This window comes from Pseudomonas fluorescens (genome assembly GCF_902497745.1).
GTDB classification, from domain to species: Bacteria; Pseudomonadota; Gammaproteobacteria; order Pseudomonadales; family Pseudomonadaceae; genus Aquipseudomonas; species Aquipseudomonas fluorescens_BM.
This window is the reverse complement of record NZ_CABVHJ010000018.1, coordinates 53,078-108,860: the sequence shown is the minus strand read 5'-3', so window position 1 is coordinate 108,860 and position 55,783 is coordinate 53,078. Positions and strand designations below refer to the sequence as shown.

The window sequence follows — 55,783 nt, the reverse complement described above, 5'->3', positions numbered from 1 at the left end:
TGCCGGACACCCCGCGCTGATGCCTGACAGGTCACGCTCGCAAAGCGGTAAAGATGCCGAGCGCCAAGCGCTCGAGCATCTGCAACAACACGGTCTGCGCCTGCTGGCGCAGAACTGGTTGTGCAAACGCGGCGAGCTTGATCTGGTCATGCTTGATGGCGATACAGTAGTATTCGTTGAAGTTCGCTACAGAAAAAACACTCAATGGGGTGGCGCACTCGCTAGCATCGATGAGCGCAAGCAGCAGAAACTGATTTTCGCTGCGCAGTATTTTCTTCAGCGCGAGTCGCGTTGGGCCAATTCCCCTTGCCGCTTCGACGTGGTGGCCATCGACAGCCACCCGGATCAGCTGAACTGGTTGCAGAATGCTTTCGACAGTTGATCGTCGGCGTTGCGACCCGGACAATCCCACCGACAAATTTTGCTCTTTGCTTTGCGGGCTGCACATTCATGTGCCGGATAGCCGCGCTACTTAAGGTCACACAGATGGACATGCAATCCCGAATTCGCCAGCTTTTCCAGGCCAGTATCGACACCAAGCAACAGGCGATGGACGTACTTGCACCGCACATCGAGCAAGCCAGCCAGATCATGGTCAATGCCCTGCTCAACGAAGGCAAAATGCTTTCGTGCGGCAATGGCGGCTCGGCCGGAGATGCCCAGCACTTCTCTTCGGAGCTGCTCAACCGCTTCGAGCGCGAGCGCCCGAGCCTGCCAGCTATCGCCCTGACCACCGACACCTCGACGATCACTTCGATCGCCAACGATTACAGCTACAACGAAGTGTTCTCCAAACAGATCCGCGCATTGGGTCAGCCAGGCGATGTCCTGCTGGCGATTTCGACCAGCGGCAACTCGGCGAACATTATTCAAGCGATCCAGGCCGCACATGATCGCGAAATGATTGTCGTAGCTATGACCGGACGCGATGGCGGTGGCATGGCGTCGCTGCTGCTGCCCGAGGACGTCGAGATTCGCGTACCGGCCAACGTCACCGCACGTATTCAAGAAGTCCACTTGCTGGCGATCCATTGCCTTTGCGATCTGATCGACAGCCAACTGTTCGGGAGTGAAGAATGACCCCTAATCGCCTTGGCCTTCTGGCCTTGACCCTGTGCCTCGGCATCAGCGGCTGCACCTCGGTGGTAAACGCCAGCCGTGAGGCGCCGATCGACGACGATCGTGGCACCCGCACCTTCGGCAGCAAGATCGACGACTCGCTGATCGAAACCAAAGTGGGCGTGAACGTGGCCAAAGCCGACCCGGCCCTGGACAACGATTCGCACATCGTCGTGACCAGTTTCAACGGTGTCGTACTGCTGGCCGGCCAGACACCTCGTGCAGACCTGAAAGCCAAAGCCGAACAGGCAGCAGCGGCGGTCCAACGGGTAAAAACCGTTCATAACGAACTGCAAGTCATACCGCCGTCCGGTTTCCTGGCGCGCCAGAACGACACCTGGCTGACCTCCAAGATCAAGACCCAGATGCTCACTGACGCCAGCATCCCAGGCTCACGCATCAAGGTCGTGACCGAGAACGGTATCGTCTACCTGCTGGGCCTGCTGACCAAACAGGAAGCCACTCAGGCAACCAATCTGGTTCAGGGCGTTTCCGGCGTGCAGAAAATCGTCAAGCTGTTCGAGTACATCGACTGATACACGATCTCTGTAGGAGCTGCCGAAGGCTGCGATCCTTTGATCTTGCTTTTAAAAGACCAGGATCAAAAGATCGCAGCCTTCGGCAGCTCCTACAATTTTGCAACGCACACAAAAAAGGCGATCCATCCGGATCGCCTTTTTTATTACTTCACCACTTTCAAACTAGGCCGGCCGCTAGGGCGCGGCGGCTCGCTGTCCGGTGGCGGCAAGTCGTCATCCGACTCGATCTCTTCTTCGTCATCCATCGGCGACTCGAGATCGAACACCATACCCTGACCGTTCTCCCGGGCGTAGATCCCCAGGATCGCGCTGATCGGCACGTACAAGCTGTGCGGAACACCACCGAAGCGACCTTCAAAGGTCACTACGTCGTTGTCCATGTGCAGATGACGCACGGCACTCGGCGAGATATTCAGGACAATCTGCCCGTCACTGGCGAAACCCTGCGGCACCTGCACCGCCGGGTATTCAGAGTTGACCAGCATGTGCGGGGTGCAATCGTTATCAACAATCCACTCGTAGAGCGCGCGGACCAGATAAGGTCGACTGGAGTTCATAGCGGCTCCTTAAGCCTTAGCGCATATCGCGTTCGACACCAGACAGACTCGCCTGGAAAGCCTCACGCGCAAACGAGCGCTCCATATAATCAAGCAGCGGCTTGGCTGGCCGCGGCAGTTCAATACCCAGAATCGGCAAACGCCAGAGTATTGGCAATAGGCAGCAATCCACCAGACTTTGTTCCTCACTGAGGAAAAACGGCTTGTCGGCAAACAGCGGCGACACGCCCGTCAGGCTTTCACGCAATTCCTTGCGCGCCACGACACGCGCAGCCTCCTTGGACTTGGGATCCAGAATCAGATCCACCAGACCACACCAGTCGCGCTGAATACGATGAATCAGCAGGCGGCTGTTGGCACGCGCCACCGGGTAAACCGGCATCAACGGCGGGTGCGGGTAACGCTCATCCAGATATTCCATCACCACGGTCGACTCCCACAACGCCAGGTCACGATCGACCAGCGTCGGCAGACTGCCGTAAGGGTTTACCTCAATCAGTTTAGGCGGCTGGCGACCAGCTTCCACATAAATGATCTCGGCGCTGACACCCTTCTCTGCAAGCACAATGCGCACTCGGTGGGAATAGTGGTCGGCGGGGTCGGAGTAACAGGCCAACCGATTGGTCACGCCCATGGCGATCCTCCTCGCTTGTTGAAATTATCGGAACCGGAAAAACGCGCGCGCCCAGAGGGCGCCTCCCGCAACCTCTGGCTGACCAGACGTTACGTTATCGGAGGCGCCCTTGGGCGCGCGCGATTAACAGCAATGCTTGAAGCGTATCAGTGCACGTCTTTCCAGTATTCACGCTTGAGCAGGTAGGCGAACACAAAGAAGAACGCCAGGTACAGCAAGACATAAGTACCGATGCGCTGATGTTGCAGCTTAACCGGGTTAGCCGAGTAAGCCAGGAAGGTTACCAGATTCTTGACCTTCTCATCGAACTGCTCTTCGTTCAGAGCACCGGATTTCGGCACGATGGTCAGTTGATCGCACGCTTCATGGGTCAGAGGCGTACCGGTCAGCGGATCATATTGCTTCTTGCCATCCTCGACGATCTGCACCTGCTTGCAACCCACGACCTGACGACCTTGCAGGCCGACCAGCACGTTAGGCATGCCGACGTTCGGGAAGACCTTGTTGTTCACGCCCCATGGACGTGCCGGATCTTCGTAGAACGACTTCAGGTATCCGTAGAGCCAGTCGGTGCCACGCACGCGAGCTACCAGGGTCAGATCCGGCGGCGCTGCGCCGAACCAGGTCTTGGCGTCCGCCGGTTGCATGCCGATGTTCATGTGATCGCCGATCTTGGCGCCGGTGAACACCAGTTTTTCCAGCATCAGTTCGTGCGGAACACCGAGATCATCGGCAACCCGCTCGTAACGCTGAAACTTGGCACTGTGGCAACCCATGCAATAGTTGGCAAAGGTACGTGCACCGTCCTGCAGGGCGGCCTTGTCGGAAACGTCGATGTCGACTTTTTCCAGTTCCGGACCACCATGTTCAGCAGCGAAAGACAGCACAGGCAGAGCAGCGAAAATCAGAGCAAAAAATAACTTTTTCATCAGCCAGTCACCCTTTCCGGAACCGGTTTGGTCTTCTCGAGCCGGGTGTAGAACGGCATCAGAATGAAGTAGGCGAAGTACAGGAAGGTGCAGACCTGCGACAGCAAGGTTCGCTCCGGCGTCGGTGCAAGCACACCAAGAATGCCGAGAATCACGAACGAAATGCAGAACACCAGCAGCCAGATTTTGCTCAGCCAGCCTTTGTAGCGCATCGACTTCACCGGGCTTCGATCCAGCCACGGCAGCACGAACAGCACCGCAATTGCCGCCCCCATGGCGATAACGCCCATGAGCTTGTCCGGGATCGCACGCAAAATTGCGTAGAACGGTGTGAAGTACCAGACCGGCGCAATATGCTCTGGCGTCTTGAACGGGTTAGCTTGCTCGAAGTTTGGTTTTTCGAGGAAGTAGCCGCCCATTTCAGGGAAGAAGAACACAATGAAGCAGAAGATAAACAGGAACACCACAACACCGACAATGTCCTTCACGGTGTAGTACGGGTGGAAGGCAATGCCGTCCAGCGGGATGCCGTTTTCGTCTTTGTGCTTCTTGATGTCAACGCCGTCGGGGTTGTTCGAACCGACTTCGTGCAGCGCCAGAATGTGCAGTACCACCAGACCGAGAATCACGATCGGCAGCGCGACAACGTGCAAGGCGAAGAAGCGGTTCAGGGTGATCCCGGAGATCAGGTAGTCGCCACGAATCCACTGCGTCAGGTCGTTTCCGATGACCGGAATCGCACCGAACAGCGAGATGATCACTTGGGCACCCCAGTAGGACATCTGACCCCAAGGCAGCAGATAACCCATGAAGGCTTCGGCCATCAGCGCCAGGTAAATCAGCATGCCGAAGACCCAGACCAGCTCGCGCGGTTTCTGGTACGAACCGTAGAGCAGACCACGGAACATGTGCAGATAAACCACGATGAAAAACGCCGAAGCGCCGGTCGAGTGCAGCAGACGCAGGATCGAGCCGTACTCGACGTCGCGCATGATGTATTCAACGGAAGCGAAGGCTTCTTCTGCCGACGGCGTGTAGCTCATCGTCAGCCAGACACCGGTAACGATCTGATTCACCAGCACCAGCAGCGCCAAGGAACCGAAGAAATAGAAGAAGTTGAAGTTTTTTGGAGCGTAATACTTGCTGAGATGGTCTTCCCACATTTTGGTCGCAGGAAAGCGCGCATCAACCCAATCCATGAACTTGCTCATCACGCTTTCTCCGTATCGACGCCAATGACAATCAGGTCATCGGTCTCATAGGAATGCGGGGGAACTGGCAGGTTCAAAGGCGCAGGTTGCGACTTGTAGACGCGGCCAGCCAGATCGTAGTGGGAACCGTGGCAAGGGCAGAAATAGCCACCGACCCAGTCTTTGCCCAGATCCGCAGGTGCCACTTCGGGACGGAAAGTCGGTGAGCAACCCAGGTGTGTGCAGATCCCGATCAGCAGCAGAATTTCCGGCTTGATCGAGCGCACTTCAGGATCGACATAGGTGGGTTGCGTGGAGTTTTTGGAGGTCGGATCGGAGAGCTGGCCCTCGATCTTCTTGAGATTCCCCAGGATTTCCTCGGTACGGCGGACAATGAAGACCGGCTGGCCGCGCCACTCAGCAATCATCTGCTGTCCTGGCTCGATTTTGCTGACATTCACTTTCACCGGTGCACCGGCGGCTTTCGCCTTGGCACTGGGAAACCATGACCCCACGAACGGGACCGCAGCCCCCACCGCTCCTGCAGCACCCACCACGGATGTGGCTGCTACCAAGAAGCGACGCCGGCCTGCATTCACGCCGTCATTGCTCATTCAGTCCTCTCCCATCAGCTTTTGTGGCCTGTTAAATCAGGCGTCTACTAAATAAATCAATGTTACTTATAAAAATTTTGCCGAGATGGTAATGAAAAGCCCCAATTCTGACAAGGGAATTACCCCGAGCTCTCACCCTCAAGCCTTGCAGTATAGGGGGTCTACGGAAGTGGCAAGTTGTCGCAGCGCAATTCTTTGATAAATCACAGGCATAAAAAAACGCCCGCTTCCGTGAGGAGGCGGGCGTTCTTTTTGAACGCGGAAGCGGAATTAACGCTTCGAGTACTGCGGACGCTTACGCGCTTTACGCAGACCAACTTTCTTACGTTCAACTTCACGGGCGTCGCGAGTAACGAAGCCAGCTTTGCGCAGAGCGCCACGCAGGGTTTCGTCGTAGTCCATCAGAGCGCGAGTGATGCCGTGGCGGATTGCGCCAGCCTGACCACTTACACCACCGCCGATCACGGTGACGTAGATGTCGAACTTCTCGACAGTCTCAGTCAGCTCCAGCGGCTGGCGAACTACCATGCGGGCAGTTTCACGGCCGAAGAAGTTTTCCAGCGAACGGTTGTTGATGGAGATGTTACCAGTACCCGGACGCAGGAAAACGCGTGCGGTTGCGGTCTTGCGACGGCCAGTGCCGTAATTTTGAGTCGCCGACATAATGTACTATTCCGTTAAAACTTCAGTTCTTGGGGCTGCTGAGCAGTATGTGGGTGTGCAGCGCCCGCATAGACTTTCAGCTTACGGTACATGTCGCGACCCAGTGGGTTTTTAGGCAGCATGCCTTTAACCGCGGTCTCGATCACGCGCTCAGGGGCTTTAGCGATCAGCTTTTCAAAGTTGATCGACTTGATGCCGCCCGGGAAACCGGAGTGGGAGTAGTACATTTTGTCAGTGGTTTTAGCACCGGTAACACGAATCTGCTCAGCGTTGATTACGACGATGTAGTCGCCGGTGTCAACGTGAGGAGTGTACTCAGGCTTGTGCTTGCCACGCAGACGGCTCGCGATTTCGGTGGCCAGACGACCCAGGGTCTGACCAGCAGCGTCGACGACAAACCAGTCGCGCTTTACTGTTTCCGGTTTAGCAGTAAAAGTTTTCATTCTTTATAGCCTCAGGGGCCGCCCTGTAAATTAGACGGCGGATCTTACTGAATAGTGCGTACTTTGACAAGTCAAAGGCAGCCGGATACAGACGCTTTCGGGGGCTCGGGTCGGCGCGTCCGTTCAACGGCAAGATTCTTCGGCGGCGGCGCATCACTTCCACTGCAGAAAGAGGTCGGCAATTATGCAGATTGCGAAAAATATTTCAACCTGCTTTTATGATTGTTTTGCCCAAGGAGCACCCGATGGACTATCGCCAGCTAGGCCGTACCGACCTGAACGTGAGTGCAATCTGCCTCGGCACCATGACCTGGGGCGAGCAAAACACTGAAGCTGAAGCCTTCGCCCAGATCGAACGGGCCAAGGAAGCCGGGATCAATTTCATCGACACCGCCGAGATGTACCCGGTGCCGCCAAAAGCCGAAACCTACGCTACCACCGAGCGCTACATCGGCAATTACTTCAAAAGTCGCGGCGACCGCGCCGACTGGATCCTCGCCAGCAAGATCGCCGGCCCCGGCAACACCATCGACTACATCCGCGACAAAAACCTGCGCCACAACCGCCAGCACATCACCGCAGCGGTGGATGCCAGCCTCGAGCGTCTGCAGACCGATTACATCGATCTGTATCAACTGCACTGGCCGGAGCGCAGCACCAACTTTTTCGGACAGCTGGGCTACAAGCACAAGATCGAAGCGAATCTGACGCCGCTGGAAGATACCCTCGAAGCGCTCGACGAACAGGTGAAGGCCGGCAAGATCCGCCACATCGGCCTGTCCAACGAAACCCCGTGGGGCACCATGCGTTTTCTGGCGCTGGCCGAAGCCCGTGGCTGGCCGCGTGCGGTGTCGATCCAGAACCCGTACAACCTGCTCAACCGCAGTTTTGAAGTCGGCCTTGCGGAAATCGCCATCCGCGAACAATGCGGGCTGCTCGCCTATTCGCCGCTGGCGTTCGGTTTCCTCTCAGGCAAATACGAAGGTGGCGCCCGTCCGCCAAAAGGCCGCCTGAGCCTCTATAGCCGCTTCAGCCGCTATTTCAATGCGCAGTCGGAAGCAGCTTGCAGCCGTTATGTGGCGCTGGCCCGTGAACACGGTCTGGATCCGGCGCAGATGGCCTTGGCCTTCGTGACGCAGCAACCGTTCGTCACCAGCAACATCATTGGGGCGACGACGCTTGAGCAACTGGACAGCAACATTGCCAGTTTTGATCTGAAGCTGTCGGATGAAGTGCTGGAAGGGATTGAGGCGATTCACAAGGATCATCCGAATCCTGCGCCGTGACCGATAGATAAGCCGTCTTCGCGAGCAAGCTCGCTCCCACAGAGGATCACCGTACCTGTGGGAGCGAGCTTGCTCGCGAAGAGGCCAGTCAACTCACTGCAAAAAGTCAAAGCGACCGCGCAATAATCTCCTTCATGATTTCATTGGTACCGGCATAAATCCGCTGCACCCGTGCATCCGCCCACGCCCGGGCCACCGGGTATTCCCACATGAAACCGTAGCCGCCATGCAACTGCACGCACTCGTCGAGCACCTTGCATTGCAGGTCAGTGCCCCAGTACTTGGCCATCGCCGCTGTTGGCACATCCAGCTTGCCTTGCAGATGCATCTCCAGACATTTATCGACGAACACTCGACCGATCTGGATCTCCGTCGCCATCTCTGCCAGTTTGAAGCGGGTGTTCTGGAAGTCGGCAATCGCCTTGCCAAAGGCTTTGCGATCACGGGTGTAATCCAGAGTCCACTGCAACGCCGCTTCGGCTGAGGCCAAACCGCCGATCGCCACGGTCAGACGCTCTTGCGGCAACTCCTGCATCAGATAAGCAAACCCTGCCCCGGCCTGCCCCAGCAGGTTTTCCTTGGGTACGCGCACATCCTGAAAGAACAACTCGGAGGTGTCCTGCGCCTTCATGCCGACCTTCTCCAGGCGCTTGCCCTTGTCGAAGCCCGGCGTATTCGCTTCGACCAGAAACAGACTGGTGCCCTTGGCCCCGGCCTTTGGATCGGTCTTGGCGACGACGATCACCAGGTCCGCGAGAAAACCGTTGGTAATGAAGGTTTTCGAGCCGTTGATCACATATTCGTCACCGTCCAGCACGGCGGTGGTCTTCACGCCTTGCAGATCGGAACCGGCGCCCGGCTCGGTCATGGCGATGGCCGTGACCATCTCGCCCGAAACCAGTTTCGGCAGGTATTTGTGCTTCAGCGCCTCGCTGCCGTAATGCAGGATGTACGGCGCAACAATGTCCGAATGCAGCGAGAAACCGATACCGGTCAAACCCAGTCGACCGACCTCCTCGATCACCACGGCACTGTAAAGAAAGTCCGCCCCCAACCCGCCGTACTCTTCCGGCAGGTGCGAGCAGAGCATCCCCGCCTCCCCTGCCTTGTTCCAGAGTTTGCGGTCGATGTGGCCTTGCTTCTCCCATTGCGCATGGAACGGCACCGCCTCTTTTTCGAGGAAGGTTCGTACGCTGTCGCGAAACAATTCGTGCTCGGAGCTAAACAAGGTTCTGGGGATCATGCGGCACCTTTCTTTCTTGTTGGAGGGAGATGACCTTCAGAGACTAAGCCTCCCCTCTGACACAGGACACTGGACACATCCGACAAAAAATAAGACGATCCAGCCGTCTGGTGACCACTTTCCCTTATAAAAACAAAACAAAAGTTGAATTATGTCCAAGCACGTCTCCACGCCCTTGCGGCGCGTCAGCATCCTGGCAATCGACCGGGTTTTCGCTTCCACTCTCATGCAAGCCAAGGATTTCTTCCATCTGGCCAGCCTGCGTTATGGCAAACAACTGGGCCACGGCCTGACACCGGCATTCGAAACACGCCTGGTCAGCCCCGACGGCAACCCGGTGAACAGCTTCAGTGACGTCGTGATGCCGGTCGATGGTGGCCTGGAAAACGCCGATGTCATTATCCTCCCGGCGTTCTGGGACGATTTCGATACGCTGTGCAGCCGTTATCCACAAGTCCTGCCATGGCTGCGCGAACAGCACTCACGCGGCGCCGTGTTGTGCGGCGAAGCCACCGGGGTGTTCTGGCTGGCCGAGGCTGGCCTGCTCAACGGCAAGGAAGCGACCACCTACTGGCGTTTCTTCAATGCCTTTGCCGAGCGTTTTCCAAAGGTCTATCTCAATCAGGACAAGCATCTGACCGATGCCGACAACTTGTATTGCGCCGGCGGCACCACGTCAGCCTGCGACCTTTACATCTATTTGATCGAGCGCTTCTGCGGGGCCAACGTCGCGCAAGCCGTGGCCCGTGACATTCTCTACGAAGTACAGCGCAGCTATTCGCCGGGACGCATCGGTTTCGGTGGGCAGAAACTGCACCAGGACGTGATCATTCTGCAGATCCAGCACTGGCTCGAAGAACACTTTGCCGACAAGTTCCGCTTCGAAGACGTCGCTCGCGAGCACGGCATGAGCATCCGTAATTTCATGCGGCGCTTCCAGACCGCCACCGGCGACAAGCCGTTGCACTACCTGCAACGCCTACGCATCGAAACAGCGAAAGGCTTGCTGTCCGGCAGCCGCAAGAGCATCAAGACCATCAGTTATGAGGTCGGTTACGACGATGCGAGCTTCTTTGCGCGGTTGTTCCGTCAGCACACTGAATTGTCGCCGAATCAGTATCGGCAGCAGTTTCAACAGGCTGCTTAGCTTTTGAACGACACAAGGACTCCTGTGGGAGCGAGCTTGCTCGCGAAGGCGTAGTGTCAGCCAGTGTTTGTATTGCTGACACACCGCTTTCGCGAGCAAGCTCGCTCCCACAGGGTTCGAGGCGAATTTCAGATACAAAAAGGGCCTGCAATTGCAGGCCCTTTTTATTTGCCGAATCTGTTTAAGGCTTGTGCGCCCGCGACAGGAATTCGTGCGATTGCATTTCCAGCAGACGGCTCAGCGTGCGCTGGAATTCGAAATTCAGACGGCCGCCGGTGTACAGATCCTTCAGCTCGACTTCAGCGGAAATGATCAGCTTGACGTTGCGGTCGTAGAACTCGTCGACCATGTTGATGAAGCGGCGGGCGATGTCGTCGGTGGTGACGCTCATCTGCTCGACACCGCTGAGCAGCACGGCGTGGAAGATCTTGCCGAGCTCGATGTAGTCGTTCTGGCTACGCGGGCCGTCGCACAGTTCGCGGAAGTCGAACCAGGCCACGTCGTCGCACGTGCGCAGAGCTCGGATTTCACGGTTTTCGATGATCAGCACATCATTCTCGACCGCGGCAGTGCATTCCGGCGTCAGTGCCTTGAAGCTCTTGCGCAGGCTTTCGTGAGCGGCTTCGTCGAGCGGATAGTGGAACAGCTCCGCTTGTTCGAGGTGACGCAGTCGATAGTCGACGCCGCTGTCGACGTTGACGATCTCGGTGTTCTGCTTGATCAGTGCGATGGCCGGCAGAAAGCGCGCACGTTGCAGACCGTCCTTGTACAAGCCATCCGGGACGATGTTCGAGGTCGCGACCAGGGTCACGCCATTCTTGAACAGCTCTTCCATCAGCGTGCCGAGGATCATCGCGTCGGTGATGTCGGAGACGAAGAATTCATCGAAGCAGATCACCCGCGACTCGGTCGAGAAGCGCTTGGCGATGATGGTCAGCGGGTTTTTCTCGCCGCCGAGGGTTTTCATTTCTTCGTGTACACGCTTCATGAAGCGGTGGAAGTGGGTGCGGGTCTTTTCCTTGAACGGCAACGCTTCAAAGAAGGTGTCGACCAGGTAAGTTTTGCCGCGACCTACGCCGCCCCAGAAATACAAGCCCTTGACCGGCGTCTGATCTTTTTTGCCGAACAGCTTGCTCAACAGACCCGGCTTGTTCTGATCGGCGGCGATCAGATCCTCATACAGACGCTGCAAATGACGCACAGCAGTTTCCTGCGCGGCGTCATGGAAGAAGTCCGGGCGTTTCAGATCAGCTTGGTATCGTTCTAGGGGCGTCATAATTCGTTAGCAAGGCAACAAAAACGGGCCGTCACTGTAGCGACGGCCCGTGGGAATGGCAATCGGCCCTTGGTCGGACCGTGCCGCCGATTAGTCCTGAACCGGGGTCAGCGCAACGCGCAGAGCCTCGATGGCCGCGTCCCGCGCAGCCGCGTCGGCGAACGCCGGGCTGTCGCCAACGCACTCGCCTTCCAGCCACACGCTGAAGCCCAGGTCTTCGCTGCGTACATCCAGCGGTTGGCCGGATTGCAGTTGCTTGGTCACCTGCCCGGCAGTTTTGCCGTCGGCGAAGTTGCGCGACAACAGCAGTTGCTCGCCGTCGGCCGCCAGCAGACGGAAACGGAAGCTGCCGTCGTCTTCACGGAAGCTGACGAAACGTGCGGCTTTCGCGGCTTTCTTCTTGGTCGTCGCGGCAACCTGAACCTGATTGACGAAGGAACGCAGGCCAACGGCTTCACGCAGTTCGTTGAGGAACGGCGTTGCCACCGCACGGGCCTTTTTCGCACCGATCTGCAGGATGTCTTCCAGATCCGCCGGACGCTCGATCAACTGGTGATACTTGTCGCGAGCCTCGCCGAGATCGTTGTCGAGCAACTGGAAGAGACGGTTCTTCGCCTCGCCCCAACCCAGACCGCCCAACAATTCGCTACGGAATTCGTCAGCCTGTGCCGGCGTGGCGAAGGCCTGGAACAGGGTGAACAGGTGCGAGTTGTCCGGATCCTTGGCTTCGCCAGGCGCTTTGGAATCAGTGACGATCCGCGAGATCGCGTCCTTCATTTCCTTGGCGCTGGAGAACAGCGGGATGGTGTTGTCGTAGCTCTTCGACATCTTGCGACCGTCGAGGCCCGGCAACGTCGCCACGCTTTCTTCGATCAACGCCTCGGGCATGGTGAAAAATTCTTTGCCCTGACCGAACAGGTGGTTGAAGCGCTGGCCGATATCGCGGGCCATTTCCACGTGCTGGATCTGGTCACGACCGACCGGCACTTTGTGCGCGTTGAACATCAGGATGTCCGCCGCCATCAGCACCGGATAGCTGTAGAGGCCCATGGTGATGCCCGCATCCGGGTCTTCACCGGTCTCGACGTTCTTGTCCACCGAAGCCTTGTAGGCATGCGCACGGTTGAGCAGGCCCTTGGCGGCTACGCAGGTCAGCAGCCAGGTCAGCTCAGGGATTTCCGGGATGTCGGACTGGCGGTAGAAGGTCACGCGGTCGACATCGAGGCCACCGGCCAGCCAGGTCGCGGCGATTTCCAGACGCGAGCGCTGGATGCGCAGCGGGTCATCGCATTTGATCAGGGCGTGGTAGTCGGCCAGGAAGTAGAACGAATCGGCATTGCTGTCGCGGCTGGCGAGGATCGCCGGGCGGATGGCGCCGGCGTAGTTGCCCAGGTGCGGCGTGCCGGTGGTGGTGATGCCGGTGAGGATACGGGTACGGTTCGTCATGGGTAATCGCTTGTCAGACTGCAATCAATTCGAGAGACGCGGCAGGATCAGATCCTTGAGATCGGTCAGCTTGCCATGAAAAAAGTGTCCGCATTCTGCCACTTTCAGCAGCTCATGGGGGCGCTGGAGTTTTTCCGACCAGTCGTAAACCAGTTGCGGATCGATGACTTCGTCGGTTTCCGGCTGGATCACCGTGAGTTCACCCTGCTGCGGGAGTTGATCCTGCTCGCTCAGACGCATGACTGCCGGGGCGACCATGAACAGGTGCTTGAGCTGCTCGCCCTGCGCTTCAAGACGGCCGCCGAGACTTGCTGCAACAAATCCGCCGAAGGAAAAACCGAACAGCGTCAGCGGCAGATCCGGGTGTTTCTCGCGCAGCCATGCGGCGGCGGCCTGAGCGTCGTCGACTTCGCCGGTGCCCATGTCGTGCGAACCTTCGCTGGCGCCGACGCCGCGATAGTTGAAGCGCAAGGTGATCAGACCCGCATCGCGCGCGGTGCGCTGCAGGGTCGAGACGACCTTGTTGAGCATGGTGCCGCCCTGCACCGGGTTCGGATGGCAGATCAGCGCGATGCCGATTGGCTGCTCGTTGTCGAGGTACAAAGCTTCGATTTGGCCAACTGGGCCGGCAATCACTACAGGGGTTTCACGCATCAGCAAGGAAGGAACTCCGTGACCTCGAATCGGGTCGACTCGTCTAGCAAATTGTCTGTGCCAATCTATTGCGAGTGAATCGCGGTATACAGCGCAGGTTCGAGCCGTTAACGTAAAGCAAAGCCGTTTATAGAGGAAGGACTCGTGGAACACTCGCTCTTAGTTTGGTTGTTACCGACTCTTGCCCTGGTTGTGGGTGTCGCCATTGGATTCCTGATCGCGCGCGTTGCGCCGAACGCCGCGCCGAGCCGTACGCAGCGTCAACTGGATGATATCCAGGAGCGTTTCGACAGTTATCAAAATGAAGTGGTCACCCACTTCAACAGCACCGCGATGCTGGTCAAGAAGCTCACCCAGAGCTATCAGGAAGTGCAGGATCATCTCGCCGAGGGCGCCAATCGTCTGGCCCTGGACGAGCAGACCCGCCAACGCCTGATCGCTGCCCTGCACGCTGACGCGGCAGTCGCGCCACGCGAACGCCTGACGCCACCGCGCGATCAGGAGCCGCCGCGCGACTACGCACCGAAGACCCCGAACTCACCGGGCATGCTCGATGAGCATTATGGTTTGAAGAAGTAATCAGCCTTCGCTGACAAACAAAAAGCCCCCGGACATTGATGTGTCCGGGGGCTTTTTTGTATCCGATGATTTGTGCCTGATTGTTATGCCCCCTTCGCGAGCAAGCTCGCTCCCACAGGATTAGGTGTGGAACACAAACTTGTGAACACCCATCAATACCTGTGGGAGCGGGCTTGCTCGCGAAGGGGCCGGCACAGACCAGACAAAAAAATGCCCGATCACATGACCGGGCATTTCTTCATTCAGACAATCGCTTACGGATACTGCTGAACCGTACCCGGCTGCTGTTGCTGCTGACCACCATACTGCTGGCCCGGAATCGCCTTCAGGTTGACTTCAACCCGACGGTTCTGCGCCCGGCCATTCACATCGCCGTTACTGGCAATCGGGTTATCCGGGCCGGCGCCACGGGCCGACAGGTTGGCACCGCTGACACCTTGCGAGGTCAGGTAGGTCGCCACGCTCTGCGCACGACGCTGCGACAAATCCATGTTGTGCTGGCGGCTGCCGGTACTGTCGGTGTAGCCGACGATTTCTATCTGGTTCTGGCTGAACTCTTTCAACGAGCCCGCGAGGTTGTTCAGCGGCTGGTAGAAGCTGGAGGCGATGTTCGCCGAATCGGTGGCGAACGTGATATTGCCTGGCATGATCAGCTTGATCTGGTCGCCCTGACGCTGCACCTCAACGCCGGTATTGGCCATGCTCGCGCGCAGTTTCTTTTCCTGCTGGTCGGCGTAGTAACCGTAACCGGCAGCGGAAGCACCCACCACTGCGGCGCCGATCAAGGCACCCTTGCCGCGGTTGTTGTGGTCGATGGCAGCACCGGCGAGCGCACCGGCCAGTGCACCGAGGCCGCCGTATTTGGCGGTTTTGCTCATGCCTTGCGAGCCGCTGTCAGCCTGGCCTTGATTGTCATACGGGTTAGGCGAGGCGCAGCCGGACAGCAAGGCCACGGCAGTAGCGACAATAATCAAACGACGCTTGGTGAACATGGAGAGCTCCTGGTTTTTCGCATTCTGTGGTGCAGCGGCCACTGAGTAATGGACCTGTGCGGGCGTTGGATCATGACAATGCACAAAAATTCCGCCGGGCACTCGTGACAAAATATTTAGGCGCGCACAAACGGGTTTTCGCGCATCTCGTCACCCAGACGCGTATCCGGCCCATGCCCGGTCACCACTGTCGCGTCCTCGTCCAGCGTGTACAGCCGCTGCTTGATCGAACGCACGATGGTCGCCTGATCGCCGCCCCACAAATCCGTGCGCCCTACGCCGCGACGAAACAGCGTGTCACCGGCAATCAACAGCTTAGCCTCGGAAAACCAAAAGCTCATGGAACCGGGTGTATGTCCCGGCGTATGCAGGGCCACGCCGCAACCACAGGCCAGTTCTTCATCATCGCTCAACCAGCGATCCGGTGACGGCACCGGTGTATACGGCACGCCGAACATCTGGCATTGCATTTCGAGGTTGTCCCAGAGGAATTGGTCTTCCTTGTGCAAATGCAGGGTCGCTCCGGTCTTCTCTTTCATCTGGCCGGAAGCGAGGAAGTGATCGAGATGCGCGTGGGTGTGGATGATGCTGACGACTTTCAGGCCATGCGCATCAAGGCGCGCCATGATCAGGTCAGGATTGCCGCCCGGGTCGACGACGATGGCTTTCTTTGTGATCGGATCGCCGATGATGGTGCAGTTGCACTGGAGCGGGCCGACGGGGAAGGTTTCGCGGATGAGCACTGGGCTTGAAACGGTCATGGGAAATCCTGGGCAGTGGCTCGAAACGGCCGATCCGCAATTTTACCGTCGCTAGATCATTAACCCCAGCTCTTTGGCCCGCGCCACTGCCTGTGTGCGCCGCTCAACCCCCAACTTGCTGTTGATATGACTGGCGTGAGTTTTTACGGTGTGCAGGGATATGAACAACTGCTCACTGATTTCCTGATTCGAACAGCCTTGAGCAATCAGGCGCAGAACGGACAGCTCTCGACTGCTGAGCTGTTCGGCCACCGGGACCTCTGCGACGGGCCGGGCAGCGGGAACAGGCAGGTGTCCCAGCAATTGCTGACTGACCGCTGTCGAAACATTCAAAACCAATTGCCCGCGTAGCCAGTCACCGTACTTTTTCAGCAAGCTGTCAAATGGCTGCACCACGCCACCCGCTGCCGCCTCCAACGCCTGGCTCAGCGCTTTTCTGGCCTCCGGTTCACGCCCACACGCCAGCAACAGCGCCACTTTCTGCGTCAACGCCATCACGCTGAGCAACTGCCGCCCGGTCTGCTGGCCGTTTTCATGCAACACGTTCAGCCGTCCTTCGGCGAGCATGGGTTGCCCTTGAATCATGTCCAGCAACGCCTGCTGCAATTCAACATGCAACGGCAACTGTGGATGAAACTCTGGCGGTGCGGCAGCACGCTCGCCGGTGTAAGTCTGCCCAAGACGCGCCAGCCACGCCTCGGCCAGATCGGTACGGCCCTGCGCCAGCCACAGCTCGCATTTGACCAGCGTGATCATCGCCAGATAGTAGATCGGCGGCACGTCCCAGATGTGCATCAGGCGTTCGGCTTCAGCGAGTTCGGCAAAGGCCTTGGCGAACTCGCCGCTGCTGCCATCCAGTCGAGCGATCACGCAGTGGCCGATCAACACGCTGATATCGCGACAGGCGCGTGCCTCGCCGATTCCGGCCAACAACCGCACGCGTGCCGCCTGAGGCTGCAAGCGCATGGCCAACAGAAAACCCTCATACAACGTCAATCGTGCGCGCACCGCGTACAGGCGTTGTGGTGACAAGCCGCGCAAGCGCTCCAGGCCCTGATGGACTTCATCGAGTGCGCGCAGGATTTCGCCGCGGGCTTGCAACACCCGCGCACGATCGTAGTGCGCCAACGCTTCAAACAAAGGATTGCCAACCCGCTGCGCCAGCTCCAGGGATTCACGATTAAGGCCGCGGGCGCGCCATAGATCGCCGTCGGCAATGGCCAGATTGGACAAGGTCGATAAACACATCAGCCGTTGGCCATAGCGCTTGGCCGGCAAGCTTTCCAGGGCCTCGGTGCAATATCTGATCGTCAATTCTCGATGCCCACGCCCGCGAGCGATGATCCCGCTCAGCGCCAGCCATTGCGCGAGCATCGACTTTTGCGCGGTAGCGGAAGGCGCCGGCAGAAAGCGGCTCAAGTGGCCGGACAACTCTTCGGCCGCATCGAGCTGACACGCCAGCCCCAATGCCCAGCTGTACAGCACGATCAGCCGCGGGGTGCTAATCAGCAGGCTGTCAGGTAAGTCCATTTTCCAGCGCAGCAGCATGCCGACGTTTTGCTCGGCCAGCAGTTGCTCCTCGGAAAGGTTCTGTACCAGATTTGCCGCCACATCGAGGTGACCAGCGCGCAACGCCTGTTCTACCGCCTCGTCGAGCAAGCCCTGGGCATTGAACCAGCGACAGGCGCGAAGGTGCAGCGTCGCGGTCGGCACCATGGCTTGAGCAATCGGTCGGTTGCGCAGCAGATCCGAGAACAAATGGTGATAGCGATACCAGTGCCCGTGCTCGTCCAGCGGCACCAGAAAGACCTGATGCGCCAGTAGAAAACGCAGGATCTCGGCGCTGTCATGAGCTTCGCGCACGGCATCGCACAGCTCACTGCAGAAGCGCTCCTGTGGCGCCGTGTCGTAGAGAAAGGCCTGTACTTCGGCGGGCAGGCAATCGATGACTTCTTCCAGCAGATAATCGCGGATCAGCCCTTCCCCGCCGTTCAGCGCTTGTGGCAGCGCCGCATCACTGCCCGCTTCGGACACCGCCAGCAGCCAGAAACGTAAGCCGGCGACCCAGCCTTCACTGCGCTGGATAAGACTCTCGAGTGCTTCTCCGCGCAGTGAGCTGCTGTGGCGATCGAGCAAGGTCAGGGCTTCGTCATGGGTCAGGCGCAGATCCGCCTCATGCAGTTCCAGCAACTGCCGGGACAGACGCAAGCGTGCCAGATGCCAGTCCGGACGCTGGCGACTGGTGACCATGACCAGCAAGCCATCAGGTAGATGATTGAGGAAAAATTGCAGGCAACGGTCAAGCACCGGGCCTTGGACGAGATGATAATCGTCGAGCACCAGCAGCAATGGTGCAGCGGAATCGAGGTGCAGGGTCAGTTCATCGAGCAAGCCGTCGAGCCATTCTTCGAAGGCAAATGGCTGATGGCGTTGGCGCATTTTCAGCAGGCCGAGTGCGCGACTGCCCAGTTGCGGAAAGTAGTCCTGCAAGCCTTCAAGCAAACGCTCGAGAAAGCGTCCGGGGTCGCTGTCGCGAGGACTCAGGCCCAGCCAGAGGCTTTGCCAGTGCGCTGGCAAACTCTGACAAAACTCCACCGCCAGCGAGCTCTTGCCGAATCCGGCGGGGGCGCTGACCAGCAACAGGCGCCCACCGAGTCCGGCCTGCAGGCGCTCGCAAAGACGTGGTCGCAAAACGTAGCCGTCGGGCAGCGGTGGGCGAAAAAAACGCCCGTCCAGTGCCGCGACGGCAACGCTTGCGGGACCCGGAAGTGGGGACAGATCAGTCATGGCCGGCTCTTGTTCGAATTGCTGTTGGCGGCGTTGCAGATGTCCGCAGACTAGCCTTAAACGTACCGGGAATGAAGGTTGCTGCTACAAATGGCTACAAAAGTCTTTCCAGAATGCGCCATCCCCCCCATTTCGACCTGTAGGAGCTGCCGAAGGCTGCGATCTTTTGATCTGCTTTGGCTCCTGCTTTTGATCTGGCTTTTGATTTTCGCCCCCATCGGCAGGCCGAGCGAAGGTGTTCATCCGGGGCAGGCGCGCAGCGCCGTGCGGCGTAGCCGCATACATCGAGAGGAGGTGCAGCGAAGCAAACCGTAGGCGATGCCCCCGGATGAACACCGTAGCGAGGGAACACTGAGCCTAAGCGAAGTGCCGTACGCCGGGGGCCAAGCCTTTTGGTTCCTTTTTGGCGTTTGAAAAAGGGACTCGCTGTAAGAGCGAAACCGCCAGAGGCCCCAACCGCAGCAACGGATATACCCCCAAAACCCACGATCCAAACAAAAGATCAAAAGATCGCAGCCTTCGGCAGCTCCTACAAAAGCGGTTCGAAGGCGCGGAGGCCGCGCAAAAAAAAACGCCCCGAACCGGTCGGGGCGTTTTCACGAGGATGCGGCCTCGGGTTACAGCAGGTTAGCGGACACCATCCTGACGCAGTGCGGCCGGGGTGAAGTCGCTGGTGGTGGCGGTGAAACCGAAGTCATACGCCTGCTTCTCTTCGTTCTTCATGCCCAGTGCCAGATAGCGGCCGGACTGCAGGTCGTAGAGGGTTTCCAGGGCATACCACGGCACTTGCTTGTCGTAGTAGTTCTCGGCATGCGCCTCGGCTACACGCCACAGTTGGCCACGACCGTCGTAGTGATCGATCACCGCTGCTTGCCAGGTGTCTTCGTCGATGTAGAAGTCACGTTTGGCGTAGATGTGACGCTGACCTTCTTTCAAGGTGGCAACCACATGCCAGACGCGGCGCAGCTCGTAACGCGCCAGGTCCTGGTTAATGTGGCCGGCCTTGATGATGTCGGCGTACTTCAGCTTCGGATCGTCGAGCTTGTAGCTGTCGGAGGCGATGTACATCTCTTTCTTGCCTTCGAGTTTCCAGTCGTAGCGATCCGGCGCACCGTTGAACATGTCGAGGTTGTCGGAGGTACGCAGGCCATCCGCCGCAGTACCCGGGCCGTCGTAGGACACTTGTGGCGCACGACGCACACGACGCTGACCGGCGTTGTAGACCCACGCCGAACGTGGCTCCTTCACTTGGTCGAGGGTTTCGTGCACCAGCAGCACACCACCGGCCAGACGTGCCGGCGCGGTCACTTTCTGCTTGAAGTAGAACAGGATATTGCCCGGGTTCGCCGGATCGTAGTCCTTCATCTTGTCGCGGAACACGAACTGATCCTGGAAGTACACCAGGCTGTACGAGCCGTTCGGTTGCGGCGTGGCCTGGGTCACCAGACGGGTCACGCTGCCGCCGCGATAGCGGGTGATGTGGTTCCAGATGACTTCCACACCGGTTTTCGGAATCGGGAACGGTACGGCGGTATCGAAGTTTTCCAGGCCGTTGCCGCCAGACACCAGGTTGGTGGTGGTGGCGTTTTTCTTGATGGCGGCGAAGACGTCATCCGGCACGGTCGCACCGCGATGGGACGGATACACCGGCATCTTGAAGGTGTCCGGGTAACGCTTGAACATCGCGTACTGCCCCGGCGCCAGCTTGTCCTTGTACTTGTCGACGTCTTTCGCCGTGATGGTGAACAGCGGTTGCTCACTGGCGTATGGATTGGACAGGAAACCCTTGCTGTCGACCGAGCCGGCATTCTTCGGCAGCGGCTTCCACGCCGGGATGGAACCGTCGGCGTTACCGGCCATTTCAGCGCCCATCGGCGTCAGGCTCTTGCCCAGTTTGTCGGCTTCGGCAGCAGGCACCGCGGCCATGACGCCGGTCGCCAGCAGCGACAGGCCCAGAACACTGGCGTGGAACAGACTCTTTGTTATTTTCATAAATTCGTTCGTCCTGAAATGCAGTGCTTAGAAGTTCACGCCGAAGCTGAGCGCAACGAAGTCGCGATCATCCACAGTGGTGTACTTGCCATCGAAGAAGTTGGTGTAAGCCAGGCTCGCGGTGTAGGTGTTCTGGTATTCGGCATCGACGCCCAGGCTGACCGCTTTGCGACCTTCCTCGAAGTTGCCGCCAGGGCCAGGCGAATAGCCGCTAACGTCGTGGGACCAGGCCACGTTCGGCTTGAGGTTCACACCGGCGAAGACGTCGTTGTATTCCCAGATGGCGCGACCGCGGTAGCCCCACGACATCGAGGTGGTGAAACCGTCGTTGTCGCAATTGCGGCTGCGGTTGTTCTGCGGCGAACCCGGCCCTGCACCGTTGATGGTGCTGGCGTTGAGAATGTTGGCGCAGGTATTCACACCGCCAGTGGCTGGCAACTCGCCCGGACCGTAGACCGGATCGCGGCCATAACGCATGTCGGAACGGCTTTCCAGGCCACCGACGTAAGTCGCGCCGACTTCACCGACCAGGGTCAGACGGCTGGCGCCCATGACCTGATCGAAGAAGTGCGTGAACGTTGTCTGGATCTGGGTGATTTCCTTGCGCTCGTAACCGTGCAGGTCCTGACCCGGCACACCATTGAGCAGCGAAGCGTTGGTCAGTGCGCCGCCCAGCGGACGAACACCGGCGAACAGGATGTCGGTGGAGTTCAATTGTACCGGCGCGTTCGGACGGTAGCTGATCTCACCGCTCCACGCCGTACCGGTAGGCAGGGTGGTGGAGAAGCTCAGGCCGTAGAGGCGAATGTCCTCAGGGTATTCAATAAAGTAATTCGAGTTGCCCGCTACCAGCAGCGGTGCGAGTGCCGCAAAAGGCCCCGGCAACGCGGCCGCCGTGTTGTAGACCGACTGTGGTGCACCGGTGGCGCTGAAGATCGGCGCACGGCTGTGGTAGTTCATGAAGTACGCGCCGAACTCGGTATCCAGAGGCTCGAACATGTACTTCAGGGACGCGCCCCACTGACCGCTGTCACGGGCATCGCGATCCGGACCACGGCGCACCAGAACGCCTTCCTGATTGACATCGACGCCGTTGGCGGCCAACGGCCCCAGTGCAACGGCCGGAATAGTTGAACGCTTGTTCAACACGCGCAGGTTGTCGTTGCAACCGTCAGCAACAATGTCCGGCTGCGAGAAGAACGTGCCGCAGTTGTCAACAACGGTCTGGTCCCATTCCAGTTGATAGAACGCTTCGGCCGAGAGGTTTTCGGTGAGGCTCTGGGACACGTAGAACATGTTGACCGGGATCAGGCCTTCCTTGATCTCGGCGCCCGGACGACGGAACGCGGAGACGTCGATCGGGTTGATCGAGTTGATGCCGCCGCCGATGAAGGTACTTTCACCCCAGCTCACCACCTGCTTGCCCAGACGCACGGAACCCGGCTGATCGGCGATCGCGTAGTTGTGGTAGACGAAGGCGTCGAGGATCTGCCCGCCGGACGACTTGGCGCCCTCTTTGCGGCCCGAATCACTGATGTCCTTGAACTCGCGGCTTTCATCCTTGAGTTCGAAGTCGTACCAGTATTTGCCACGGACGAATACGCCGGTGTCGCCGTACTTCAGCTCCAGGTCATGAATACCCTTGAAGATCTTCGAGAAAGTTTCACCGCTTTTGAAGTTGGCGTGACCGTCATCGGACGTTTGCGACAGACCGTGGCCGCCGTTGTTGACGCCGATGAGGTTCTTGTTCGGGCTCTGAGTAGACCAACTGGCACCGATCGACAGGGACGAGTCGAACTGGCCTTCGATTTCACCGACGTTGAAACTGACGCCGAATGCGGGCCCGGCGAGCGAGGAGGCAAGACTGACTGCCAGAGGCAGTTTCGCCCGGCGCCAGAACTGGTTTACTGAGGTCATCGACGCTACTCCATGTGCATTATTGTTATGGCAGTGAGTACTTTTAAAAACGTCCGAAGGACCGGGTGCCAGAGGCTGCCCGAAATCACTCCAAAGATGCATCGCCCCGATTTGTGCGTGTGCTCCGTTCTTAAAAATCCTTGAGCGGACTATAGCCAGCAGGTGGTACTGCTTGATCCCTCTAAAGTGTGATTTGCAGCTGCCGGCCACTCTGGAACAGTCCTTTCGCCAGTCCGACGCATGTCGGCACGGCAAGGATGGCTGATTTTTTCGATTTCACAAGCCAAGCGCTTGCTTGGTGGGTCTGGCGCGCCGGTTTCGGCGCGCCAGCAGACACTCAAAGTGTCGAGAGGAAGGTACTGTTGTTGGCCTGCCATTCGGTGATGTCGAGGCGGATACGCTTCTTGTCGAGCTTGCCGACACTGGTCTTGGGAATTTCGGTAACAAGGGCAATCTGACTCGGAATCGCCCACTTGCTCAAGTGGCCCAATTCCACGAATGGTTTGAGGTGCTCCTTAAGCTCACGCGCCCCGATAACGTGCCCTTCGCGGATTACCAGCAAGGCAAACGGACGCTCGCCCCACTGCGGATCGGCGATGCCCACTACTGCTACTTCGCGTACCGCGGCGTGACGACTGATCAGGTCTTCGAGGTCCAGCGAGGAGATCCACTCGCCGCCGGTCTTGATCACATCCTTGATGCGGTCGCGGATGTCGATCACGCCCATGCTGTCGAGCGTGGCGACATCGCCGGTATGCAGCCAGCCGCCGGCCCAGAGCTCGGCGCCCTTCTGCGGCTCGTTGAAATAACCCTCGGTGAGCCACGGCGCGCGCAGCACCAATTCGCCCTGGGTCTCGCCGTCAGCCGGAAGAAAGTTACCCTCGGCGTCGACAATCGCCGCTTCCACCAGCGGCCCCGGCACGCCGGCCTTGATCCGGTAAGTGGTGCGTTCGTCTTCAGTGCCGGCCATCAATTCATCATTGAGGTGCGCACAGGACACCAACGGCCCAGTTTCCGACATGCCATAGGCGGCGGTGAGCTGAATGCCGCGCGCCTTCGCGGTTTCGTAGAGCGTGCGATTGAGCGCGCTGCCTCCAATGACGATTTTCCAGCCACCGAAATCAGTGCCTTGTGCGCCTTTGGCGTTAAGCAGCATTTGCAGGATGGTCGGTACACAGTGAGAGAAGGTGACCTTCTCCTTGCGCCACAACTCGACGAGAAACTCCGGATCGTAACGTCCCGGATAAACCTGTTTCAGGCCCAACATGGTCGCCACGTACGGCAGACCCCAGGCGTGAACGTGGAACATCGGCGTGATCGGCATGTACACATCGTTGGTGCCAAGCAAGCGCACGCTGTCGATCGAACCCATGATCGTCGACACGCCCATGGTGTGCAGCACCAGTTGCCGATGGGTGAAATACACGCCTTTCGGGTTACCGGTGGTGCCGGTGGTGTAGAACGTGGTGGCGACCGAATTTTCGTCAAAATCCTGAAAGTCGTACTGCGGGCTCGCGGCGGCCAGCAGTTGCTCGTACTCGCCGACCAGATTCGGCAACTCGGCGGTTTTCTCCGGCAGATCGGTCAACAGCAGGGTTTTCTCGACCGTGGTCAGGTGCGGCGCGATCGCTTGATACAGCCCGACGAACTCGCTGTTGACCAGCACAAAGCGGTCCTCGGCGTGGTTCATGGTGTAGAGGATCTGCTCAGGCGAGAGGCGCACGTTGATGGTGTGGATCACCGCGCCGATCATCGGAATGGCAAACATGCACTCCAGATAACGATGGCTGTCCCAGTCCATCACCGCCACCGTGTCACCGGCCTTCACACCGGCCACCGTCAGCACGTTGGCCAGCCGCGCCACGCGCTCGATCAGGGTCGGGTAGCTATAGCGAATCTGGTCGCGGTAAATGATCTCGCGGGTTTTCTCGTAGCGGGCGCCGGACATCAGCAGCCGCTTGATCAGCAATGGATACTGGTAGGCCCCATCGGCCGGGGGAATGACGCGAGTCTGCAACATAAGAATCCCTTTTCTGACTGCACGGTGTTGGCGTAGAGATCGGTACTCTAGAACCCTTATACGCCAGCCAAATCAGCCAAAGGAATGATTTGCAAAGCCGTACAAATGCTAGCTTTGCGCCAGCATTTGCCGGTTTTCGTCTCAGGTCAGGCCGTTTGCCCTACGGCCTCCTCGGAAGGCGTCCGTGGGAAAACCACTGCGGCGAGGAAGGTCAACGCGCCGAAACCCGCGAGAATCAAGTACAGGCCTACAAAACCATGGCGCGGTTCGACATAGGAAATCAGTGGAATCGCCGTCGCACTGGCACCGAACGATAAACAGTAACGCAGGGCGAAAATTCGCGATTGCCATTGCGGGGCGACGAAGTTGGCAACCATCGCATCGTTGACTGTTACCTGACCAAACACCACGAACATGAATGCCGCACCCAGCGCGATCACTGCCCAGCCGTCGGCATAGGCCAGCGCAAACAACAGTGGCGCCTGGCACAACGTCAACACTATGAACGGCCATTTCAGGCTGAAGCGGTGCAACACCCGACCAATGCTCAACTGCGCCACCGCGCCAAAGGCATAAGCCAGACTGACCACCACACCGAGGGTTTGCGGCGAAGCGAACAGCTCATGCAAACGCTCCTGGAACAGTTTCGGATAAGTCATGGTGGTGGCGTTGAACACCACCCCGCCGGTAGCTGTGGCCAGCGCCAGCACGCCGAACACCATAACCATCGAAATACGCTGACCGGCGGCGCCTTTAAGCGCCGTGTGCGGGCGTTGCGGGATCGGCTCTTCGCGCACCTGCAAGGCGAAGCCAAGACCCAGCACAATCGCCACTGCGCCCGGTATCAGAAACGCTGAGCGCCAGCCGAACTGCGCCACCAGCAACCCGGTAATCAGCGCCGAAAATGCCACGCCCAGATTGCCCCACATGCCGTTGATGCCGATTTCACGGCCACGGTTTTGCGCGTAAGCAACCAGCATTGCCGTGCCGACCGGGTGATAGATCGCCGCGAAAATACCGATCAGGGTCAGGCCGATCACCAGCATCGTCGGACTGTTACTCAGGCCGGTAAAAATTGCCGAGACGCCAATGCCGAAGAAAAACACCAGCATCATTTGCCGCCGGCTCCAGTGATCGCCCAGCCACCCTGCCGGTAGCGAACAGGCGCCGAAAGCAATGAAACCGCCCAGTGACAGGCCGATCAGCGCGGCGTAATCAAGACCGAAGGCCTGAGTCATGCCGAGCACGGCGGCGGGAAAGATCAGCATGAACATGTGATCGATCACATGAGCGGCATTGATGTAGCGAATGACATTTCGGGATTGATTCATGGCGGCACGCTTTACGTTGTTGTGTGCCACTTATGCTAGGTTGGCCGTAAAGCGCATTCCTGCCAAGCAAGTCATCGAATCAGACATGTTGATCAGCCATTTCGAACACGGCCCGGTGAGTGCCTACCCCCGGGATTATCTGGACGGCGCCCACCAGCCGCTGCACCTGCATCGCGAGGCGCAGTTGTTGTACGCGGTCAGCGGGATCATGCGCGTGGTCACGGAATCGGGTGCGTGGGTGATTCCGCCGAGTCGCGCGGTGTGGATTCCACCCGAAGTGGCACACGAAATTTTCATGAGTGGCGATGTGCAGATGCGCTCGCTGTTCATCGCGCCAGAACTGTCACCCGCCAGCCTGCAACAGTGCTGCGTATTGGCGGTGACACCGTTGCTGCGCGAGCTGATTCTGCGTGCCGTGCAAGGGCCGCCGCATGCCGACAATCCGCTGATTCAGCAATTGATGCTGGAGGAACTCGCCAGTCTGGAAAACCTGCCGCTGCACATTCCGATGCCCAGCGACCGGCGCCTGCAAAACATCTGTCTGGCACTGCTGCACACGCCCGATCACGCCAATACGCTGGAAGACTGGGCGCAGCAAGTTGGCGCCAGCTCACGGACGTTGGCGCGGCTGTTTCAGCAACAATTGCAGATGAGTTTCAACGCCTGGCGCCAGCAACTGCGCCTGATGGAAGCCCTGCCGCGCCTGCTCGCCGGGGACAGCGTGCAGCGTGTGGCGCGGGATCTGGGTTACGGCAGTGCGCGGGCGTTCAGCGCGATGTTTCGCCGTTTGCTCGGGGAAAATCCCCGCGACTACCTCAATAACCTGAGCAAACTCAGCGAACTCGTGTAGGAGCTCTCCATCTCCCTGTGGGAGCGAGCTTGCTCGCGAAAGCAATCTTCCAGTCACCTGTGATATCGACTGATCCGACGCCTTCGCGAGCAAGCTCGCTCCCACAGTTTTGAATCGTGTTTCTGCAATCAATGCATCTCGGTAAACGCGATTTTCACGCCGAGAGCGATCAGTACCGCGCCCATGGTGCGATCGAACCAGTGGCCCATGCGGGCGAAACCGGCACGCACCCGTTGCTGGCTGAACAGCATCGCCACCAGACAGAACCAAAACGCAGTCGCGACCGCCAGGTAAATACCGTAACCGGCCTGCACAGCCAGTGGCGTGTGCGGATTGATCACCACGGTGAACAGCGACAGAAAGAACAGCGTGGCTTTCGGGTTCAGACCGTTGGTCACGAAGCCCGAGGTGAACGCGCCGCGCGCCGTGCGCACGCCAGCCTCTTTGTGCAGATCATCGGCCACGACTTTCGCCGGTTGCGCGCGCAGCGCCTTGAAGCCGATGTACAGCAAGTAAGCCGCCGCCGCCCACTTCAACGCGTTGAACAGTACGATCGACTGCGACACGATCAGGCCGATCCCCAGCAACGAATAACCAACGTGGAGGAAAATCGCCGTGCCCACGCCCAGCGCGGTCCAGGTGCCGGCGCGGCGCCCATGGGTCACGCTCTCGCGCACCACCACGGCAAAGTCCGGGCCTGGGCTGGCGACGGCCAGCAGATGGATCAGTGCAACGGTCAAGAATTCGGTCCAGTACATGGGAGCTCCTCTGGAGTTGATCGGTCAAATCGGACTCATGGCGCAGATGCTTTCCTTGTGGGAGCGAGCTTGCTCGCGAAGGCGGTGTGTCAGACAACCACGATTCGATTGATCCGCCCTCTTCGCGAGCAAGCTCGCTCCCACTGGACTTGTGAGTACCTCTGGCACTGAGTAACCAATTGTTTCATCTGGTAGGCTCGGCAGATTACGCCCTACGCTCATAGCACAAAAGGTACAGTTGATGACGAACACGCGCCGTGCGGTATTCCTTGATCACCCTTCGCTGGATCTCGGCGATCTGGACCTCAGTCCGTTGCGCGACTGCTTCAGCGATCTGCAGCTGTTCGCCCAGACCTTGCCCGAGCAAGTCGCCGAGCGTTTGCAAGGCGCCACCGTGGCGATCAGTAACAAGATCCTGATCGACGCCGCCGCGATGGCTGCCAACCCTGATCTGAAACTGATCCTGATCACCGCCACCGGCACCAACAACGTCGACCTCGCCGCCGCCCGCGCGCAGGGCATCACCGTGTGCAACTGTCAGGGTTACGGCACGCCGTCGGTGGCGCAACACACGATCATGTTGCTGCTCAACCTCGCCACGCGTCTGGCCGATTATCAGAAAGCTGTTGGCGAAGGTCGCTGGCAGCAGGCGAAACAGTTCTGTTTGCTCGACTATCCGATTGTCGAGCTGGAAGGCAAAACCCTCGGCCTGCTCGGTCATGGCGAACTCGGCGGCGCTGTGGCGCGACTGGCCGAAGCGTTCGGCATGCGCGTGTTGCTCGGGCAGATTCCCGGGCGCCCTGCTCGCCCGGATCGTTTGCCGCTGGATCAACTACTGCCGCAAGTCGACGCGCTCACCCTGCACTGCCCGCTCAACGAGCACACCCGCCACTTCATCGGTGCTCGCGAGCTGGCGTCGATGAAACCCGGCGCGTTCGTGGTCAACACCGCACGTGGCGGTCTGATCGATGAACAGGCGCTGGCCGATGCCTTGCGCAATGGCCACCTCGGCGGCGCGGCTACCGATGTGTTGAGCGTCGAGCCGCCGACCCAGGGCAATCCGTTGCTCGCGGCAGATATTCCGCGCCTCATCGTCACCCCGCACAACGCTTGGGGCAGTCGCGAGGCGCGCCAGCGCATCGTCGGCCAATTGACCGAAAACGCTCACGCGTTCTTCAGCGGTAAGGCGCTGCGGGTCGTCAGTTGATAAACTGCGGCACTTTTTTTTCAGGAGCAGTTATGGATCCGCGCAGTGAAGTACTGCTTCGTCAGCCCGAGTTGTTTCAAGGTTCGTTGTTGTTGGCCGGTTTGCCTGCCGACGATTTGCTCGGGCGCTTGCCCAACGCTTTCGGCTGGTGCTGGCATGCCGGCGATCAAGCCGCGCTGGACGCACGCTTCGAAGGTCGCAGCCATTTCGGCGTGAACGTTCCCGAGCGCGAGTTCGACAGCGCCGTGGTGTTCCTGCCCAAGTCCAAGGATCTGACCGACTACATCCTCAACGCCGTGGCTTCGCGTCTGGCCGGGCGTGAAGTGTTTCTGGTCGGGGAAAAACGCAGCGGCATCGAAGGCGCGTCCAAGCAGCTCAACCCGTTCGGCAAACCACGCAAGCTCGACAGCGCGCGTCATTGCCAGCTCTGGCAAGTAACGGTGGCCAATGCGCCTGAAGCCAAGTCGCTGGAAAGTCTGGCGCAGACCTATGAATTGCCTTTGGCCGAAGGCCCGCTGAAAGTCATCAGCCTGCCGGGCGTATTCAGCCACGGTCGCCTCGATCGCGGCAGCGCCCTGTTGCTGGAACATCTGGACAAATTGCCGAGCGGCCACCTGCTCGACTTTGGTTGCGGCGCAGGTGTGTTGGGGGCTGCGGTAAAACGTCGCTATCCGCACAATCAAGTGACGTTGCTGGACGTGGATGCTTTCGCGGCTGCAAGCAGCCGTCTGACGCTGGCGGCCAACGGTCTGGAAGCTGAAGTGCTGACCGGTGACGGTATCGATGCCGCGCCGATGGGTTTGAGTGCGATTCTGAGCAATCCACCGTTCCATGTCGGCGTGCACACCGATTATTTCGCAACCGAGAACTTGCTGCGAAAAGCGGCCAAACATCTGAAAAATGGCGGCGAACTGCGTCTGGTAGCGAACAGTTTTCTCAAGTATCAACCTTTGATCGAAGAGCATCTGGGCGTGTGTGCGATCAAGGCTGAAGGCAATGGTTTCCGGATTTACCGGGCCAAGCGCGGCTGAAAATTTGTTCTTGCCCAAACGGATTTGCCTAGGCAGAATCCGCTCCGTCCTAGGGGAGTAGTCTCCCACGAGCGCCATGCTCGTCCGGCATACGTCAACATACTTGATCCTCAGATCATGGCGTATGCGACCCAAGCGTCCGCAACAGACGGATCGCAGGGTTTGACAAGACCTATGACACGCACACCTTACCCGGGGCGGGAAGGCTGTACGTGTCATAGCCGTGTCGACCCGCCCCTTAGGAAATCCTGATGCTGGACTCGTTACTCGTTCCCACCGCAATCGTTGCCTTGGCCGAAATCGGCGACAAGACGCAACTGCTCGCGCTGATTCTCGCCGCTCGCTTCCGCAAACCCTGGCCGATCATTGCCGGTATTGTCGCCGCGACCCTGGCCAACCACGCAGCAGCCGGTGCGGTCGGCGCCTGGTTCGGCAGCTTCTTCTCGAATGCGACGCTGCACTGGATCCTAGCCGCGAGCTTTACGGCCACGGCGTTGTGGACGCTGGTGCCGGACAAAATGGACGACGATGAAACCAGCACCGCGCGCAAGTTCGGGCCTTTCCTGACCACACTGATTGCATTCTTCCTGGCGGAAATGGGCGACAAGACTCAGGTCGCCACGGTGATGCTCGCGGCGCAATACCCGGATCTGTGGCTGGTGATTATCGGTACGACAGCGGGCATGTTGATTGCCAACGTGCCAGTGGTATTGGCCGGTAACTTTGCCGCCGACAAATTGCCACTGACCCTGATCCGTCGCCTCGCAGCTTCGGCGTTCATGATTCTGGCAATCGTCGCGGTGTACAAGGCGATGCAGAGCAGCGGATGGGTTTAACCCTGCCGACGCCGATCGTTCCCACGCTCTGCGTGGGAATGCAGCCGGGGACGCTCTGCGTCCCTTTTGGAACGCGGAGCGTCCTTAGAGGCATTCCCACGCAAAGCGTGGGAACGATCATCGACTCAGGATTTAGGCGCTTGTTCGTAAAGCGGCATAACCTTCGGAATCGCTGCCTGCAACGAGGCGATCCGGCTGGTCGAAGCCGGGTGAGTGCTCATGAACTCCGGCGGCGAACCCTCCGACGCCTTGCTCATCTTGTTCCACAAAGTGATTGCGGCGTTCGGGTTGTAGCCGGCGCGTGCGGCCAGTTCCAGGCCGATCAGGTCGGCTTCGTTTTCGTTGGCACGGCTGTTCGGCAGGGTCATGCCGTAATTGGCCACGGTATCGGCCAGCGCCAGACTGTCCTGACCCAAACCGAGCAACGCACCCGCACCCTGCTTGGCCATTTCAATCCCGTAAGCCTTCGACATTGCTTCACGACCGTGCTCGCGCAGGGCGTGGGCAATCTCATGGCCCATCACTGCGGCGATTTCATCGTCAGTCAACTTCAGGCTGTCGATCAGCCCGGTGTAGAAAATGATCTTGCCGCCAGGCCCGCAGTTGGCGTTGAGCTCGTCGCTCTTGATCAGATTGACCTCCCACTGCCATTGCGCCGCATCCGGACGGAAGTTCGGCGCCTGGGCGATCAGGCGGTTGGCAATCGCCTGAACCCGCTTGGCCTCGGGACTGGTCTTGTCCAGCACACCTTTGCTGGACGCTTCACCCACGGTCTTCTGATAGGACTGGGCATACATCTGGTCGACCTCTTGCGAGGACAGCATGCTGAACATGTACTGCTTGCGCTCCACACCCACGGCACCGCCGCTGGTGGTGTTGACCGACTGACAACCGACCAGCAACAGCGCTGCGCTCAGCGCACTTACAACCAATGTCTTGTTCATTCAAAAGCTCCCTGAAAACCTGTCGCGTATCCTAGGCGGGTAATTGTATCGGCGCCAGATACAACGGACGTGTTGCAGCGACTTTCAGACGTTTCCCACCATGGCTGTCGTAAAAAATTCACAGCAATGGCAAAGCCTCTGCCACTGCGTCGCGCACTGATCCATTTGCGACATCCGCTTTCATTTGCACCCCGCCGCACTCATGGCCCAATGCCGGCTGCCGATACATCAGCGCAGACGTCCTCTTGCGTGCGGAGTTCCCATGAAGTTCAAGTCGATCCAGTTTTCCGTTGCCGCCCTGGCCGGCGCCATCGTACTTAGCGTGGTGGCCGCGCTGGTGCTGTACGCGCTGTTTTCCGGCGCGCGCACGCAAGAAATGGTGCAACAGCGCACCCAGGCGCAGTTCGAGCAGGTCATCGAGCAGCGCCTGACTTCACTGGCACAAACCCAGGTCAGCCAGATCCAGCGCGAACTCGAAGCGCCGCTGCTGATTGCCGGCGGACTGGTGCGGGTCAACGCCCTGCTCGGCACACCGGGCGCCGATGGCCAGCCGCGCCTGACGGTCAGCCGCGAGCAGTTGATCAGCCTGATCAAGGAAAACGTCGAAAAGAACCCGAAGATTCTCGGAACCTACATCGGCTGGGAAAAAAACGCCCTCGACCACAATGACGCGGCCTACATCGGCACCAGTGCGGTCGGCATCGACGCCGCCAACGGGCGCTTCCTGCCGTGGTGGTTCCGCAACGATGACGGCACCCTCGGCCTGGACAAACTGGTCGACGTCGACGATCAGAAGACCCTGTCCACTGGCGTGCGCGCCAGTGAGTACTACCTGTGCTCGAAAGAGAGCAAAAAGTCCTGCGTGATCGATCCGGCACCGTACAAGGTCGGCGACAAGATCGTCATGCTCGCCTCCTTTATTGAACCGATCATGCTCAACGGCGCCTTCCAGGGCATCGTCGGTGCTGACCTGTCGGTGAACTTCATTCAGGAAATGCTCCTCGCAGCCAACCAGAAGCTTTACAGCGGCGCCGGGCAAATGGCCCTGATCGGCGGCAACGGGCGGATCGTTGCCTATACCAAAGACGCCAGCAAATTCGGCGAAAAAGTCAGCGATATCCTCGACGCCGAGCAGATTGCCAACATGGGCAATCTCAAGCGCGGTGAAGTGACTTACTCGGTCAACAAGGACAAGGGCCGCATCGAGTTGTACCTGCCGTTCGGCATCGGCCAGACCGACGCGCGCTGGACATTGATGCTGCAATTGCCTCTGAACGCGGTGATGGCTGATCTGCAGAAGCTACAGGCCGATCTGGATGCTCAGCGTAAATCCGACACCTTCGGCATGGCCATGGTCGGTCTGCTCATCGCCGGCATTGGCCTGCTGGTGATCTGGCTGGTCGGCCACGGCATCGCCCGACCGCTGAAGCAAATGGTCGCCATGCTCAATGACATTGCTCAGGGTGAAGGTGATCTGACCCGACGCTTGAGCAGCGATCGCAGCGATGAACTGGGCTCGATCGCCAAGGGCTTCAACACCTTCCTCGCCAAGTTGCAGGCGATGATCACTCAGGTGGTGACGTCGGTGCAGAGCGTCAGCGATTCTTCGGAACACACCGCCGACATCGCTATTCGCACCAACATCGGCATCCAGAAACAAATGGCCGAGATCGATCAAGTCGCCACGGCGGTGCAGGAAATGACCGCCACTGCACAGGACGTCGCGCGCAACGCAACGCAGGCTGCGCAAGCGGCCAGCCATGCCGATCAGGCGGCGAGTCAGGGTATGCAGATCGTCCGCGAAACCTCGAACTCGATTGGCGTGCTGGCGCTGGAAATCGGCAAGGCTGTAGATGTGGTGCAGACGCTGGCCAAGGACAGCGAAAACATCAACGCGATTCTCACGGCGATTCGCGGGATTGCCGAGCAGACCAATTTGCTCGCCTTGAACGCGGCGATTGAAGCGGCGCGTGCCGGTGAGCAAGGTCGCGGTTTTGCAGTGGTCGCCGACGAGGTGCGCAATCTGGCGCAGAAAACCCAGAAAGCCACCGAAGAAATCCAGAGCATGATCCAGCAACTGCAGCAGGGCACTCGCGATGTCGTGCGGGTCATGGAAGACAGCCAGAACCGCACTGATGAAAGCGTGCAGCACGCGGCGAAAGCGGCTCAAGCGCTGGAAACGATTACTCAGGCGGTTTCGGTGATCAACGACATGAACACGCAGATCGCCAGCGCGGCGGAAGAGCAGAGCGCGGTGGCGGATGACATTAACCGCAATGTGATCAATATCGGGCAAGTGGCCAATGAAGTGGCGGGCGGTGCGGATGAGTCGAGTTCGGCGAGTGCCGATTTGACCAAACTGGCGGAGCAGCAGCGGCGGTTGATCAATCAGTTCAAGGTCTGAAAAGCCAAGAGCACCCCCACCCTAGCCCTCTCCCAGAGGGAGAGGGGACTGACCGAGTTGTCTCCCGTCATACATCGACCTGAAATAACCAGTCGATTATGGATTCAAAGCAGAGCGTTCAAGTCGGTGTACTTCTCAAACATCCTCCAATCAGACCCTCTCCCCAAGGAAGAGGGGACTGACCGAGTTGTCTACCGTCATACATCGACCTGAAATAACCATTCGATTATGGATTCAAAGCAGAGCGTTCAAGTCGGTGTATTACTTCAATATCTCCCAATCAGTCCCCTCTCCCTCCGGGAGAGGGTTAGGGTGAGGGGCTTTTGATCTAAATGCTTTAACCCGGGGTCAGGCACTCGGGCCCATTGAGCTTGGGATCATTGATCAGATTCGCCAACACCCGCTCGCGCAACGCCGCCGGCTCACTGGCCAGCAATCCTTGCAACACATGCAATGGCGTCTCCGGATCCAGCCACGCCGCCTGCCCCGCCTCATCGAGAATCAACGGCCGCCGCTGACTCGACGCCGGTTGAGTAATCACCGCAGTGCTCAGCCACACCTGCTCCTGCACCAGATACGCCTCCCAGATCGCCGCGAAAAACAGCGAAGAGCCCTCCCCCGGCGTCAGCCAGAACGGGCGCTTGCGCTGGGTCCCGCGCCATTCATAGAAACCATTCGCCGGTAGCAGGCAGCGACGCTGGCGCAGCGCCTCACGAAACATCGGCTGCTCGGCCACGGTTTCCGCCCGGGCATGCGCCGGCGTCTTCGACAAATCGGTCAGCCACGGCGGTGTCAGGCCCCAACGGGCGCGAGCCAAAGTGCGCTGGCCATCTTCACCGGCACGCAGCATCAACACCGAATCATTGGGAGAAATGTTCCACTGCGCCTGCTGATCGGCGGGAAAACCTGGCAGGGCCGCAAAATCGCGGTTCCAGCGAAACAGGGCATAACGTCCACACATGGGGCAACACGACTCTGAAGTAAAACGAAGCTCAGCCTAACAGACCAGCGTTCCGGGGAAGCTCTCCGGCTCATCGCCGGGCAGCGGCAGCGCGGCATTGTACGCGGTGATCAGCTCGCGGGCGTATTCGGCCTGGTCGTTATCGACGGACAATCCCAGCAGACCGAAAATCGGCAATTCGCCCGTACCACCGAGCAAATCGCGACCAATCAAGTGCGCCTCGATGCCTTCGCTGGCGAGCATGCCCTTGAGCATTTCACCTTCCATCAGATTTTCCGGCTCGTAGATTCGCTGCATGGGCGCCCCTTATTCGTTCTCGCTGAAAACTTCCAGAAACCAGTCCTCTCCATGGACCTGCAATACGAACGTTATTGGCCGACAACACACCTGACAGTCCTCGATGTAAGTCTGATCGCCGCCGGACAAGTCCACCGACGTCTCAACAAGCTCCCCACAATAAGGACATTCGTATTCAGCGGTTTCCAGCATCGCGGTCTCCCAAGTGACTTGTGCGTATAATCGCCGGTCTATTTGCAGGGCTATTTTTGTCTGGCTACTTTTTCAGACCGTGCCCCGCGGGTTTTCGATCAAAACCTTTACTTACCCTAGCCGTTTCCAACAAGAGAGCATGATGGGCGAATTCGATGCCATCCGACCTTACGACGACAGCGAAGTACCTGTGGTACTGGCAAGACTGCTCGGCGACAAGGCGTTTCTAGATATCCTCACCCACTTCCGCTTCCCGCGTTTTGCCGGTGCGTTCGGCTGGATGCTCAAACCACTTATAGCCCATCGGCTGCGTCGTGAGTTCGCTGACGTGACGTCGGTGGCGACGTTGCAGGACAAGGTCGAGTCCTACGTCGACCACACCATCGAGCGCGCCACTGATGGCGTGACCTACACCGGTGTCGAGCAATTCAAGTCCGGCAGCGCTTATCTGTTCATCGCCAACCACCGCGACATCGTGATGGACCCGGCCTTCGTCAACTACGCCGTGTACCACGCCGGCCTGCCGACGCCGCGCATCGCGATTGGCGACAACTTGCTGCAAAAACCGTTTGTCAGCGACCTGATGCGTTTGAACAAGAGCTTTATCGTTCACCGCTCGATTACCGGCCGTCGCGAAAAAATGGCCGCGTATCAACTGTTGTCGGCGTACATCAACCACTCGATCCGCAATGATTGCGCGTCGATCTGGATCGCTCAGGCTGAGGGTCGGGCGAAGGACGGCGACGACCGCACCGAGTCGGCGATCCTCAAGATGTTCCACATGAGCCGCAAGGACGAGCCGTTCGGCGAAGTCATTCGCTCGCTGAATGTCACCCCGGTGTCGATCAGCTACGAATACGACCCGTGCGACCAGGCCAAGGCCCGCGAGTTGTACATCCGTGCCACCACCGGCACCTACGCGAAAGCGCCGGGCGAGGACGATGTGAGCATCGCCAAGGGCATCACTGGCTACAAGGGGCGGGTGCACGTGAACTTTGCCGCACCGATCACTGAGTTGTTCGAAGACACCAAGCAATTGGCGGTCGAGATGGACAAGCAGATTCTCGGCGGTTACCGGTTATTCCCGGTGCATTACCTGGCGTACGCGCAGTGGGACGATGCCGATCCGCAGTTGAATGTGCCGAAAGCTGCCGAGGTGTTTCCGGCCGATGAGCTGGCCAAGGCGCAGGAAGAATGGCAGAGCCGGCTGGACGCTTGTCCTGTAGAGCATCGTCCGTATCTGGTGCTGCAATATGCGACGCCGGTGCGTAATCAGTATCGGGTCAAGGCTGGGTTGCCGCTGTAAAGCAACGGCAAGATCAAAAGATCGCAGCCTTCGGCAGCTCCTACAGGGGATTCGTGTAGGAGCTGCCGAAGGCTGCGATCTTTTGCTTTTAATAGCGTGTGCTGATCCAGGAAACGATCAAGGCCAGCGCGAGGCAAGCAAAACCAAATCGATAGAAAAACCGGTTCATGCGCAAAGTCGCCCAATCCAGGATCGGTTCGGCATTCGGTTGCGCCTGACGCTGGGCGGCAATGCTGGCCATCGCGCGCTGTTCGCGGCGGCGGGTGGCGTGCAGCAGCCAACTGCCTGGAAACGCCAGGAGCAGCGCCAGCAGGTTGATCAACTTGGCAGGATGGGCGGTAAACAGCGTCATCAAGTGCAGCGACATCACAGACCTCTATCTGAACCGGTACGGCAGTCGCCAGATCGACGACTGCGGCGCGGATTCTAACCAAACCTGCCCGTTCACCCCCAGTCTTTGCGACAAATAACCTGACAATCGACCGATGGCTGTCCTGTGTCACGGCTTCGTCATGTGGATAGGCCACCCTGCGCGCCTCGAAACACACATGGAACGCGACATGCTTCACGCTGAAAACCAGGATCGCCTTTATCTCATCACCCCTTACGACGAACAGCAAAGCCTCGTCGGCAGCCTCGCCTTCAATGTTCAGGATCGCCACTGGCTGGTGTATTGCGCGCTGGGCGGGCATCAGCATGCGGATTTGCCCGAAACGGATTTGTTGACGGGCGTTAGCGTGCTCGACTTTTACTCGCAGGCTGCCTGAAAGCAAAAGCACCCTCACCCTAGCCCTCTCCCAGAGGGAGAGGGGACTGACCGAGTTGTTTATTCGAGGTCCATCGACCTGAAAAACTTGAGGTGAACTCCGGTTCTGAAAAGCCCCCGATCGGCTCCCTTCCCCCTCGCCCCCTTGGGGGAGAGGGCTGGGGTGAGGGGGATCGATCTCCCATACGACACAAATTCCAACCCTGACACCCACAAAAAAGCCCGAAACCATCACTGGCCCCGGGCTTTTTCATATCCGCCGAAAACTTACTCAGCCAAAACCTGACCCACAGTCGGATCCTTGAACAGACGCGTCAGCGCATCACTCAACACGTCGCTGACCAGTTTGGTGTTGGTTTCCTGGTTCGGCGCCATGCCGAAACGCTGGTCCAGCGACGCACCGTAACGACCGCTGTAACGACGGTTGGCGTTCTGCACGTCGGAGCGGAAGGTCGCGCCGATGGTCGCTTCAGTCACGTACATGCCCTCTTTCGGCGACTGATACTTCAGCTCGGCCAGAGTCACGGTCAACTGCGGAGCATTCGGCGCGTTGTTGGTCGGGGTGAAACCGAGCAGACGCACGGCGGCTTCAGCCTGAGCCTGCAGCTTGGGCAGGATCTGCTCGCGCTGCACGGTGATGGCGCTGGTTTCCGGGTACAGACCGCCGCGGGTACCGAGGGTTGGCGACGGACGACCGTCTACTACACGCACAACAACAGGCTGGCCACGGCCGACCGCTGGCAGCTGGGTGGTCAGCTTCGGCTCCGGGTTCAGTTGTTGCGGGCTGTGGGCGCAGCCGGCCAGGGTCAAACCGGCCACAGTGATCAAACCGAACAACAGGCGTTGCAACATGCTCTTCTCTCCAGAATCAGGCACAAACAGGCCGGCAGTATAGCGGTGGGCCACTGCGGGTAACCAGCGCCCGGCAGCGAATACTGAAATGTCTGACAAACCCCGTCGAAAGCGGTTCCTGTCACAGATTATTCACCCGGCATACACGTTCACGTCACGGCGCATTGGCAACCTTGCAATCAGTCCCCCACAAGGTACTCAATCATGCGTTATCTGATCTCGTTGTTCTCGCCTCGCCCGCTGCACCGCAGCTTCGCCCTGCTCGACCGCAACGGCCATTGCCAGGCATTCAAGCAGTGCAGCCTGCAACCGATGGGCGACGGTTGGGTGGAAATCGAAGAAATCCGCCTCAACTGGTTGCACCAGCCACTGCCCGCCAGCGCCCGCGTCATAGCGTCGCAGCCCCGTGCACGGGTGCAAGCGATGTTGAGCATCTGACCGGATGCCTAATAAAAGTCATTAAACACGAGCAACTGCCCGCATTTCTTCGATACAATCTCCCCCCGATTATAAGGACGTCTCCTGATCGGGCCCCGCAACAGCGTCAATGCGCATGCATCGACACCCAAAATCGCCCACAGAGAGCCGCCCACACAGATCGAGTGAAGTTGGCGCGCTTGCCTGTTCTTCCGGCAAAAACCCCGCTTTTCGCGAATCTGCAGAGCTGTCATGACGCTCGGCCACCGCGTTGTTTTTGCCCTCGGGCAAGGTGCCAGGCCTGGACAGCCCTTTTTTGAGGTTCACGTCTTCAAAAGAGCGTGAAAAAAACGGGTTTTCACAACTTCACAAGAGTGTGGCGAGCAAATGAAAAGTTTTGCGTCTGAACATGCACCATTAGCGTCTGAAACAGCCCAACGACACAGGACCGGGTATACCTCGAATATCGGAGCCTGAAGCCTGTCCGCTACGGATTTGGTTGCACAAAAACGGATGTCTCGACCATAAGTCGAATTGCCAGCTGCGTGCTGAAATGAGTTCATGGAGCTCTTGAAAGCCAAGCCGCATACATCCGTCGAAGTTGCGAAAAATTGCGAAGATTCGGACATGGCGAACCTGACCACGGATAGCTGGGGCACAACTGACCTGTCCCGGAACGCCTGGCAGCCATGCCGACAATTTGGTGCTGCAGATTTTGGAGACGCGTTAAATGGCGCATAACGAAGCAGTCGACGTAGTTCTGGTTGGGGCGGGCATCATGAGTGCCACCCTGGCCGTACTGCTCAAAGAGCTCGACCCCGCGATCAAGCTGGAAGTCGTCGAGCTGATGGATTCCGGTGCTGCAGAGAGTTCCAACCCATGGAACAACGCCGGTACCGGCCACGCCGGTCTGTGCGAGCTGAACTACACGCCGCAAGCCGCTGATGGCACCGTCGACATCAAGAAAGCCGTGCACATCAATACCCAGTTCGAGGTGTCGAAGCAGTTCTGGTCGTACCTGACCAAGAAAGGCACCTTCGGCTCGTGCAAATCCTTTATCAGCCCGGTGCCGCACCTGAGTTTCGTTCAGGGCAACAGCGGCGTGTCTTTCCTCAAATCGCGCTTCGATGTGTTGAGCAAGCACCACGCTTTCTCCGACATGGAGTACACCGAAGACAAGGCCAAGATGGCCGAGTGGATGCCGCTGATGATGCCGGGCCGCTCGCCGGACGAAGTCCTCGCTGCCACTCGCGTGATGAACGGCACCGACGTCAACTTCGGCGCCCTGACCAATCAGTTGCTCAAGCACCTGACCAGCGCCCCGGACACTCAAGTCAAATACTGCAAGCGCGTCACCGGCCTCAAGCGTAACGGCGCCGGCTGGACCGTCAGCATCAAGGACGTCAACAACGGCAACACCCGCGAAGTCGACGCCAAGTTCGTCTTCCTCGGCGCGGGCGGCGCGGCGCTGCCGTTGCTGCAAGCCTCCGGCATCGAAGAAAGCAAAGGCTTCGGTGGCTTCCCGATCAGCGGCCAGTGGCTGCGTTGCGACAACCCGGAAGTGGTCAAGCACCACCAGGCCAAGGTCTACAGCCAGGCAGCAGTGGGTTCGCCACCGATGTCGGTGCCGCACCTGGACACCCGCGTGGTCGACGGCAAGAAATCCCTGCTGTTCGGGCCATACGCCGGTTTCACCACCAAGTTCCTCAAGCACGGCTCCTTCATGGACCTGCCGCTGTCGGTTCGCGCCGGCAACATCGGGCCGATGCTGGCCGTGGCGAAAAACAACATGGACCTGACCAAGTACCTGGTCAGCGAAGTGATGCAATCGATGGAGCAGCGTCTGGAATCCCTGCGCCGTTTCTACCCGGAGGCGAAAGCCGAAGACTGGCGCCTGGAAGTGGCCGGCCAACGGGTGCAGATCATCAAGAAAGATCCGAAAAAGGGCGGCATTCTGCAGTTCGGCACCGAACTGGTGTCGGCCAAGGACGGTTCCCTCGCCGCCTTGCTCGGTGCTTCGCCGGGTGCATCGGTGACCGTTTCGATCATGCTGGAACTGATCGAGAAGTGCTTCCCGGCCAAGGCCAAGGGTGAGTGGGCTGGCAAACTGGCGGAAATCTTCCCGGCCCGTGAAAAGGTCCTGGAAACCGATGCTGCGCTGTATCGCAAGATCAACACGCAGAACAACATCGCGCTGGAACTGGTTGAAGAAAGCAGCGAGACACCAAGCTACGCTTGATCAAGCCGCATAAAAAACGCCCCAATCGGGGCGTTTTTTATGGACGCCAGAATCAAAAGATCGCAGCCTTCGGCAGCTCCTACAGGGCCAACATAAATCCCATGTAGGAGCTGCCGAAGGCTCGGGCCGCGATCGGACGATCTTTTGATCTTGTCTTTTGCCCTTAACCGCGAGACTTTTCGATCAGTTCGATGTATTCCGGCGCGTTGCGCTGATCGGCGATCAGGTCAACAAAGGTCTTGCCCTGCTCGTCCTTGCCATCAACGTCATAACCGGCCGCGACGAAGAAGCCCAGAAAGCGCTCGAAGTCGTCGATGCGCAGACCACGGTAGGCCTTGATCAGTTTGTGCAGCGACGGCGAAGTGGCGTCGACCGGCTCAAAATCGAGGAACAGCTTGATCTGCTCATCGCCGATCTCGTCACCAATCACTTGTTTCTTATCTTTACGCATTGCCGACTCCAGCTCGCAGACATTACACGGGGCGGGCAGTTTACCCCTGCCCGGCCGCCCGGCTCAACGCGATCGCACCGCCCCGGTGTGCAAATCGGCCCAGATATGGCCGTTGGCGTAACTGAGGAACTGCACATATACGGTGTCATTGCGCAGCAGATCGATGATCACGCGGTATTGGGCCTGTGGATAAAACAACGTCAGGGTTTTGCTCTTGTCGTCGTAGATCGGCTTTTTCAGGCTTTTGCTTTCGCCGTCAAAATTGACCAGCACTTGGGTGATGGTTGCGCCCTTGTTCAGGGATTTGCCCTTGAGGCGAATCATCAGAGGTGACGTCACCGGAATCGGCTGTTGATTGGACTGGCGTTGCGCGCCGACAACCACGGCATAGTCAGTGACCTGCATGAGTTGCTGCTGCTCGGGTTCGACATCCCGCACGGTCAGATCGTCCGGCGGCAGGAATTGACTGTGCATCGGCGCGGCGGACAGCGGCAGGCTGAGGATCAGTAAAAGCGCGGCGAGGCTACGGATCAAGAGGCGCATGACAGGCTCCGGAGGGCGGGGCCGAGCACTCTAGCATGGGATTAAAAGCAAAAGATCGCAGCGTTCCGCAGCTCCTACAGGGTGTACATCAATCCCATGTAGGAGCTGCCGAAGGCTGCGATCTTTTGATCTCGCTTACATGCCTTTAACGGCAAAGATCCCGTTGGCGTTGCGCCAGTAGCCTTTGTAGTCCATGCCATAACCGAAGATGTAACGGTCGATGCACGGCAGGCCGACGAAATCGGCTTTCAGGTCAGGACGCGCTTTGCGGTCGTGATCCTTGTCGATCAGTACGGCGGTGTGCACTTTGCGCGCGCCGGCGTGTTTGCAGAAGTCGATGATCGCGCCGAGGGTGTGACCTTCATCGAGGATGTCGTCGATGATCAGCACGTCGCGGTCGATGAACGAGACTTCCGGCTTGGCTTTCCAGAACAGGTCGCCGCCGCTGGTTTCGTTGCGATAACGGGTCGCGTGCAGGTAGGAGGCTTCCAGCGGGAATTGCAGATGCGTCAGCAGTTTGCCGGAGAAAATCAGCCCGCCGTTCATCACGCAGAACACTACCGGGTTGCTGTCGGCCAGTTGTTCGTTGATTTGTGCACCGACGCGGGCAATGGCGGCCTCGACTTCAGATTCGGTGTACAGGCAGTCAGCCTCTCGCATGATTTGACGGATATGCTCGAGATCAGCGGACATGGCGCTCTCCAGGGGTTGGCGGAATTGGAAAAGCGGGCAAAGGTACGCATCCATCGAGGCCGAATCAAGCCTTTATGGACTAACGTACAGAATGTCCTATAGGACATCACCCTCGGATAGATTAATCTAGGCCGGTTTTTTTGCCCGCCGCCGGAGTTTTTCCATGCCCATCCTCGAGATCCGCCATCCGCTGATCCGTCATAAACTCGGCCTGATGCGCCGCGCCGATATCAGCACCAAGAACTTCCGTGAGCTCGCTCAGGAAGTCGGCGCCCTGTTGACCTATGAAGCTACAAAAGATCTGCCGCTGGAGTCCTACGATATTGCGGGCTGGTGCGGCACCGTGTCGGTCGAGAAAATCGCCGGCAAGAAGATCACTGTCGTACCGATTCTGCGCGCCGGCATCGGCATGCTTGAAGGCGTGCTGAGCCTGATCCCGGGTGCCAAAGTCTCCGCTGTGGGTGTCGCCCGCAACGAAGAAACCCTGCAAGCGCACACTTATCTGGAAAAACTGGTTCCGGAAATCGACGAACGGTTGGCGATGATCATCGACCCGATGCTCGCCACCGGCAGCTCGATGGTTGCGACCATTGACCTGTTAAAGAAAGCCGGCTGCAAAGACATCCGCGCCATGGTCCTGGTGGCCGCGCCGGAAGGCATTGCTGCAGTAGAAAAAGCTCACCCGGACGTGACCATCTACACCGCGTCCATCGATGAGCGCTTGAACGAGCACGGTTACATCATCCCAGGGCTTGGCGACGCCGGTGACAAGATCTTCGGCACCAAGCAGAAGGACGCGTGACCATGCAGCAAGAGTTCAACGATCCGCTCTGGCGTACGGTGCTGTCCGGCGCCCAGATGCTGTTCGTGGCTTTCGGCGCTTTGGTGCTGATGCCGCTGATCACGGGCCTGGACCCGAACGTGGCACTGTTTACCGCAGGTCTGGGAACGATTCTGTTCCAGATCGTCACCGGGCGTCAGGTGCCGGTGTTTCTGGCGTCGAGCTTCGCTTTCATCACCCCGATCATTCTCGCCAAGGGCCAGTTCGGTCTCGCCGCGACCATGGGCGGAGTGATGGCAGCCGGTTTCGTCTACACCTTCCTCGGCCTTGCCGTGAAGATCAAAGGCACGGGCTTTATCGACCGTCTGCTGCCACCGGTGGTGATTGGTCCGGTGATCATTTCCATCGGCCTGGCCATGGCACCGATTGCCGCGAACATGGCGATGGGCAAGGCGGGCGACGGTTCTGAACTGATCCACTACCAGACCGCGATGATGATCTCGATGCCGGCATTGCTGACCACGTTGATCGTGGCGGTGTTCGGTAAAGGCATCTTCCGCCTGGTGCCGATCATTTCCGGGGTGCTGGTCGGTTTTGCTATGGCGTTCTACTTCGGCGTGGTCGACACGGCGAAGATTGCCGCAGCGCCATGGTTTGCGATTCCGCATTTCACCGCGCCGGAGTTCAATTGGCAGGCGATCCTGTTCATCGTTCCGGTGGCATTGGCCCCGGCGATTGAGCACATCGGTGGCGTGATTGCCGTCGGCAGCGTGACCGGTCGCGATTACCTGAAGAAGCCGGGCCTGCATCGCACCCTGCTCGGTGACGGTATTGCCACCACCGCAGCCGGTTTGTTCGGCGGTCCGCCCAACACCACCTACGCCGAAGTGACGGGCGCGGTGATGCTGACCAAGAACTACAACCCGAAAATCATGACTTGGGCGGCGATCTTCGCCATCAGCCTGGCGTTCATCGGCAAGTTCGGCGCGCTGCTGCAGAGCATTCCGGTGCCGGTGATGGGCGGGATTCTGTGCCTGCTGTTCGGTTCGATCGCGGCGGTGGGCATGAACACCCTGATCCGTCACAAGATCGATCTGGGCGAGGCGCGCAATCTGGTGATTGTTTCGGTGACGTTGGTGTTTGGTATCGGCGGTGTGCTGGTCGGCACCGGTACCGGTCCTGACGACTTCGGCCTCAAAGGCATCGCGCTGTGCGCGGTGGTGGCGATTGCGCTGAACCTGATTCTGCCGGGCAATGATGGCTGGAAGAACAAGAAGGCAGATGAGCCGCTGATCTAAGGCTTCAAGATCTGATCGTTCCCACGCTCTGCGTGGGAATGCCTCTAGGGACGCTCTGCGTCCAGTGACGCGGAGCGTCACGGGCTGCATTCCCACGCGGAGCGTGGGAACGATCATCACAGGGCCAGCGGTGCTCTTTCGCAGAGGGTCGCCAAGGCCTTGGCCCATTGCGGGTCGTCGTTCAGACACGGCACCAGCACCAACTCCTCGCCCCCCGCTTCGCGGAACTGTTCCTTGCCGCGATCACCAATCTCTTCCAGCGTCTCGATGCAGTCGGCGACAAATGCCGGGCACATCACCAGAATTTTCTTCACGCCGCTTTTCGCCAGTTCATCCAGCCGCGCCTCAGTGTAGGGTTCGATCCACTTGGCCCGGCCCAGACGCGACTGAAACGACACCGACCATTTGCCATCCGGCAGGCCCATGCGCTCAGCAAACAAAGCCGCAGTACGCAGGCATTGCGCGCGATAACAGGTCGCCAATACCGCAGGCGAGGCGTTCTTGCAGCAGTCTTCATTCTTGAAGCAATGATTGCCAGTCGGATCGAGTTTGGTCAGATGCCGCTCGGGCAAACCGTGGAAACTCAGCAGCAAATGATCGTAGTCCTGTTGCAGATGCGGCCTGGCGCTTTCAATCAGCGCATCCAGATATTCCGGCTGATCGTAGAACGGCTGCAGCACCGACAGTTGTACGTCGAGTTTCTTTTCGCGGATCACCCGCTTGGCTTCTTCGATCACCGTGGTCGTGGTGCTGTCGGCGAACTGTGGATACAGCGGCGCCAGCGTGATGCGCTTGTGCCCTGCCGCGACCAGCTTCAGCAAACAGGTTTCAATCGACGGCTCGCCGTAACGCATCGCCAGTTCTACCGGGCCATGCGTCCATTGCCGGGTCATTTGCTGCTGCAAGCGACGGCTGAGCACTACCAGCGGCGAACCCTCCTCCCACCAGATCGAGGCGTAGGCGTGGGCCGATTGCTCGGGGCGTTTGATCAGGATCAGCGACACCAGCAGACGCCGCACCGGCCACGGCAGGTCGATCACGTACGGGTCCATCAGGAATTGATTGAGATAGCTGCGCACATCGGCCACCGAGGTGGAAGCCGGGGAACCCAGGTTGACCAGAAGCAAGGCGTGATCGGTCATGCAACGTCCTATTTCAGAGGCGGCTGGAGAGATCATCCAGGGCCGCGCGTAAATCCGTGAACTGGAAAGTGAAACCCGCTTCCAGCAAGCGTGCCGGCACGGCCTTCTGGCCACCGAGCAATAACAAAGACATCTCGCCGAGGCCGACCTTCAGCGCCAGGGTCGGCATCGGCATGAACGCCGGGCGGTGCAACACGCTGCCCAGCGTCTTGGCAAATTCGCGATTGCGCACCGGTTGCGGCGCGCAGGCATTATAAGGACCACTGGCCTGATCCCGGTGCAGAAGAAAATCAATCAGGGCGATTTGATCATCGATATGAATCCACGGCATCCATTGCCGACCATTGCCCAAAGGCCCGCCCAGCCCCAGTTTGAATGGCAACAGCAATCGTGACAAAAAGCCGCCCTCGGCCGCCAGCACCAGACCGGTTCGCACCAGCACCACGCGGATACCCAGCGCCTCGGCACGCAGTGCGGTTTCCTCCCAGGCGATGCACAACTGACTGGCGAAGTCATCGATCACCGGTGGCGACTCTTCCGTCAACTCGCGTTCACCGCCATCGCCGTACCAACCGATCGCCGAACCGGAGATCAGCAGCGCGGGTTTCTGTGCGCGGGTTTCGAGCCAGGCCAGCAGGGTTTCCGTGAGCTTGATGCGACTGCTCCACAGCAACGCTTTGCGGCGATGGGTCCATGGCCGATCGGCAATCGGCGCGCCAGCCAGATTGACGATCACGTCCACAGGCTCTTCGCCAAGGTCTTCCAGACGTGCAATGCCACGTACCTGCGCACCACAGATTTTGGCGACCTTATCCGGTTTACGGCTCCACACTGACAGGCGATGCCCCTGCTCTGACCAGTGTCGGCAAAGTTGACTTCCTATCAGACCAGTACCGCCGGTCAGCAATATGTGCATGACATCTTCCTCGCGTGGCGTTTAACCCGGATCACTAGTCTATTTTTATAAGCAGGGATCTTTTCTATCGGGCAGGCTCTATTGTTTAACAATAGGCCAAGCTGTCAGAACGAGAACGCTAGAAGTTATACCAAAAAACAAAATTGTACAGGTTTCATCCACGGCGTAGTCTGTACAGAAAGGTAAACGAGGCCCCTATGACTGTACCTATCGCAATCATCGGCACCGGCATCGCCGGACTCTCCGCCGCCCAGGCTCTGACAGAGAGCGGGCATACCATCCAATTATTCGACAAGAGTCGCGGCAGCGGCGGGCGCATGTCGAGCAAGCGCAGCGACGCCGGTTCGCTGGACATGGGCGCGCAATATTTCACCGCGCGTGATCGGCGCTTCGTCACCGAAGTGCAGCGTTGGCAAAGCCAGGGCTGGGTCGCCGAGTGGACGCCACAGCTCTACACGTACCAGGGCGGGCAGCTGAATCTGTCGCCGGACGAGCAAACACGCTGGGTCGGCACGCCGCGCATGAGCGCCATCACCCGGGGCCTGCTCGATGGTCTGGAAGTGCATTTTGCCTGCCGGATTACTGAGGTGTTTCGCGGTGAGGAACACTGGCATTTGCAGGACGCCGAGGGCTTTACACATGGCCCGTTCAGCCACGTCGTGATCGCCACGCCAGCGCCGCAAGCAACTGCCTTGCTGGCCGCAGCACCGAAGCTCGCCGGCGCGGCTGCCGGGGTGAAAATGGAGCCGACCTGGGCCGTTGCCCTCGCCTTCGAGACACCGCTGGATACGCCCATTGAAGGTTGCTTCGTGCAGGACAGCCCGCTCGACTGGCTGGCGCGCAACCGCAGCAAACCGGGACGCGATAACACCCTCGACACCTGGGTACTGCATGCCACCAGCGCGTGGAGCCGGCAACACATCGACTTGTCCAAGGAGGCGGTGATCGAGCAACTGCACGGCGCCTTTGCCGAGTTGCTGCACAGCGCGATGCCTGCGCCGACCTTCAGCCTCGCCCACCGCTGGCTCTATGCGCGGCCTGCGACTGGTCACGAATGGGGCACGCTGGCCGATGCCGATCTGGGCCTGTACGCCTGCGGCGACTGGTGTCTGTCCGGGCGCGTCGAGGGCGCATGGCTCAGTGGCCAGGAGGCTGCACGTCGCTTGCATGAACACCTGCAATGAACCGCATCAATCCGCAAAAATTGCTGCTGTCGAAATGGACAGCAGCTCACCCGCTGAATCGTGAAAAACACTTTCTGGTGACCGAGCTGTTTCGCGACGAGGAAGGCACAGTGCTGGAAGTCGAGTTGCAGGCGGTGCTGACCAAGCGCGCCGAACGCCTTGACTGGCAGACACTACAAAACAACGCTGAATGGCTGCAGGGCTGGAAATAGCCACCGACCATTGTGGGAGCGAGCTTGCTCGCGAAGGCGGTGTGTCAATTAATGCATTTGTGGATGTTAATCCGCATTCGCGAGCAAGCTCGCTCCCACAGTGAACTGCGTTCAATCAAAAAAGTTATACAAACAATTTGACTTGTACACCCATGAATCTATGCTGAGCAAAGTTGTACAGAGATTTACCTCTGTACAGGTATAGATTCGAGGTGCCCATGTCCGATCCTTGCGTAGCCAAACCAAAAATCGCCATCAGCGCCTGCCTGCTGGGTGCCGAGGTGCGCTACAACGGTGGGCACAAGGAATCACGGCTGTGCAGCCGCACCCTCACCGAGCATTTCGATTTCGTCCCGGTGTGTCCGGAGGTTGCAATCGGCCTGGGCATTCCTCGCGAACCGATCCGCCTCGTCGGCGAGGCCGAACATCCACAAGCGGTCGGCACGGTGAACCGGGCGATCAACGTCACCCGGCCACTGGCCGAGTATGGTGAAAAAATGGCCGCCGAACTGGACGACATCTGCGGCTACATCTTCATGCAGCAGTCGCCGTCCTGCGGTTTGGAGCGGGTCAAGGTCTACCACGCCAACGGTGCCCCGGTGAACGGCGGCGGACGCGGCATTTACGCCCAGGCGTTCTGCGCACGGCATCCGGATCTGCCCGTGGAAGAAGCCGGGCGCCTCAATGATCCGGTGCTGCGCGAGAACTTCATCACCCGCGTATTCGCCTACAGCGAATGGCAGCAAGTCCTCGCCAATGGCCTGAGCCGTCGCGCCCTCACCGAATTTCATTCGCGCTACAAATATTTGCTGATGGCCCACAACCCGCCGCAATACAAAGCGCTGGGCAAACTGCTCGGCAACATGGCCGACACCGATCCCGTCGAGCTCGGCCCGCGCTACTTCAGCGAACTGATGGCGGCGTTGAAAAAATGCGCCACCCGTGGCACCCACTGCAACGTGCTGCTGCACATCAGCGGTTATCTGAAACAAGTGATCAGCGCTGAAGACAAACAGGAAATGCAACACGTCATCGGCCAGTACCGCCAGGGCATCGTGCCGCTGGTGGTGCCGTTGACACTGCTCAAACATCACTTTCGCCTCCATCCGGATTCGTACATCGCGCAACAGGTTTACCTGCAACCGCACCCGGAAAACCTCAGCCTGCGAAACGCAATCTAATGAACGACAAAATGGATACCAGCGCCCGGGAAGACCTTGGCGCGGATTTTAAAAAAGCCCTCGACGAGGGCTGGCTGCCGATTCGCGAAGTCGCCCGGCAGACCGGCGTCAACGCGATCACCCTGCGCGCGTGGGAACGCCGCTACGGGCTGGTCGTACCGCAACGCACGCCCAAGGGGCACCGGCTCTACTCGGCCGAACACGTGCAACAGATTCTGACCATCCTCACCTGGCTCAACCGTGGCGTGGCTGTCAGTCAGGTCAAACCGCTGCTCGACGCACCGCAGGCGTTCAGCGAATCGGTGGAAAACGATTGGCAGCGCTTGCGCCAGACGTTGCTCGCCGCCGTCACGCAACTCAGTGAACGCAGCCTCGACGACAGCGTCAATCAGGCCATGGCGCTCTACCCGCCACGCACCTTGTGCGAACAATTGCTGATGCCGCTGCTGGCGGAACTGGAGCAGCGTTGGCAGGGCCAATTCGGCGCGCAGATGGAACGCGTGTTCTTTTATTCGTGGTTACGCAGCAAATTCGGCACACGCATCTACCATAACAATCGTCAGTTACATGGCGCCCCGCTGTTGTTGATCAATCACTCCGACCTGCCACTGGAACCTCATCTGTGGCTGTGCGCGTGGCTGATCAGTAGCGCTGATTGTCCGGTGCAAGTGTTTGACTGGCCGTTGCCGGCCGCCGAGTTGGCGCTGGCGGTCGAACATCTGCAAGCCCGCGGCGTACTGCTGTATTCCAGCAAAGCCATGAACCTTGCGCAGTTGCCCAAATTACTGAACGGAGTCGGTTGTACAAAAATGCTGGTCGGACCAACGGTATGCATCCACCACGCCGAGTTGTCCGTAAGAACTTCCGAGATGGCTGATGTTTTCCTGGCTGAAGACGCGCTGCTGGCGCACCAGGTGCTCGTTCAGCGTGGGTTGATCTAATGGACGCAGTGAGTTCCGACATGCAATTGATCTGGCTGCGCAGCGACTTGCGCCAACATGACAACACTGCCCTCGCAGCCGCCGCAGCGCGCGGCCCGACGGTCGCCGTGTACCTGTTGAGCCCGCAGCAGTGGCTGGAACATGACGATGCGCCGTGCAAGGTCGACTTCTGGTTGCGCAACCTGTGTGAGCTGAGCGCAAGCCTTGGCAAACTCAACATTCCATTGCTGATTCGCACTGCAACTCATTGGGATCAAGCCCCGGCGGAACTGCTCAAACTCTGTCGGCAACTGAAGATCGAAGCCGTGCACGTCAACGAAGAATACGGCGTCCACGAAACCCGTCGCGATGCAGCGGTGGCCGAAACACTGAAGGCCGAGGGCATCACCTTTCACAGCTATCTCGACCAGTTGCTGTTCAAACCCGGCACGGTACTGACCAAGACCAACAGCTACTTCAAGGTGTTCAGCCAGTTCCGCAAAGTCTGTTACGAACGCCTGCATCGCTCGATGCCTGCGTTGGTCAAGGCCCCCGGCAAACAGGCAAAACTTGCCATCGACAGCGACCCGATTCCCGACTCCGTCAAAGGCTTCGCCACACCGAGCCAATCCCTGCGCGATCTGTGGCCCGCCGGTGAACAGGAAGCCCGGCGCCGTCTCGACACCTTCACCGACGTGCAGATCGACTACTACCAGAGCGAACGCGACTTCCCGGCCAAACCTGGCACCAGTCAGCTCTCGGCGTATCTGGCGGCGGGCGTGATTTCGCCGCGCCAGTGTCTGCATGCCGCCCTGCAAAGTAATCAGGGCGAATTCGAGAGCGGTAAGGTCGGCGCGGTCACCTGGATCAACGAACTGCTGTGGCGCGAGTTCTATAAACACATTCTGGTCGGCTACCCACGGGTCTCAAGGCATCGCGCTTTCCGCCCGGAAACCGAAGCGCTGGCCTGGCGTGATGCGCCGGAGGATCTCGCCGCATGGCAAGAGGCGCGCACCGGTCTGCCGATCATCGACGCCGCGATGCGCCAACTGCTGGAAACCGGCTGGATGCACAACCGTCTGCGCATGGTCGTGGCGATGTTCCTGACCAAAAACCTGCTGATCGACTGGCGCGAAGGCGAACGCTTTTTCATGCGTCACCTCATCGATGGGGATCTGGCGGCGAACAACGGTGGCTGGCAGTGGAGTTCGTCGACGGGCACCGATTCGGCGCCGTATTTCCGCATCTTCAACCCGCTGAGCCAGTCGGAAAAATTCGACAGCGAAGGCCTGTTCATCAAGCACTGGCTGCCGGAACTGGCAGCCCTCGACAAAAAACAAGTGCATAACCCGGCCGACGTCGGTGGTTTGTTCGGCGCGGCGGACTATCCGTCGCCGATCGTCAACCTCAGCACCTCGCGCCAACGGGCGCTGGCAGCCTTCAAGAATCTGCCTTCGCGTACGTCTTCAGGAGGTGATGATGAGTGAATTCCTGCGCCGCTTCGCCCGGCAATTTTCAGCGTTGAACAAAGACAACCTGCAAAGCCTGGGCGAGCTGTACAGCGATGACATTCACTTCACCGACCCGCTGCACGAAGTGCAGGGTCTGGCGCAGTTACGCGACTATTTCGGCGAACTGTATGCCAACGTCAGCGAGCTGCGTTTTGATTTTCATGGTTTTGACCAGATCAGCGACTGCGAAGGTTATCTGCGCTGGGTCATGAGTTATCGCCACCCGCGTCTGGCGGGTGGCCGTGTGATTCGTGTCAGCGGCTGCTCGCATTTGCTGTGGCACGACAAGGTTTATCGCCATCGGGATTATTTCGATGCCGGGGCGCTGCTGTATGAACACTTGCCAGTATTGGGCCGGGTGATTGCCTGGCTGAAAAGGAGAATGGGATGAGTCGTACACCTCCACGGCGTTATTGGTTGACCGGGGCCAGCAGTGGCATCGGCGCGGCGCTGGCTGAAGAGATCCTGAAAACCGGTGCGCACCTGGCGGTCAGTTCCCGTCAGATCGCCCCGCTCAAGGTCTTGTCGCAACGCTATCCGGGGCAGGTTTTGGTGGTACCCGGGGATCTGACCAACAGCCAGACGGTTCGCGAGATCGGCGAGCAGATCGCCGCAGACTGGGGTTCGCTGGACTCGGTGATTCTCAACGCCGGCACCTGCGAATACGTCGATGCCAAACAGTTCGATTCCTCGATCATCGAGCATGTGGTGCGCACTAACCTGCTCGCCAGCAGTTATTGCATCGAAGCCGCGCTGCCGCTGCTGCGCAAAGGCACCGCGCCGCATCTGATCGGCGTGGCCAGCTCAGTGACTTACCTGCCGCTGCCACGGGCCGAAGCCTATGGCGCGTCGAAGGCCGGTTTGCGTTACCTGTTCGAGTCGTTGCGCATCGATCTGGCCGACGAAGGCATTGAAGTCACCGTGGTCAGCCCGGGTTTTGTCGAAACGCCGCTGACCGCCAGGAATGATTTCCCCATGCCCTTGAGCTGGCCTGTGGATAAAGCCGCACGGCACATCTTCGCCAAACTCAAGGATCGGCCATTGGAAATCGCCTTTCCGGCGCTGTTCATGGCCGCGCTGTGGCCGCTGTCGAAACTGCCGGCGCGGGTACAACTGGCGATCGGCAAGCGCATGGTGCGCAAGTCACCTCCGCTGACGGATCCGACATGAAAATCGCCATCGTCGGCAGCGGCATCGCCGGGCTTACCTGCGCCTACCTGCTCAATCGCCGCCATGAAGTGACGGTGTTCGAGGCCGGCGACTGGGTCGGTGGCCACACGCACACGGTCGACGTCAGCGTCGCTGGACAGTCCTACGCCGTGGACACCGGCTTCATCGTCTTCAACGACTGGACCTACCCGAACTTCATCCGCTTGCTCGGCCAGCTCGGCGTGGCGTTCAAGCCGACCGAAATGAGTTTCTCGGTGACCGACCCGGACACCGGTCTGGAATACAACGGCAACAACTTCAACAGCCTCTTCGCCCAGCGCAGCAACCTGTTTTCGCCGGGGTTCTGGGGCATGTTGCGCGATATTCTGCGCTTCAACAAAGAAGCCCAGCGCGACCTCGTCGAACTGCGCATCGCCGCCGACACCACCCTCGACGAATACCTCAAGGCCGGTGGTTACGGTGAACGCTTCATCCTGCATTACATCGTGCCGATGGGCTCGGCGATCTGGTCGATGCCGATGGCGGAAATGCTCAATTTCCCGCTGCAGTTTTTCGTACGTTTTTTCAAGAATCATGGACTGTTGTCGGTCAGTGATCGTCCGCAGTGGCAAGTTATCGAAGGCGGCTCGAGCGCCTATATCGCGCCGCTGACGGCAGCGTTCAAGGAGCGAATTCGTCTCAATTGCCCGGTAACCCGGGTTGATCGCGATGTGCATGGCGTAGTTATCCACAGCCCGGCAGGCCTCGAACACTTCGATCAGGTGGTGTTCGCCTGTCACAGTGATCAAGCGTTGAAACTGCTGGCGGTCCCGAGCGAGGCCGAACGCGCGATTCTCGGTGCCCTGCCCTACGCCGACAATGAAGTGGTGCTGCACACCGACACGCGTTTGTTGCCGACGCGCAAACTGGCTTGGGCGAGCTGGAACTACCGACTCAGCGGCGCCGGCCACACCCACGCCGCCGTCACCTACGACATGAACATTCTGCAGGGCATTCAGAGCGACACCACGTTCTGCGTCAGCCTCAATCAAAGCGCCGGCATCAGCCCGGACAAAGTGCTTGCCCGTTACACCTACGCCCATCCGCAATTCAGCCTCGCGGCGGTGGCAGCACAAAATCGCTGGAGTGAACTGGATGGCGCGCAGCATACGCATTATTGCGGCGCCTACTGGGCCAACGGTTTTCATGAGGACGGTGTGGTCAGCGCTTTGCGCGTGGCCGCCGCATTCGGGGAAACCTTATGAACAGCGCCCTGTACAGCGGCTGGATCGGCCATCGGCGCTTCTCGCCGCGCCGCCATGAATTCCGCTACCGTATCGGTCTGCTCTACCTCGACCTCAGCGAACAGGACGCCGTGCTTGCTCTGTCGCCACTGGCCGGACGCAGCCGTTTTGCGCCGTTTTCCTTTCGCGAGACGGACTACCTCAAGACCTTTACCGGCCGAGGCATACGCCTGATCGATGCCGTGCGTCAGCAGGTCGGCATCGCCATCGGCCATGAACCGCAAGGCTCGATCTGCCTGCTGACCCAGGCGCGCAGTTGGGGGTTGTCGTTCAATCCGGTGAGTTTCTTTTATTGCCATGAGGCGGACGGCCAACTGGCAGCGATCGTCTGTGAAGTCACCAACACGCCGTGGCGCGAGCGTTATCACTATGTGTTGCCGGCGCGCCCGCCGGTCAATCTGCAGGATTTCCATCAGCACTTCGCCGTGGCCAAAGCCTTTCATGTTTCGCCGTTTTTGCCGCGCGATCTCGAATACCGCATGAGCTTCAGCCCTGCTGCGCAAACCCTCGGCGTGCACATGGCCGACTGGCAGGGCGAGCACAAACTGTTCGACGCAACGCTCAATCTGCAACGCGAAAACCTCGATCGCCGCAGCTTGCACCGTTACCTGAGGCGCTTTCCGTGGATGACCGCGAAAACCGCCTTGGCGATTTACTGGCAGGCACTGCGACTGCTGCTCAAACGCGCACCGATCTTTGCTCATCAGACTGCCGACGGCAGCTTTCAAACCGCCACCGTGCCTCCCAAGGAGCACCGCCATGAAATCCTCTAGTCTGTCGGTCAGCCGGTTCAGCACCAACGGTTTGACCGGATCGCTGCTGCGCCGCGGCGTGTTGCGCCAATTGGCGCGGCTCAAACACGGACAACTGCTGGTGATCGAGGATGGCGAACGGCTGATGTTCGGTACGCCGGGCAGTGCCTTGTTCGGGGAAATCCATGTGACGGATCCGGCCGTCTGGGGCATGGTCGCCGGCAATGGTTCGATTGGTGCCGGCGAGGCCTTTATCCACGGCTATTGGAGTTCGCCGGATCTGACAGCGGTGGTGCGCGTGTTTGTCAGCAACCTCGACGTGCTCGATGCCATGGAGCGAGGTCTGGCCCGTCTCAGCCGGCCGTTGGTGCAAGGCTTGCACTGGCTCAACCGCAATACGCGCAAGGGCTCGCAGAAAAACATCGCCGCGCACTACGACCTCGGCAACGATCTGTTCGAACAGTTTCTCGACCCGACCATGATGTATTCAGCGGCGCAGTTCCTGACGCCCGAAGACAGTCTGGAGCAGGCTCAGTTGAACAAGCTGGAGCGAATCTGCCAGAAGCT

General features: G+C 59.1%; 58 protein-coding genes, 1 pseudogene and 1 riboswitch (1 of these 60 only partly in view). Of the genes and pseudogenes, 29 read left to right on the top strand and 30 right to left on the bottom strand.

The features are described 5' to 3' along the window. From F8N44_RS24105 to F8N44_RS24090, 4 genes are all read left to right on the top strand, one after another. Positions 1–20, top strand: partial view of a penicillin-binding protein activator gene (locus tag F8N44_RS24105; protein ID WP_150652049.1) — the end only. It extends 1,792 nt beyond the left edge of the window; the window shows 20 of its 1,812 coding nt (coding positions 1,793–1,812); its start codon lies beyond the left edge, outside the window; the stop codon is at positions 18–20. Beyond that, positions 20–382 (top strand): YraN family protein, encoded by a 363-nt coding sequence (locus F8N44_RS24100; protein ID WP_150652048.1) that lies wholly within the window; start codon positions 20–22, stop codon positions 380–382. The genes F8N44_RS24105 and F8N44_RS24100 overlap by 1 nt, the downstream gene beginning before the upstream one ends. 104 nt (positions 383–486) lie before the next feature. Then, entirely contained in the window at positions 487–1,080 is a 594-nt protein-coding gene (locus tag F8N44_RS24095) for a phosphoheptose isomerase (RefSeq protein WP_007917022.1), read from the top strand. Continuing rightward, positions 1,077–1,655, top strand: a complete 579-nt coding sequence (locus F8N44_RS24090) for a BON domain-containing protein (protein ID WP_007917023.1) — start codon at positions 1,077–1,079, stop codon at positions 1,653–1,655. Before F8N44_RS24095 ends, F8N44_RS24090 begins: the two co-directional genes overlap by 4 nt. 146 nt (positions 1,656–1,801) lie before the next feature. Here F8N44_RS24090 and F8N44_RS24085 read toward each other — a convergent pair whose 3' ends face one another. From F8N44_RS24085 to rplM, 7 genes are all read right to left on the bottom strand, one after another. Then, the gene (locus F8N44_RS24085) at positions 1,802–2,215 is read right to left on the bottom strand and encodes a ClpXP protease specificity-enhancing factor (RefSeq protein WP_007917024.1); all 414 of its coding nucleotides are present in this window, start codon (positions 2,213–2,215) and stop codon (positions 1,802–1,804) included. Between the two features lie 16 nt (positions 2,216–2,231). After that, the gene (locus F8N44_RS24080; RefSeq protein ID WP_007917025.1) at positions 2,232–2,849 is read right to left on the bottom strand and encodes a glutathione S-transferase N-terminal domain-containing protein; all 618 of its coding nucleotides are present in this window, start codon (positions 2,847–2,849) and stop codon (positions 2,232–2,234) included. A gap of 146 nt (positions 2,850–2,995) precedes the next feature. After that, positions 2,996–3,778, bottom strand: a complete 783-nt coding sequence (locus F8N44_RS24075; RefSeq protein WP_038361065.1) for a cytochrome c1 — start codon at positions 3,776–3,778, stop codon at positions 2,996–2,998. Next, complete coding sequence (locus tag F8N44_RS24070; RefSeq protein ID WP_077574482.1) at positions 3,778–4,989, bottom strand: cytochrome b; 1,212 nt, start codon at positions 4,987–4,989, stop codon at positions 3,778–3,780. The genes F8N44_RS24075 and F8N44_RS24070 overlap by 1 nt, the downstream gene beginning before the upstream one ends. After that, complete coding sequence (gene petA, locus F8N44_RS24065; protein ID WP_007917031.1) at positions 4,989–5,582, bottom strand: ubiquinol-cytochrome c reductase iron-sulfur subunit; 594 nt, start codon at positions 5,580–5,582, stop codon at positions 4,989–4,991. The genes F8N44_RS24070 and petA overlap by 1 nt, the downstream gene beginning before the upstream one ends. Before the next feature lie 270 nt (positions 5,583–5,852). Further along, positions 5,853–6,245, bottom strand: a complete 393-nt coding sequence (gene rpsI / locus F8N44_RS24060) for a 30S ribosomal protein S9 (protein WP_008080273.1) — start codon at positions 6,243–6,245, stop codon at positions 5,853–5,855. Between the two features lie 14 nt (positions 6,246–6,259). Continuing rightward, positions 6,260–6,688, bottom strand: coding sequence for a 50S ribosomal protein L13 (rplM, locus tag F8N44_RS24055; RefSeq protein WP_007917032.1), 429 nt, complete (start codon positions 6,686–6,688; stop codon positions 6,260–6,262). Between the two features lie 245 nt (positions 6,689–6,933). On the opposite strand from rplM, the gene F8N44_RS24050 reads away from it, so the two are divergent. Then, the gene (locus F8N44_RS24050; protein ID WP_008080271.1) at positions 6,934–7,974 is read left to right on the top strand and encodes an NADP(H)-dependent aldo-keto reductase; all 1,041 of its coding nucleotides are present in this window, start codon (positions 6,934–6,936) and stop codon (positions 7,972–7,974) included. Positions 7,975–8,080: 106 nt separating this feature from the next. Here the strand turns inward: F8N44_RS24050 and F8N44_RS24045 are convergent, their stop codons facing one another. Continuing rightward, the gene (locus tag F8N44_RS24045) at positions 8,081–9,217 is read right to left on the bottom strand and encodes an acyl-CoA dehydrogenase family protein (protein ID WP_150652047.1); all 1,137 of its coding nucleotides are present in this window, start codon (positions 9,215–9,217) and stop codon (positions 8,081–8,083) included. Positions 9,218–9,467: 250 nt separating this feature from the next. Here F8N44_RS24045 and F8N44_RS24040 point away from each other — a divergent pair, with 250 nt between their 5' ends. Then, complete coding sequence (locus F8N44_RS24040; protein WP_191630945.1) at positions 9,468–10,364, top strand: GlxA family transcriptional regulator; 897 nt, start codon at positions 9,468–9,470, stop codon at positions 10,362–10,364. A gap of 181 nt (positions 10,365–10,545) precedes the next feature. Here F8N44_RS24040 and zapE read toward each other — a convergent pair whose 3' ends face one another. From zapE to F8N44_RS24025, 3 genes are all read right to left on the bottom strand, one after another. Continuing rightward, a complete protein-coding gene (zapE, locus tag F8N44_RS24035) occupies positions 10,546–11,640 on the bottom strand; it encodes a cell division protein ZapE (protein WP_150652045.1) in 1,095 nt (364 codons plus the stop codon). A 90-nt stretch (positions 11,641–11,730) separates the two neighbouring features. Beyond that, positions 11,731–13,086, bottom strand: coding sequence for a tryptophan--tRNA ligase (locus F8N44_RS24030; RefSeq protein ID WP_150652044.1), 1,356 nt, complete (start codon positions 13,084–13,086; stop codon positions 11,731–11,733). A gap of 24 nt (positions 13,087–13,110) precedes the next feature. Beyond that, positions 13,111–13,740 (bottom strand): alpha/beta hydrolase, encoded by a 630-nt coding sequence (locus F8N44_RS24025; RefSeq protein WP_150652064.1) that lies wholly within the window; start codon positions 13,738–13,740, stop codon positions 13,111–13,113. 144 nt (positions 13,741–13,884) lie between these two features. On the opposite strand from F8N44_RS24025, the gene F8N44_RS24020 reads away from it, so the two are divergent. Further along, positions 13,885–14,319: a YhcB family protein gene (locus F8N44_RS24020; RefSeq protein ID WP_007917055.1), complete on the top strand. Its 435-nt coding sequence runs from the start codon at positions 13,885–13,887 to the stop codon at positions 14,317–14,319. A 254-nt stretch (positions 14,320–14,573) separates the two neighbouring features. Here the strand turns inward: F8N44_RS24020 and F8N44_RS24015 are convergent, their stop codons facing one another. The 7 genes from F8N44_RS24015 to F8N44_RS23985 all read right to left on the bottom strand — a co-directional run bounded on the left by F8N44_RS24015 (position 14,574) and on the right by F8N44_RS23985 (position 26,119). Further along, entirely contained in the window at positions 14,574–15,311 is a 738-nt protein-coding gene (locus F8N44_RS24015) for an OmpA family protein (RefSeq protein WP_127929722.1), read from the bottom strand. Positions 15,312–15,427: 116 nt separating this feature from the next. Further along, on the bottom strand, positions 15,428–16,072 hold the full coding sequence (locus F8N44_RS24010) for an MBL fold metallo-hydrolase (protein ID WP_127929723.1): 645 nt from the start codon (positions 16,070–16,072) through the stop codon (positions 15,428–15,430). Between the two features lie 51 nt (positions 16,073–16,123). After that, positions 16,124–18,859: a LuxR C-terminal-related transcriptional regulator gene (locus F8N44_RS24005; RefSeq protein WP_150652043.1), complete on the bottom strand. Its 2,736-nt coding sequence runs from the start codon at positions 18,857–18,859 to the stop codon at positions 16,124–16,126. A gap of 627 nt (positions 18,860–19,486) precedes the next feature. Next, the gene (locus F8N44_RS24000; RefSeq protein ID WP_150652042.1) at positions 19,487–20,851 is read right to left on the bottom strand and encodes a DUF1329 domain-containing protein; all 1,365 of its coding nucleotides are present in this window, start codon (positions 20,849–20,851) and stop codon (positions 19,487–19,489) included. 27 nt (positions 20,852–20,878) lie between these two features. After that, complete coding sequence (locus F8N44_RS23995) at positions 20,879–22,768, bottom strand: DUF1302 domain-containing protein (RefSeq protein ID WP_150652041.1); 1,890 nt, start codon at positions 22,766–22,768, stop codon at positions 20,879–20,881. 337 nt (positions 22,769–23,105) lie between these two features. Further along, a complete protein-coding gene (locus F8N44_RS23990) occupies positions 23,106–24,788 on the bottom strand; it encodes a fatty acid--CoA ligase (RefSeq protein WP_150652040.1) in 1,683 nt (560 codons plus the stop codon). A 146-nt stretch (positions 24,789–24,934) separates the two neighbouring features. Then, positions 24,935–26,119: an MFS transporter gene (locus F8N44_RS23985; RefSeq protein WP_150652039.1), complete on the bottom strand. Its 1,185-nt coding sequence runs from the start codon at positions 26,117–26,119 to the stop codon at positions 24,935–24,937. Between the two features lie 85 nt (positions 26,120–26,204). On the opposite strand from F8N44_RS23985, the gene F8N44_RS23980 reads away from it, so the two are divergent. Continuing rightward, the gene (locus F8N44_RS23980) at positions 26,205–26,969 is read left to right on the top strand and encodes an AraC family transcriptional regulator (RefSeq protein ID WP_053123688.1); all 765 of its coding nucleotides are present in this window, start codon (positions 26,205–26,207) and stop codon (positions 26,967–26,969) included. A gap of 128 nt (positions 26,970–27,097) precedes the next feature. Here F8N44_RS23980 and F8N44_RS23975 read toward each other — a convergent pair whose 3' ends face one another. Further along, on the bottom strand, positions 27,098–27,727 hold the full coding sequence (locus F8N44_RS23975; protein ID WP_034154346.1) for a LysE family translocator: 630 nt from the start codon (positions 27,725–27,727) through the stop codon (positions 27,098–27,100). Between the two features lie 241 nt (positions 27,728–27,968). Between F8N44_RS23975 and F8N44_RS23970 the strand changes: the two genes are divergently transcribed. The 3 genes from F8N44_RS23970 to F8N44_RS23960 all read left to right on the top strand — a co-directional run bounded on the left by F8N44_RS23970 (position 27,969) and on the right by F8N44_RS23960 (position 30,801). After that, a complete protein-coding gene (locus F8N44_RS23970; protein ID WP_150652038.1) occupies positions 27,969–28,934 on the top strand; it encodes a 2-hydroxyacid dehydrogenase in 966 nt (321 codons plus the stop codon). Positions 28,935–28,966: 32 nt separating this feature from the next. Continuing rightward, complete coding sequence (locus tag F8N44_RS23965) at positions 28,967–29,965, top strand: class I SAM-dependent methyltransferase (RefSeq protein WP_150652037.1); 999 nt, start codon at positions 28,967–28,969, stop codon at positions 29,963–29,965. 40 nt (positions 29,966–30,005) lie between these two features. After that, a riboswitch (yybP-ykoY riboswitch) is annotated at positions 30,006–30,128 on the top strand. A gap of 88 nt (positions 30,129–30,216) precedes the next feature. After that, positions 30,217–30,801 carry a TMEM165/GDT1 family protein gene (locus F8N44_RS23960; protein ID WP_007912813.1) on the top strand — a complete coding sequence of 195 codons (585 nt, stop codon included), beginning with the start codon at positions 30,217–30,219 and terminating at the stop codon, positions 30,799–30,801. Positions 30,802–30,926: 125 nt separating this feature from the next. On the opposite strand, the gene F8N44_RS23950 is transcribed toward F8N44_RS23960, so the two are convergent. Beyond that, positions 30,927–31,745: a M48 family metallopeptidase gene (locus F8N44_RS23950; protein WP_095112426.1), complete on the bottom strand. Its 819-nt coding sequence runs from the start codon at positions 31,743–31,745 to the stop codon at positions 30,927–30,929. Positions 31,746–31,947: 202 nt separating this feature from the next. Between F8N44_RS23950 and F8N44_RS32295 the strand changes: the two are divergent. After that, positions 31,948–33,294: pseudogene (locus F8N44_RS32295) on the top strand (HAMP domain-containing protein); the annotation flags it as partial. A 12-nt stretch (positions 33,295–33,306) separates the two neighbouring features. Beyond that, a complete protein-coding gene (locus tag F8N44_RS32290; protein WP_412071543.1) occupies positions 33,307–34,149 on the top strand; it encodes a methyl-accepting chemotaxis protein in 843 nt (280 codons plus the stop codon). A gap of 337 nt (positions 34,150–34,486) precedes the next feature. Here the strand turns inward: F8N44_RS32290 and F8N44_RS23940 are convergent, their stop codons facing one another. From F8N44_RS23940 to F8N44_RS23930, 3 genes are read right to left on the bottom strand one after another with little or no spacing between them, the layout of a single operon-like run. Beyond that, on the bottom strand, positions 34,487–35,110 hold the full coding sequence (locus tag F8N44_RS23940) for an SOS response-associated peptidase (RefSeq protein WP_150652034.1): 624 nt from the start codon (positions 35,108–35,110) through the stop codon (positions 34,487–34,489). Between the two features lie 36 nt (positions 35,111–35,146). Beyond that, positions 35,147–35,407, bottom strand: a complete 261-nt coding sequence (locus F8N44_RS23935; RefSeq protein WP_007912819.1) for a putative signal transducing protein — start codon at positions 35,405–35,407, stop codon at positions 35,147–35,149. Positions 35,408–35,416: 9 nt separating this feature from the next. Beyond that, the gene (locus F8N44_RS23930; protein ID WP_150652033.1) at positions 35,417–35,599 is read right to left on the bottom strand and encodes a CPXCG motif-containing cysteine-rich protein; all 183 of its coding nucleotides are present in this window, start codon (positions 35,597–35,599) and stop codon (positions 35,417–35,419) included. A 142-nt stretch (positions 35,600–35,741) separates the two neighbouring features. On the opposite strand from F8N44_RS23930, the gene F8N44_RS23925 reads away from it, so the two are divergent. Continuing rightward, a complete protein-coding gene (locus F8N44_RS23925; RefSeq protein WP_191630256.1) occupies positions 35,742–36,905 on the top strand; it encodes a 1-acyl-sn-glycerol-3-phosphate acyltransferase in 1,164 nt (387 codons plus the stop codon). 88 nt (positions 36,906–36,993) lie between these two features. Here F8N44_RS23925 and F8N44_RS23920 read toward each other — a convergent pair whose 3' ends face one another. Further along, entirely contained in the window at positions 36,994–37,272 is a 279-nt protein-coding gene (locus F8N44_RS23920; RefSeq protein ID WP_034154337.1) for a hypothetical protein, read from the bottom strand. Positions 37,273–37,465: 193 nt separating this feature from the next. Between F8N44_RS23920 and F8N44_RS23915 the strand changes: the two genes are divergently transcribed. Next, a complete protein-coding gene (locus tag F8N44_RS23915; RefSeq protein ID WP_008083982.1) occupies positions 37,466–37,672 on the top strand; it encodes a hypothetical protein in 207 nt (68 codons plus the stop codon). A 266-nt stretch (positions 37,673–37,938) separates the two neighbouring features. On the opposite strand, the gene F8N44_RS23910 is transcribed toward F8N44_RS23915, so the two are convergent. Then, positions 37,939–38,523, bottom strand: coding sequence for a YajG family lipoprotein (locus F8N44_RS23910; RefSeq protein WP_008086137.1), 585 nt, complete (start codon positions 38,521–38,523; stop codon positions 37,939–37,941). A 204-nt stretch (positions 38,524–38,727) separates the two neighbouring features. Here F8N44_RS23910 and F8N44_RS23905 point away from each other — a divergent pair, with 204 nt between their 5' ends. Together F8N44_RS23905 and mqo are read left to right on the top strand one after the other, a co-directional pair. Next, positions 38,728–38,961, top strand: a complete 234-nt coding sequence (locus F8N44_RS23905; protein ID WP_127929735.1) for a hypothetical protein — start codon at positions 38,728–38,730, stop codon at positions 38,959–38,961. Between the two features lie 709 nt (positions 38,962–39,670). Continuing rightward, positions 39,671–41,179 (top strand): malate dehydrogenase (quinone), encoded by a 1,509-nt coding sequence (gene mqo, locus F8N44_RS23900; protein ID WP_150652031.1) that lies wholly within the window; start codon positions 39,671–39,673, stop codon positions 41,177–41,179. 163 nt (positions 41,180–41,342) lie between these two features. Here the strand turns inward: mqo and F8N44_RS23895 are convergent, their stop codons facing one another. The 3 genes from F8N44_RS23895 to F8N44_RS23885 form a co-directional block, all read right to left on the bottom strand. Beyond that, on the bottom strand, positions 41,343–41,630 hold the full coding sequence (locus F8N44_RS23895; RefSeq protein WP_150652030.1) for a PA4642 family protein: 288 nt from the start codon (positions 41,628–41,630) through the stop codon (positions 41,343–41,345). 63 nt (positions 41,631–41,693) lie between these two features. After that, positions 41,694–42,173, bottom strand: a complete 480-nt coding sequence (locus F8N44_RS23890) for a hypothetical protein (RefSeq protein ID WP_150652029.1) — start codon at positions 42,171–42,173, stop codon at positions 41,694–41,696. A 135-nt stretch (positions 42,174–42,308) separates the two neighbouring features. After that, a complete protein-coding gene (locus F8N44_RS23885; protein ID WP_016987197.1) occupies positions 42,309–42,866 on the bottom strand; it encodes a hypoxanthine-guanine phosphoribosyltransferase in 558 nt (185 codons plus the stop codon). 163 nt (positions 42,867–43,029) lie between these two features. Between F8N44_RS23885 and upp the strand changes: the two genes are divergently transcribed. Next, complete coding sequence (gene upp, locus F8N44_RS23880) at positions 43,030–43,668, top strand: uracil phosphoribosyltransferase (protein ID WP_007912842.1); 639 nt, start codon at positions 43,030–43,032, stop codon at positions 43,666–43,668. Positions 43,669–43,670: 2 nt separating this feature from the next. Further along, complete coding sequence (locus tag F8N44_RS23875; RefSeq protein ID WP_007912843.1) at positions 43,671–44,945, top strand: uracil-xanthine permease family protein; 1,275 nt, start codon at positions 43,671–43,673, stop codon at positions 44,943–44,945. Positions 44,946–45,061: 116 nt separating this feature from the next. Here the strand turns inward: F8N44_RS23875 and hemH are convergent, their stop codons facing one another. Beyond that, positions 45,062–46,087, bottom strand: coding sequence for a ferrochelatase (gene hemH, locus F8N44_RS23870; RefSeq protein ID WP_150652028.1), 1,026 nt, complete (start codon positions 46,085–46,087; stop codon positions 45,062–45,064). Between the two features lie 13 nt (positions 46,088–46,100). Beyond that, positions 46,101–47,003: a TIGR01777 family oxidoreductase gene (locus F8N44_RS23865; protein ID WP_150652027.1), complete on the bottom strand. Its 903-nt coding sequence runs from the start codon at positions 47,001–47,003 to the stop codon at positions 46,101–46,103. Between the two features lie 197 nt (positions 47,004–47,200). On the opposite strand from F8N44_RS23865, the gene F8N44_RS23860 reads away from it, so the two are divergent. The 10 genes from F8N44_RS23860 to F8N44_RS31860 all read left to right on the top strand — a co-directional run. Further along, positions 47,201–48,187 (top strand): NAD(P)/FAD-dependent oxidoreductase, encoded by a 987-nt coding sequence (locus tag F8N44_RS23860; RefSeq protein ID WP_150652026.1) that lies wholly within the window; start codon positions 47,201–47,203, stop codon positions 48,185–48,187. Further along, a complete protein-coding gene (locus F8N44_RS23855) occupies positions 48,184–48,399 on the top strand; it encodes a TIGR02450 family Trp-rich protein (RefSeq protein WP_150652025.1) in 216 nt (71 codons plus the stop codon). Before F8N44_RS23860 ends, F8N44_RS23855 begins: the two co-directional genes overlap by 4 nt. A gap of 218 nt (positions 48,400–48,617) precedes the next feature. After that, positions 48,618–49,580, top strand: a complete 963-nt coding sequence (locus F8N44_RS23850; protein ID WP_150652024.1) for a YbgA family protein — start codon at positions 48,618–48,620, stop codon at positions 49,578–49,580. Continuing rightward, positions 49,580–50,521, top strand: coding sequence for a MerR family transcriptional regulator (locus tag F8N44_RS23845; protein ID WP_150652023.1), 942 nt, complete (start codon positions 49,580–49,582; stop codon positions 50,519–50,521). The genes F8N44_RS23850 and F8N44_RS23845 overlap by 1 nt, the downstream gene beginning before the upstream one ends. Before the next feature lie 20 nt (positions 50,522–50,541). Beyond that, complete coding sequence (gene phrB, locus F8N44_RS23840) at positions 50,542–51,987, top strand: deoxyribodipyrimidine photo-lyase (RefSeq protein ID WP_191630944.1); 1,446 nt, start codon at positions 50,542–50,544, stop codon at positions 51,985–51,987. After that, positions 51,980–52,402 (top strand): nuclear transport factor 2 family protein, encoded by a 423-nt coding sequence (locus F8N44_RS23835; protein ID WP_150652021.1) that lies wholly within the window; start codon positions 51,980–51,982, stop codon positions 52,400–52,402. The genes phrB and F8N44_RS23835 overlap by 8 nt, the downstream gene beginning before the upstream one ends. Then, complete coding sequence (locus F8N44_RS23830; protein ID WP_150652020.1) at positions 52,399–53,181, top strand: SDR family NAD(P)-dependent oxidoreductase; 783 nt, start codon at positions 52,399–52,401, stop codon at positions 53,179–53,181. Before F8N44_RS23835 ends, F8N44_RS23830 begins: the two co-directional genes overlap by 4 nt. Beyond that, positions 53,178–54,425: an NAD(P)/FAD-dependent oxidoreductase gene (locus F8N44_RS23825; RefSeq protein WP_150652019.1), complete on the top strand. Its 1,248-nt coding sequence runs from the start codon at positions 53,178–53,180 to the stop codon at positions 54,423–54,425. The genes F8N44_RS23830 and F8N44_RS23825 overlap by 4 nt, the downstream gene beginning before the upstream one ends. Beyond that, positions 54,422–55,237, top strand: coding sequence for a DUF1365 domain-containing protein (locus F8N44_RS23820; protein ID WP_150652018.1), 816 nt, complete (start codon positions 54,422–54,424; stop codon positions 55,235–55,237). Before F8N44_RS23825 ends, F8N44_RS23820 begins: the two co-directional genes overlap by 4 nt. Then, positions 55,224–55,783: class I SAM-dependent methyltransferase (locus F8N44_RS31860; protein ID WP_224794814.1), on the top strand; the 560-nt coding region annotated here is incomplete at its 3' end. The genes F8N44_RS23820 and F8N44_RS31860, both read left to right, overlap by 14 nt.

Coding starts and splice junctions, on each gene's coding strand:
- F8N44_RS24100 (WP_150652048.1), top strand. CDS start 20: ATGCCTGACAGGTCACGCTCGCAAAGCGGTAAAGATGCCGAGCGCCAA.
- F8N44_RS24095 (WP_007917022.1), top strand. CDS start 487: ATGGACATGCAATCCCGAATTCGCCAGCTTTTCCAGGCCAGTATCGAC.
- F8N44_RS24090 (WP_007917023.1), top strand. CDS start 1,077: ATGACCCCTAATCGCCTTGGCCTTCTGGCCTTGACCCTGTGCCTCGGC.
- F8N44_RS24085 (WP_007917024.1), bottom strand. CDS start 2,215: ATGAACTCCAGTCGACCTTATCTGGTCCGCGCGCTCTACGAGTGGATT.
- F8N44_RS24080 (WP_007917025.1), bottom strand. CDS start 2,849: ATGGGCGTGACCAATCGGTTGGCCTGTTACTCCGACCCCGCCGACCAC.
- F8N44_RS24075 (WP_038361065.1), bottom strand. CDS start 3,778: ATGAAAAAGTTATTTTTTGCTCTGATTTTCGCTGCTCTGCCTGTGCTG.
- F8N44_RS24070 (WP_077574482.1), bottom strand. CDS start 4,989: ATGAGCAAGTTCATGGATTGGGTTGATGCGCGCTTTCCTGCGACCAAA.
- petA (WP_007917031.1), bottom strand. CDS start 5,582: ATGAGCAATGACGGCGTGAATGCAGGCCGGCGTCGCTTCTTGGTAGCA.
- rpsI (WP_008080273.1), bottom strand. CDS start 6,245: ATGTCGGCGACTCAAAATTACGGCACTGGCCGTCGCAAGACCGCAACC.
- rplM (WP_007917032.1), bottom strand. CDS start 6,688: ATGAAAACTTTTACTGCTAAACCGGAAACAGTAAAGCGCGACTGGTTT.
- F8N44_RS24050 (WP_008080271.1), top strand. CDS start 6,934: ATGGACTATCGCCAGCTAGGCCGTACCGACCTGAACGTGAGTGCAATC.
- F8N44_RS24045 (WP_150652047.1), bottom strand. CDS start 9,217: ATGATCCCCAGAACCTTGTTTAGCTCCGAGCACGAATTGTTTCGCGAC.
- zapE (WP_150652045.1), bottom strand. CDS start 11,640: ATGACGCCCCTAGAACGATACCAAGCTGATCTGAAACGCCCGGACTTC.
- F8N44_RS24030 (WP_150652044.1), bottom strand. CDS start 13,086: ATGACGAACCGTACCCGTATCCTCACCGGCATCACCACCACCGGCACG.
- F8N44_RS24025 (WP_150652064.1), bottom strand. CDS start 13,740: ATGCGTGAAACCCCTGTAGTGATTGCCGGCCCAGTTGGCCAAATCGAA.
- F8N44_RS24015 (WP_127929722.1), bottom strand. CDS start 15,311: ATGTTCACCAAGCGTCGTTTGATTATTGTCGCTACTGCCGTGGCCTTG.
- F8N44_RS24010 (WP_127929723.1), bottom strand. CDS start 16,072: ATGACCGTTTCAAGCCCAGTGCTCATCCGCGAAACCTTCCCCGTCGGC.
- F8N44_RS24005 (WP_150652043.1), bottom strand. CDS start 18,859: ATGACTGATCTGTCCCCACTTCCGGGTCCCGCAAGCGTTGCCGTCGCG.
- F8N44_RS24000 (WP_150652042.1), bottom strand. CDS start 20,851: ATGAAAATAACAAAGAGTCTGTTCCACGCCAGTGTTCTGGGCCTGTCG.
- F8N44_RS23995 (WP_150652041.1), bottom strand. CDS start 22,768: ATGACCTCAGTAAACCAGTTCTGGCGCCGGGCGAAACTGCCTCTGGCA.
- F8N44_RS23990 (WP_150652040.1), bottom strand. CDS start 24,788: ATGTTGCAGACTCGCGTCATTCCCCCGGCCGATGGGGCCTACCAGTAT.
- F8N44_RS23985 (WP_150652039.1), bottom strand. CDS start 26,119: ATGAATCAATCCCGAAATGTCATTCGCTACATCAATGCCGCTCATGTG.
- F8N44_RS23980 (WP_053123688.1), top strand. CDS start 26,205: ATGTTGATCAGCCATTTCGAACACGGCCCGGTGAGTGCCTACCCCCGG.
- F8N44_RS23975 (WP_034154346.1), bottom strand. CDS start 27,727: ATGTACTGGACCGAATTCTTGACCGTTGCACTGATCCATCTGCTGGCC.
- F8N44_RS23970 (WP_150652038.1), top strand. CDS start 27,969: ATGACGAACACGCGCCGTGCGGTATTCCTTGATCACCCTTCGCTGGAT.
- F8N44_RS23965 (WP_150652037.1), top strand. CDS start 28,967: ATGGATCCGCGCAGTGAAGTACTGCTTCGTCAGCCCGAGTTGTTTCAA.
- F8N44_RS23960 (WP_007912813.1), top strand. CDS start 30,217: ATGCTGGACTCGTTACTCGTTCCCACCGCAATCGTTGCCTTGGCCGAA.
- F8N44_RS23950 (WP_095112426.1), bottom strand. CDS start 31,745: ATGAACAAGACATTGGTTGTAAGTGCGCTGAGCGCAGCGCTGTTGCTG.
- F8N44_RS32290 (WP_412071543.1), top strand. CDS start 33,307: ATGATCACTCAGGTGGTGACGTCGGTGCAGAGCGTCAGCGATTCTTCG.
- F8N44_RS23940 (WP_150652034.1), bottom strand. CDS start 35,110: ATGTGTGGACGTTATGCCCTGTTTCGCTGGAACCGCGATTTTGCGGCC.
- F8N44_RS23935 (WP_007912819.1), bottom strand. CDS start 35,407: ATGCAGCGAATCTACGAGCCGGAAAATCTGATGGAAGGTGAAATGCTC.
- F8N44_RS23930 (WP_150652033.1), bottom strand. CDS start 35,599: ATGCTGGAAACCGCTGAATACGAATGTCCTTATTGTGGGGAGCTTGTT.
- F8N44_RS23925 (WP_191630256.1), top strand. CDS start 35,742: ATGGGCGAATTCGATGCCATCCGACCTTACGACGACAGCGAAGTACCT.
- F8N44_RS23920 (WP_034154337.1), bottom strand. CDS start 37,272: ATGTCGCTGCACTTGATGACGCTGTTTACCGCCCATCCTGCCAAGTTG.
- F8N44_RS23915 (WP_008083982.1), top strand. CDS start 37,466: ATGCTTCACGCTGAAAACCAGGATCGCCTTTATCTCATCACCCCTTAC.
- F8N44_RS23910 (WP_008086137.1), bottom strand. CDS start 38,523: ATGTTGCAACGCCTGTTGTTCGGTTTGATCACTGTGGCCGGTTTGACC.
- F8N44_RS23905 (WP_127929735.1), top strand. CDS start 38,728: ATGCGTTATCTGATCTCGTTGTTCTCGCCTCGCCCGCTGCACCGCAGC.
- mqo (WP_150652031.1), top strand. CDS start 39,671: ATGGCGCATAACGAAGCAGTCGACGTAGTTCTGGTTGGGGCGGGCATC.
- F8N44_RS23895 (WP_150652030.1), bottom strand. CDS start 41,630: ATGCGTAAAGATAAGAAACAAGTGATTGGTGACGAGATCGGCGATGAG.
- F8N44_RS23890 (WP_150652029.1), bottom strand. CDS start 42,173: ATGCGCCTCTTGATCCGTAGCCTCGCCGCGCTTTTACTGATCCTCAGC.
- F8N44_RS23885 (WP_016987197.1), bottom strand. CDS start 42,866: ATGTCCGCTGATCTCGAGCATATCCGTCAAATCATGCGAGAGGCTGAC.
- upp (WP_007912842.1), top strand. CDS start 43,030: ATGCCCATCCTCGAGATCCGCCATCCGCTGATCCGTCATAAACTCGGC.
- F8N44_RS23875 (WP_007912843.1), top strand. CDS start 43,671: ATGCAGCAAGAGTTCAACGATCCGCTCTGGCGTACGGTGCTGTCCGGC.
- hemH (WP_150652028.1), bottom strand. CDS start 46,087: ATGACCGATCACGCCTTGCTTCTGGTCAACCTGGGTTCCCCGGCTTCC.
- F8N44_RS23865 (WP_150652027.1), bottom strand. CDS start 47,003: ATGCACATATTGCTGACCGGCGGTACTGGTCTGATAGGAAGTCAACTT.
- F8N44_RS23860 (WP_150652026.1), top strand. CDS start 47,201: ATGACTGTACCTATCGCAATCATCGGCACCGGCATCGCCGGACTCTCC.
- F8N44_RS23855 (WP_150652025.1), top strand. CDS start 48,184: ATGAACCGCATCAATCCGCAAAAATTGCTGCTGTCGAAATGGACAGCA.
- F8N44_RS23850 (WP_150652024.1), top strand. CDS start 48,618: ATGTCCGATCCTTGCGTAGCCAAACCAAAAATCGCCATCAGCGCCTGC.
- F8N44_RS23845 (WP_150652023.1), top strand. CDS start 49,580: ATGAACGACAAAATGGATACCAGCGCCCGGGAAGACCTTGGCGCGGAT.
- phrB (WP_191630944.1), top strand. CDS start 50,542: ATGCAATTGATCTGGCTGCGCAGCGACTTGCGCCAACATGACAACACT.
- F8N44_RS23835 (WP_150652021.1), top strand. CDS start 51,980: ATGAGTGAATTCCTGCGCCGCTTCGCCCGGCAATTTTCAGCGTTGAAC.
- F8N44_RS23830 (WP_150652020.1), top strand. CDS start 52,399: ATGAGTCGTACACCTCCACGGCGTTATTGGTTGACCGGGGCCAGCAGT.
- F8N44_RS23825 (WP_150652019.1), top strand. CDS start 53,178: ATGAAAATCGCCATCGTCGGCAGCGGCATCGCCGGGCTTACCTGCGCC.
- F8N44_RS23820 (WP_150652018.1), top strand. CDS start 54,422: ATGAACAGCGCCCTGTACAGCGGCTGGATCGGCCATCGGCGCTTCTCG.